We start from the raw sequence: 57671 nt of genomic DNA, 5'->3' as shown, positions 1-57671 counted from the left end.
TGACGCCCAATTGACCCATGCGCTGACTCAAGAATGCCCTCCTCCAGATCTGCACCAAATTAGAAAAAAATTTCTTCGCGAAGAGCAAACTGGGTCAGTGACGTCTCGGCAACGACATCGCCGCCAACAGGTTGATAGCGGATGGTCGTCAACGTCCATTGTCTCGAAGCTATTGATCCAAGATCAAACAACTTGCGAGAATACACTCTCAGCAGCTTTCGAAAACCCAAACTAAGGCCCACTCGTGATATACAACCCGTTACCTGGTGAATATGTAGCATCAGCTATCAAAAGAGGCAATGAATCTATCTGTACCAATACTTTCAGCAAAGAGGACTATGTAATAAAAAATATACCTAAAAAAGAACGCAGCCAACATAGTGATGACATCATATTTCCTAAGCTATTCATCGATCATGGTGTCACACGGGAAGTCCTTTACCACAATACTCTGTTCCCTCTTACGATAGCTCTAGGTAGAAATTTGACTAAAACTATGTTCACTCCCATTTATTCTTGGAAAATATGCCTCGATTGTGTAGCTGAAAATGTGAAAATCTTCGGCACAGCTTACATTCATTGCAGCCACTTGTTAGCCTCAGTGCGTGTGTGCAGCGTGCACGGATCTAAACTTTTTGACAGATGTCCTACTTGCTTAAAAAAAGTAACATCACATAAAATTGGTAAATTTATAAAATGCTGTAACTCTTATCAATTATCACCTAGAGAGATAGGATCAATGAAGCATAGCTATTCCGTATTCACTAGCGAGCTTCTTAAATACGACGGTAGACACTTCGAAACCTATGACGTAAACAAAGCAATAAATATTAAATTGGAACTAATGGGGCTTCTAAAAGATGATGGCAATTATGATTTACTGGTAGAGCGTATGAACAACCAGCTAGAATTAAGTTTCACTTCGGAGTCATTCTATCAGCCAAGTACCGACGTCTGTGCTGCTAGCGGGTTTCTGGCCTACCAAACGACCGATGCATATTTAAACTCCCTCAACGACAAGTCTGTTTGGATATCGATGTTGGAAGAACTACGGAAACAATAGTGCCCGTAACTTACACTTATACACCATTCATAGAACCATTATTTTTCTGATTTCGTCATCGGAAACACGCCGCACCCGGATTCCGGCGACACGCAAAACCATACTGATCCCATAACACCTAGTTCGGCTACATTGGCCGATAGCCCATCTAATTTTTCGCACTTGATAATCATGCTCCGTCTCAATCAGACCTTTAATAACTTTCATACTTACTGGAAAATTAACGGGCCGACGCATGAAATCAAAGTGGTGATGTATGCTCCTGACCAAAGCCGACTTCGTGAGCTTGACTGGTTTTCCCTGTAAAGACATAATTTTACGATGTGCGTTCACAAGATCTTCTGAAAGAATAATATCCCGTGCTTTCCAGCCCACTCGCGGTTTACGAATCCAACGTCGCTGATGAGTATTCAAATAGTTTTTAAGCCATTCCCGATCATTGTGATATAGCCAATAATATCCGGGCTTATCGTGACATCTCTCATGGCGGTCGCTGACAAACAGCCGACGCCGCACGGCAATTTCCTGATCGGAGACTGCTGTCTTTCTAGCTAAAGTAGGAGAAGTGCTTGGTGCACTTTTGTGAGGAGGTTCCGGCTCATACGCCCTCAAATCATCGAGCGTCACACCCAATAACCAGCATAAAAAGTAAAAATGGAATGGCTGAACCGTTTGCCCACGAGGACGCAGAAGCCGTAGAACCCAGTCACTATCGCCAATCAACGTTAGATAATCATTTTCCTGCGGAGCATCACGAAACCTACGTCTTACATGAGCCTTGATTGCCTTTTCAATTAACCGATCCTTTTTGAGCATCCCTAGTGCTAAGAGCCTCGATTTTAGGAACCCCTCATGCACCAAATCGGCTACATGTGACGAGTGGCTAAGTCCCCAAAACTGCATTTCCGCAATGTTTGTAGCAACTCGAAGTCCATATGTACTCAATACTGGCGTGCTGAGGCACTCACCAGGTAAAAGCATACAACGCCAGTCCGTTTTATTAGGAAAAAGTACAGAGCGGAGCGCGCTTCCATGATGTGGGCAAGCACAGACTCCGGCGGCCATGTGTATGCGATGCCAAAAGGGCACCCCAAAGTCTAGGATGTCATCTTGTATACATGCCTCGCAGTACCGGAAAGACGCATGCTTTAGCAGACCAGAGGCAGTAATCCCTAGGCTCATTTTAAGTCCGGTACCTACCCCCCCCTCCATGCACCGAACCGCTGACTCGTATGAAGCATCCTGAAGAAAGGGTTTATAGAGCGGCAGCAACGTTTGAGCTTCGACGAGCTCTTGGACGGAGTATAGACCTCCTAATCGCGCCGATAGATGGCCAAGGCAGCACGGTAGAGTGGAACCACACGTCCGTGAATATACCCCGAACAGATCCAAGCTGGTTTGACGATAGCTGTCATTGACCATGGTTCGGTGGTAGCGCACTGCGACGCTGTAGAGCGACTCATCCGGCAATGGTTGGGGGAAAACTAACAAACGCTCCATCTCTTTGCCCCCGGATTAAGAGGTTTCACCAGGATGGGGTTTCATCGATCCAGCCTCGCTTCAGCAGCTCTCCTTGGACATCCACATTTACGTCAAGATGGACATTATCAAGTGTATCGGCGGACACAGCAGCGACCGCCCTGCCTGGATATTTGGGACCCTGTTCCTTGACCATCGAAGGAAAAGCTTGCACAACTAGAGCAAAATCCGCCCGCTTAGCACGGCGTGCAATATCATGGTTCATCATCTGAGCGACCTGATCTTTCGTGGGCATCATGTCTTCGAAATCAGCGATTTGGAAAGGGTCTCCACTGCGCAAGGCTTCGATCGGCTTGTGAAGCATTCTCATTTGAGTATCGTAAACGCGCTGAAGCACGTCAGAACTGATGAATTCGAGCTCCTCGGATAACACATACCGCTGTGCCAGCATCAACAGCTTTACGAGGAAATCTGTGTTGCCCTGAGAGAGGTCGTAGATTTTGCTTAGGAGATTATCGTTCAGCGGAGTTGCGGATCCTGTCCAATCATATTCCCACAGGCGAGTGACAAGATGCCCCCAGAAAGGATCGTCCTCGCTGAACCTATCAAAGGTAATCTCACCCATCCCTACGGCACGCCTAGCGTTTCGCAGCACACCTGAGAAAAGTGGCAGCATTGCATTTGTCCCAACATAAACCAGCGGGACACCTGCATCGTTTGAAAGAGTGACAAAGAAATTAAGTAGCTTCTCCCTGTCTGTACCTCCACGCGAAGAGCTCAAATGCTGCATTTCATCAATGATCAGAGCCCCAACAAAATAGGCTTTGCACAGCTGACTTATGTGCTGCAGCAGCACGCTTACGCTGGACCGACTAACACTAAGCGATGAATATTTTTCAATTCCGAGGGCATTGTCTAGGGACGCAAAGAACGCAGCGCAAAATCCGCGTAACGATCCATCATGGGGACATTCGATTTTTAACCAAACCACTTGAGTTTGGATAAACACCTGACGTCCATACTTACTGTGACTCACAACCTGCGGATAAAGCTTGGTAATCGCATCTAGGGCAGTAGTCTTGCCCATTCCGCTCAGCCCAATCAGAGTCATGATGTTTGCAGAGGACTTGAAACCACCACGCCCCACGCTGCCTGACGAGGGCAGACGGTATCTGACTGTTTCTAGACAGAACGGATTTCGGGCGGTATAGCCATATCGAATCAACTGGCTAAAACAATCCTCTAGCTCCAGATGAATATCCAGCGGGATCACTACGTCCTTCAGTCTATTTACACCGTGCCCCCGCAGTTTTGGGCTAAATTCGAGCTCCGCAGGAGTAGGCTTTGGTGGAAGATTTCCTATGCTTCGGACCACATCGATATCAGTAAGAATCGCCGGCAGGCATTCAATCAATGGATTGCCATCGTACTGCGACATCCCAGTCTTCACGTAGGTTGCAGTAGCAAAAGATGGAGTGTTCATTGGTCCACCTCCTGAGTTTCACTGACGACCAGCTTGAGAAAAGCTGCACTCCTTACCGAACCGGTCTTGTTGCGGATAGACGCTTGGCGTTCCACGGGCGGCTGCGTATTTTCCACAAAGCGAAGCTGATTCAGATCAGCCGTGTGGTTATCCCGCTCAACCTGTACTTCAGTACTGCGCTTTTCCTGCTTGCTACTTTTGAAGTCTGCCTTGGATTTCGGACTTCCCGCTCGATCTTTCTTTGCTTTGGCCTTATTGACGATGCTCTCTTGGAGATCCTTCAGCTTAGCGGCGTCGTTCAACGCCTCATATTTTGAATCCGGAGAAACTTGCTGAGTAATGCTGAGAATGTCGATGACTTCCTCCATTCGGTAACCGGCATATCTTTTCGCCTGCTGAGGAACAATGGTCATTGGCTGGAACTCAGCCCCATTTTTTATCCAACAGTTTTCAATTGAATTCGGGTCGTACCAGACCCTGACATACCGGCTCCGGAAATTATGCGAATGAGCAACCCAGTTTTCCCGCTGGGCTATTTCGCAGGTGTAGAGAACTCCCTGGAACTGGATTCCAGCGCGAGTAATGCGGCATTCCTGTGAGGGCAACAGCGCGATCTTTAACTCCGCCGGTGTGACAACCTTCGTGTTGACCATGTTGTGTTCCATCGCCCAACTCCAGATGTTGATCGGCGTAGGTTCAAGATCGTCCGCCATCATCGCGGGCGTCAGTAGATGAGGGAGGCGCAAGCTCTTGTTGTGAGCCAGCACACCCGCGATGATCATTTGAGTGAACTCATCAAGATCGAGGATTGCGTCGAGCTCGTAGTCCCTATCACCCCGTTCCAGACGCCGAGCATCCACTCCACCCGGAATAAATTTCAGATCCAGCTTTTCGTTGATCAACCGAAAGCGGCTTTCGACGATACCTTTCCAGTCTGGCCTGTAGGGTGGTGGGATATTAAGGATGGTGCCCAGGGTGTTAGACATGACTTCACCAGCCTGACTGAGCAGCTCTGCCCGGTCCGCGGTCAACTCGACAGGTAAATGGGAACACGGCCAATCGGACTCTTCGATATCAATCCCATATCGCTCACAGAATTCTTTTTTTGGCGTATAAGCGTTGAACAACGCATGCCTCGCGCCATTCCAGCTGGGCCCCTCAAGGCCCACATGAATGCCGACAATCATCCGCGTATAGCTATCAACGACCACATACAGCACCGGTCGTCCAATCAGCCAGTTTCTATTCACTCGGTGAACGAGGTAGACATCTGCAATGGTTGAGTCGATCTCGTATCGATGGCAGGGACCAGAAAGATCCTGAGACGCTTCTCCAGAGAGAGGCCTGTAATCTTTGTTCCAGCGAATCCCACCTCGACGCCCCTTAAGAACATACAACGCATCAAAGAATTTTTTTCCATTGTAGCTGAGCTGCCCAAGAGTGGGATGGTTACCCCTTACGACATCGCCCTTGGAGCCGTCTGGGGCGACTGCTCTATAGAATTTGTTCAACATCCAAGAGAAGCAGTCTCTGATAGTGCCGCATTTCCCGCTCGCGTAACGGCTATACGCCAACTTGATCGCAGACAGGTGACGCTGATTCAGAAGAACCGCACCGTCATCAATGACAACGCCGCGATACTTTGGTCGACGCCCAGGGATGATGCCGGACTCTCGACTTTTAGGTTTACCCCTTCCACCGCATTTGAATGTATTCCACAGAAAAGCATTTTTGACTTGCCCCATACTCCAATACCTAAACAGCAGCCGATAGATTTGCTTCCTATCGACCCCCTTCAGCTCGGCGTGTTTCTTGACATCTGCCCCGAAACTAAAGGTTAAAATATCAAGAGGTGACTTACCCTCGACCATATCCTTGATCAAATTCCAGCTCTTCTCGCGACTGCTTATTTCTCGATCACTCAGCTCATTTTCATGACGAATCATAAAATTAAGAGGCAGTTCAACATTTAGGACCGAGGCTCCGCTCTCAATCTCGGCGGCAAGCAATTGTTTCTCGACCACCCAGGGTTTTCGCGGGTTAGATGAAAGATCAATAACGACGGCCAGGTCATCTCTAAACCCTAAAACCCTAACCGGGTGTTCGAGTAATTGGGAACCTTCGCCAGGAGAAATGATGGCATTCATTGTGAAATTAAGCATGACGGGAAACCTCACCCGATGAGAATTCAATCAAGTTCATCTCCTCTACATGCAGAGGCTTCGATAGTTCGATAATCTTTGAATTCAGGTCAATTTTCAGCATTCCGACCCAAAGCAGGTGGAAAAATAGACACTTCACCCCCATGTATTCCATGTATAGGGATTTTGCCATTTTGAGCAGAAGGGTCTTCAGCGGTATCTCTTCGGTTCTCGCAGCGGAGATAACCTCTAACATCCGGCTTATATTTTTTTCAGTCACAAGCGCTGGAGAGATAAGCGCGTAGCTTCTAAGTATCAGCAGGTTCCTAATTCTGACTTGCGATAGCCTTTCGTAGAGAACCAACTTCCACTCAATATCTCTTCTGGCCCAGAACAGTCGCTCAATCTCGAGTTTTTCTAGCAATCTGTCCTGCTCGGCTTTCGAGGCGTCTTCGATCTCTTTTGCATACTTCATTGATCTCGCGACCAGTCGTTCCTTACCCGCACTGTCCACCTGCGTGATCAGAAAATCGGTCGTTAGCACTAGAGGTATGGACGTTCCAGGGTAAACCGGTGGTCGGATGTTCAAGCTTGAAGCAATTGCATGGGTTTCAACTGCAGGCAGAAGAGGGAACTGTTCCCGAATATCAATGATTGATCGGTCATGCTCAAGTATCACATGGTAGTGGTACTCAGCATTCGAAAGCAGGTGGTGAGCTCGATGGACTTTCACTCCTGGCACGATGTGCGAAGTACCATGCGATGCAAATGCCCGCACCTTGATCCAGGGAACATACTCTTCTCTGACCCCTTGGCCATCGCCGGCGGCTATCCGTTTATCTATCTTTTCCTGTGTAACGACCTTCGAGCGCGCGCGCTTTCGAGGTGACGATTTAACCTGGTTCATCTGGCTAACCGGACTGCGTAAATGACGTGGCAACGCCCCGAAAGGAGCATTGCTGATAGAGAGGGGAACCTAGTTTGTCGAGTCGCGGCGCAGGGTGCATAGGGTCACAACCTCACGAAAATTGTGAACGTGATTAATGATTGCGGTTGCTACCCCGACGCAGGGAAGCAACCGTGACAACCTTTATTTCTTTGTGACAAGATTTATTTGCTTGTGACAACATTTATTTATTGTAGACACACACATTTCAGCCCTGTGGATAACTCACTCCACCGTCACCGACTTCGCCAGATTGCGTGGCTGATCAACGTCTGTCCCCTTCAGCACTGCCACGTAATACGAAAGCAACTGCAACGGGATGGTGTAGAGAATCGGCGCGAGTGCATCAATGATGTGCGGCATGGCGATGACGTGGGTGCCTTCGCCGTTCTTCAAACCGGCCTGTTCATCGGCGAATACGATCAGCTCGCCGCCGCGTGCGCGGACTTCCTGCAGGTTGGATTTGAGTTTTTCCAGCAGTTCGTTGTTCGGCGCGACGGTGACGACCGGCATGTCGGCATCGACCAGGGCCAGCGGGCCGTGCTTGAGTTCGCCGGCCGGGTAGGCTTCGGCGTGGATGTAGGAGATTTCCTTGAGCTTGAGTGCGCCCTCCATCGCCACCGGGAATTGCGCGCCACGCCCCAGGAACAGAGTGTGGTGTTTTTCGGCGAACAGCTCGGCAACTTTCTCGATGGTGCCGTCCATTGCCAGGGCTTCGCCCAAACGGGTCGGCAGGCGGCGCAGTTCTTCGACCAGTTGTGCTTCGACGCCCTCCTCCAGCGAACCTTTGACCTGGCCCAGTGACAAGGTCAGCAGCAGCAAGGCAACCAGTTGGGTGGTGAACGCCTTGGTCGATGCCACACCGATTTCCGGTCCGGCCTGGGTGAGCAGGGTCAGGTCGGATTCACGAACCAGTGAGCTGATGCCGACGTTGCAGATCGCCAGGCTGGCCAGGAAGCCCAGTTCTTTGGCATTGCGCAACGCCGCCAGGGTGTCTGCTGTTTCGCCCGACTGCGAGATCGAAACGAACAGGGTATCCGGCTGGACCACGACCTTGCGGTAACGGAATTCGCTGGCCACTTCTACCTGGCACGGGATGCCTGCCAGGCCTTCAAGCCAGTAACGCGCGACCATGCCGGCGTGGTAGCTGGTGCCGCACGCGACAATCTGAACATTACGTACCTTGGCAAACAGCTCGGCTGCCTGTGGACCAAAGGCGTGAACCAGAACCTGTTGCTGACCCAGACGACCTTCGAGGGTGCGTTGCACAACCTTGGGCTGTTCGTGGATTTCCTTGAGCATGAAGTGGCGATATTCGCCCTTGTCGGCAGCTTCGGCGCCTTCATGGTATTGCACCACTTCACGTTCGACCGGCAGACCGTCGACGTTCCAGATCTGCACGCTGTCACGACGGATCTCGGCGATATCGCCCTCTTCCAGGTACATGAAGCGGTCGGTTACCTGACGCAGCGCCAGTTGGTCGGAAGCAAGGAAGTTTTCACCCAGGCCCATACCGATCACCAAGGGGCTGCCACTGCGGGCGGCCAGCAGACGATCTGGTTGAGCAGCACTGATAACGGCCAGACCGTAGGCACCGTGAAGCTCTTTAACGGCAGCCTTCAGTGCGATTGCCAGGTCAGGCGTGTCCTTGAGCTTGTGGTGCAGCAGGTGAACAATGACTTCAGTGTCGGTATCGGAGACGAATGCATAACCCAAGGCCTTGAGCTGTTCGCGCAGGGCTTCGTGGTTCTCGATAATGCCGTTGTGGACAACTGCCAGCTTGTCAGCCGAGAAATGAGGATGAGCATTGCGCTCGCACGGCGCACCGTGAGTGGCCCAGCGGGTGTGAGCAATGCCCAGACGCCCCGTCAACGGCTCGCCTGCCAGCGCCTGATCCAGTTCACTGACCTTACCGGAACGACGACGGCGCTCCAGGGTGCCTTCGTTGGTGAAAACAGCCACGCCTGCGCTGTCATAACCTCGGTACTCGAGACGTTTGAGGCCTTCGAGCAAGATGGCGGTGATGTTACGTTCAGCGACGGCGCCGACTATTCCACACATGGTTTTCTCCTAGCTGACAGCGGCACAAATCAATGTAATGCCGCGGGCTTGTATCTGTTCGCGCGCCTCGAGGGGCAGGCGATCATCTGTGATAAGGGTATGGACGCTGCTCCAGGGCAGCTCCAGGTTGGGGATCTTGCGACCGACCTTGTCGGCTTCGACCATGACCACAACTTCCCGGGCGACTTCGGCCATGACCCGACTCAAGCCCAACAGCTCGTTGAAGGTCGTGGTGCCGCGCGCCAGATCGATGCCGTCGGCACCGATGAACAGTTGATCAAAGTCGTAGGACCGCAGCACCTGTTCGGCGACCTGTCCTTGAAAGGATTCGGAATGCGGGTCCCATGTTCCGCCAGTCATCAGCAGCACAGGCTCGTGTTCCAGATCAGTGAGGGCACGCGCGACATGCAGGGAATTAGTCATGACGACCAGACCAGGCTGTCGACCCAATTCAGGAATCAATGCGGCAGTGGTGCTGCCGCTGTCGACGATAATTCTGGCGTGTTCACGAATTCTTGCGACCGCAGCACGAGCGATAGCCTGTTTATACCGGGATACCGGCTGGCTGCTTTCACCGATCAATTCTTGAGGAAGAGGCACTGCACCGCCGTAGCGGCGAAGCAAAAGACCGTTGGATTCGAGTGCAGCGAGATCCTTTCGAATCGTAACTTCGGAAGTTTCAAAACGTCTGGCCAGATCATCGACACTCACCTCGCCCTGCTCATTGAGCAAGGAAAGTATGTTGTGACGGCGTTGTGGTGTATTGCGCTTCGACATGACAGCCTTAAGTTTCGATTCGAAAGATAACGAAGGCAATCAAAACCTATTTTGTTGGTTTGGTCAAGGTTTGGGAATGGAGTGGCGCAATTTCTATCGGATACTCGTGATACCGGCTTTTGAACATGGTGATGCGCAGCTATGTGACGGGGAGCGTGAGGAACGGGAGGTGTCTGTGCGCACGCTGATCGTACCCATGCCCTGCGTAGGGATGCAGTTCTGGACGTTCTGCGTCCTGTCTCGAGTGTCGGGTGCGGAGCATTATGGACGCGTGCCAATGCGGAGCGTTGGCACGTGAGTTATCAGCAGCTGTGGATAACTCAGTCCTTCTTGATCTTCACCGGACGTTTCCAGCCTTCGATATTGCGCTGGCGGGCGCGAGCCACGCCAAGCTGTTCGGCTGGCACGTTCTGAGTAATGGTCGAACCCGCTGCAGTGGTGGCCCCGTCAAAGATATCCACAGGGGCAACCAGCGAGTTGTTCGAGCCGATGAATACGTCAGCACCCAATGTCGTCTTGTGCTTGTTCGCGCCATCGTAATTGCAGGTAATGGTGCCTGCGCCTACGTTGGTGCGCGCACCGACCTCAGCGTCACCCAGATAAGTCAGGTGCCCGACCTTCGCGCCCTCGCCCAGGTTCGCATTCTTGAGCTCGACAAAGTTACCCACATGGGCCTTGGCACCCAACACACTGCCAGGCCGCAAGCGTGCAAACGGGCCTGCATCACTGCCCTCGCCCAGTACTGCGCCATCAATATGACTATTGGCTTTGACGACAACGCCCTTGCGCAGCGTACTGTCCTTGATGACGCAGTTAGGCCCGATCACCACGTTATCTTCAATGATCACCTTGCCTTCAAGGATCACGTTGATGTCGATCAACACGTCCCGACCGACGCTGACTTCGCCGCGCACATCGAACCGTGAAGGGTCACGCAGCGTGACACCCGCCGCCATCAGACGCCGTGCCTCACGCAACTGATAATGACGCTCCAGCTCCGAGAGCTGTTTGCGGTCGTTGGCGCCCTGCACTTCCATTGCGTCGTACGGCTGTTCGGTGGCAACCACCAGGCCGTCGTTCACTGCCATGGCAATCACGTCGGTCAGGTAATACTCGCCCTGCGCGTTGTTGTTGGAAAGACGGCCAAGCCAGTCTTCAAGGTGTATGGCAGGGACCGCAAGAATGCCGGTATTACCTTCGTTGATAGCCTTCTGCGCGTCAGTAGCGTCCTTGTGCTCGACGATGGCACATACCTGCTGCTGATCGTCGCGAACAATACGGCCATAGCCAGCAGGATCGTCCAGCGTCACGGTCAGCAGGCCGAGTTGCCGCGGCGTGACAAGCTTGAGCAGACGCTGCAGGGTTTCTACCTCGATCAACGGCACGTCACCATAAAGAATCAGTACGGTTTCAGCCGTCAGCGCGGGCAATGCCTGGGCCACAGCGTGTCCAGTGCCCAATTGCTTGTCCTGCATCACGAAATTCAGGTCATCGGCGGCCAGACGATCACGTACGACATCAGCGCCGTGACCGATCACTACATGTATTCCAACTGGGGATAACTGACGAGCACTGTGGATAACATGACCGAGCATGGAATTGCCCGCGACAGGATGCAGGACCTTCGGCAGGGCGGAACGCATCCGGGTCCCCTGACCAGCAGCAAGAATAACGATATCGAGAGACATGATAGGACTACCAACTGAGCGGCAACCGGGCCAAGGGCAGGCTGTCTTGAAAGAGGAAATCTGAAAAAAGAAAAAGGGTAGCCGAAGCTACCCTTTTTCTCAATCGCGCACAGGAGCCAGCGGGGTTAGCCGCCGAACTTCTTGCGAATTTGCTGAACAGTGCGCAGCTGAGCTGCAGCCTCGGCCAGACGAGCAGTTGCAGATCCGTAATCGAAATCTGCGCCTTTTTCGTTCAGGGCCTTCTCGGCAGCCAATACAGCAGCCTGAGCAGAAGCTTCGTCCAGGTCGGCAGCACGTTGCACAGTGTCGGCAAGCACCTTGACCATGTTCGGCTGAACCTCAAGGAAACCACCGGAGATGTAAAACACCTCGGCTTCCCCACCCTGCTTGATCAAGCGGATCGGGCCCGGCTTCAGATCGGTGATCAGCGGCGCGTGGCCTGGAGCGATACCGATATCACCCAGGTTGCCGTGCGCAATCACCATCTCGACCAGACCGGAGAAGATTTCCCCTTCCGCGCTGACGATGTCGCAATGGACTGTCATAGCCATTTGCTTGCCTCAACCTAATTAGCGCCCGTTGCCGGGCGCCGGGATTACAGTTTCTTGGCTTTCTCGATCGCTTCTTCGATGCCGCCGACCATGTAGAACGCTTGTTCTGGCAGGTGGTCGTAGTCACCGTTGAGGATGCCTTTGAAGCCAGCAATGGTGTCTTTCAGGGAAACGTATTTACCCGAAGCACCGGTGAAGACTTCTGCCACGAAGAAAGGCTGGGACAGGAAGCGCTGGATCTTACGAGCACGGTTGACCAACTGCTTGTCGGTCTCCGACAGTTCGTCCATACCCAGGATCGCGATGATGTCTTTCAGCTCTTTGTAACGCTGCAACACGTACTGAACGCCGCGAGCGGTGTCGTAGTGTTCCTGGCCGATGACGTTCGGGTCCAGCTGGCGCGAAGTCGAATCCAGTGGGTCTACTGCCGGGTAGATACCCAGGGAAGCGATGTCACGGGACAGAACGACAGTGGCGTCCAAGTGGGCAAACGTGGTCGCTGGCGACGGGTCAGTCAAGTCGTCCGCTGGTACGTATACGGCCTGGATCGAAGTGATCGAACCGTTCTTGGTCGAAGTGATGCGCTCTTGCAGCGTGCCCATCTCTTCAGCCAGAGTCGGCTGGTAACCTACTGCGGAAGGCATACGGCCCAGTAGTGCGGATACTTCAGTACCGGCCAGGGTGTAACGATAGATGTTGTCGACGAACAGCAGAACGTCGTTACCTTCGTCACGGAACTTCTCGGCCATGGTCAGGCCGGTCAGTGCTACGCGCAGACGGTTACCCGGCGGCTCGTTCATCTGACCGTAGACCAGTGCCACTTTGTCCAGAACGTTGGAGTCCTTCATCTCGTGGTAGAAGTCGTTACCCTCACGAGTACGCTCACCCACACCGGCGAACACGGAATAACCGCTGTGCTCGATGGCGATGTTACGGATCAGTTCCATCATGTTTACGGTCTTGCCGACACCGGCACCACCGAACAGACCGACTTTACCGCCTTTGGCGAACGGGCAGACCAGGTCAATAACCTTGATGCCGGTTTCCAGAAGGTCGTTGCCGCCAGCTTGTTCAGCGAAGGACGGTGCAGGACGGTGAATGCCCCAGCGCTCTTCGGTGGCAATCGGGCCAGCTTCGTCGATCGGGTTGCCCAGCACGTCCATGATCCGGCCCAGAGTCGCTTTACCGACCGGTACGGAGATGGCTGCGCCAGAGTCTGTTACTTCCAGACCACGCTTCAAGCCCTCGGTGGAGCCCATCGCAATGGTACGAACCACGCCGTCGCCCAGCTGCTGCTGAACTTCCAGGGTGGTTCCTGCCGCGCTTTGAACTTCCAGCGCGTTGTAGATGCTCGGTACGCTATCGCGTGGGAATTCCACGTCGATCACGGCGCCGATGATTTGAACGATACGTCCGCTACTCATTAGCTGGTTCCTCTAATATTTGAACCGTTAAACCGCGGCAGCGCCGCCGACGATTTCCGAGATCTCTTGGGTGATCGCTGCCTGACGCGCCTTGTTGTAGATCAGCTGCAAATCGCTGATCAAATCACCGGCGTTGTCTGTGGCGTTCTTCATCGCGATCATCCGCGCTGCTTGTTCAGCTGCGTTGTTCTCGACCACCGCCTGGTACACCTGCGATTCCACGTAGCGAACCATCAGGCCGTCTAGCAGCTCTTTGGCGTCGGGTTCGTAGAGATAGTCCCAGTGGTGCTTGAGCCCTTGATCCGGGGTTGCCACCAGCGGAATCAATTGTTCCACTGTTGGTTTCTGGGTCATGGTGTTGATGAACTTGTTGGATACCACGGACAGGCGATCAATACGGCCATCCAGGTAGGCATCCAGCATCACCTTGACGCTGCCGATCAGGTCATTGATCGACGGCTCTTCGCCCAGGTGGCTGATCGCAGCGACGACGTTACCGCCGAAGTTGCGGAAAAATGCCGCACCTTTGCTGCCGACCACGCACAGATCGATCTCTACACCGTTTTCACGGTTCACCGCCATGTCCTTGACCAGAGTCTTGAACAGGTTGGTATTCAAGCCACCACACAGACCACGGTCACTGCTCACTACGACATAACCGACGCGCTTCAAAGGGCGCTCGATCATGAACGGGTGGCGGTACTCCGGGTTGGCGTTTGCCAGGTGACCAATCACCTGACGAATGCGCTCCGCGTAAGGACGGCTAGCAGCCATGCGCATTTGAGCCTTGCGCATTTTGCTGACCGCCACTTTTTCCATGGCGCTGGTGATCTTTTGCGTGCTTTTGATGCTCGCAATCTTGCTGCGAATCTCTTTTGCGCCTGCCATGTAACACCTATCAGGTTAGCAAGCGGGAGCCTTGCGGCCCCCGCTGCGGCTTACCAGGTTTGGGTGGCCTTGAACTTCTCGATACCGGCTTTCATGCCAGCGTCGATTTCGTCATTGAAGTCACCCTTCACGTTGATCTTCGCCATCAAATCGGCGTGATCGCGGTTGAAGTAAGCAATCAGCGCTTGTTCAAAGCTGCCGATCTTGGCGATTTCGACGTCAGTCAGGAACCCACGCTCAGCGGCATACAGCGACAGCGCCATGTCAGCGATCGACATTGGTGCGTATTGCTTCTGCTTCATCAGCTCGGTAACGCGCTGACCATGCTCAAGTTGCTTGCGGGTCGCCTCGTCCAGGTCAGAAGCGAACTGGGCGAATGCTGCCAGTTCACGGTACTGAGCCAGAGCGGTACGGATACCACCGGAAAGCTTCTTGATGATCTTGGTCTGAGCGGCACCACCCACACGGGATACCGAAACACCGGCGTTCACAGCCGGACGGATGCCGGAGTTGAACATGGCCGATTCCAGGAAGATCTGACCGTCGGTGATGGAAATCACGTTGGTCGGAACGAACGCGGAAACGTCGCCAGCCTGGGTTTCGATGATCGGCAGTGCGGTCAGGGAGCCGGTTTTGCCGGTCACTGCGCCATTGGTGAACTTCTCTACGTACTCTTCGGAAACACGCGAAGCGCGCTCCAGCAGACGGGAGTGGAGATAGAACACGTCGCCTGGGTAAGCTTCACGGCCTGGTGGACGGCGCAGCAGCAGGGAAATCTGGCGGTAAGCCACTGCTTGCTTGGACAGATCGTCATAAACGATCAGCGCGTCTTCACCGCGGTCGCGGAAGAATTCACCCATGGTGCAACCCGAGTACGGTGCAAGGAATTGCAGCGCAGCGGATTCGGAAGCACTTGCAGCCACGACGATGGTGTTAGCCAGTGCGCCGTTTTCTTCGAGCTTGCGAACAACGTTGGCGATGGTCGATTGCTTCTGACCGATTGCTACGTAGACGCAGAAGATGCCGCTGTTCTTCTGGTTGATGATTGCGTCGATGGCCAGAGCGGTTTTACCGATCTGACGGTCACCGATGATCAGCTCACGCTGGCCACGGCCGACAGGAATCATGGCATCGACAGCCTTGTAGCCAGTCTGTACAGGCTGGTCTACCGACTTACGCCAGATCACGCCTGGAGCAACTTTCTCGACCGCATCGGTCTCGGTGTTGTTCAGCGGACCTTTGCCGTCAACTGGGTTACCCAGTGCATCAACCACGCGACCCAGCAGTTCCTTACCAACAGGAACTTCAAGGATGCGGCCAGTGCACTTGGCGCTCATGCCTTCAGCCAGAGTCGTGTAGGCGCCCAGTACAACGGCACCTACGGAGTCTTGCTCAAGGTTCAGCGCCATACCGTAGACGCCGCCCGGAAACTCGATCATCTCGCCGTACATTACGTCGGCCAGACCGTGAATCCGCACGATACCGTCAGACACGCTGACGACTGTGCCTTCGTTACGGGCTTGGGAGGTTACATCGAGCTTGTCGATGCGACCCTTGATGATTTCACTTATTTCGGAAGGATTGAGTTGCTGCATTGCTCTGCTGCCCCTTCAAACTCAAGATTTCAATGCTTCGGCTAGTTTCGCGATCTTGCCACGAACTGAGCCATCGATAACCAGGTCGCCGGCGCGGATGACGACACCCCCAATAAGAGAGGCATCCTCCGCAGCATGCAGGCGCACTTCCCGGCCGAGCCGTTCACTGAGAACCTTGGCGAGTTTGTCTTGCTGTTCTTGGTTCAATGCAAAAGCACTGGTGACATCCACATCGACCGATTTTTCCTGCTCGGCCTTGTACAGGTCGAACAGTTCGGCGATCTCCGGCAAAAGCGGGAGGCGGTCGTTTTCAGCAACGACGTGAATGAAATTCTGTGCCTTGGCATCGAACTTTTCGCCACACACTTCGATAAAAGTGGTGGCCTTTTGTGCGCTCGTCAGTCGCGGGGCCTTGAGCATGCGCTGCATGGTGTCGTCTTGCGACACCGCAGCAGCCAGGCCGAGCATGGCTGACCAATTGGCCAGCTGCTGATGGGCCTGTGCGTGCTCGAAGGCCGCCTTCGCGTAAGGTCGGGCCAACGTGGTCAGTTCTGCCATGATCGCCCTCGCTTAAATTTCAGCAGCCAGTTTGTTAACCAGCTCCGCGTGCGCGTTTTGATCGATTGTGGCACCCAGAATCTTCTCTGCGCCATTGACTGCCAGGCTACCCAATTGGGCGCGCAAGGCGTCTTTGACACCGTTCAGTTCCTGCTCGATCTCGGCCAGAGCCTGAGCCTTCACACGGTCAGCTTCAACGCGTGCCGTTTCACGGGCCTCGTCGACAATCTGAGTACCGCGTTTCTTGGCTTGCTCAATGATCTCGGCTGCTTGAGCTTTAGCTTCGCGCAGTTGTTGACCCGCTTTTTCTTGGGCCAGCTCCAGGTCGCGAGCTGCTCGGGAAGCAGCGTCCAGTCCATCCGCGATCTTCTTCTGACGTTCGTGCAAAGCCGCGATGACCGGAGGCCACACGAACTTCATGCAGAAAATCACAAAAATGAAGAACGCAACGGACTGGCCAATCAGGGTTGCATTAATGTTCACGCCAACACCTCGCTCGTTCGTTGTCCATCACACCAATCAACTCGAAAATTCGAGTGATCAGCCAGCGAGTTGACCAACGAAGGGGTTCGCAAAGGTGAAGAACAGAGCGATACCGACACCGATCATGGTCACGGCGTCGAGCAGGCCCGCAACGATGAACATTTTAACTTGCAGCATTGGAACCATTTCCGGTTGACGCGCAGCGCCTTCCAGGAATTTGCCGCCCAACAGGCCGAAACCGATTGCAGTACCCAGTGCGCCCAGGCCGATCAACAGTGCAACAGCGATAGCGGTTAGACCAACTACAGTTTCCATCTTTCCTCCCGACTTTTACGTCGTATTGGTTAGGTTTTATTAATTGAAGCGGTAAAACAAAATCATTTTTACATCAGCCCTTGCGGGCACCGCCCCGCCAATGGCGGAACGGTCATCAGATACGTCCTGAGACGAATCTCAATGGTTATCTTCGTGAGCCATCGACAGGTAGACGATGGTCAGCATCATGAAGATGAACGCTTGCAGGGTGATGATCAGGATGTGGAACACAGCCCACGCCCACTGCAGCACGACACCCAGACCGCTGAGCCACAACAGACCGCTGCCGAACATCACGGCGATCAGAATGAAGACCAGCTCGCCAGCATACATGTTGCCGAAAAGACGCAGGGCAAGAGAAATAGGCTTGGCGATCAGCGTCACGAATTCCAGCAGGAAGTTGACCGGGATCAACAGCGCCTGCACGAGGATGTTCTTGCTCGCGAACGGGTGAAGGGTCAGCTCGCCGATGAAGCCGCCGATACCTTTGACCTTGATGCTGTAGAAAATGATCAACGCAAATACCGAAAGGGCCATGCCCAGGGTAGCGTTCGGGTCAGTGGTCGGTACGGCGCGGAACGGGATGTGCTCGTCGCCAGAGATCAGCATCGCCAGTTGTGGAATCCAGTCAACCGGCACCAGGTCGACCGCGTTCATCAGGAATACCCAGACGAAAATGGTCAGCGCCAGCGGCGCGATAACCGCGCTGCGACCGTGGAAACTGTCTTTCACGCTGCCGTCGACGAACTCGACCAGGACTTCTACGAAGTTCTGCAGAGCGCCTGGCTGACCGGAAGTTGCCTTCTTGGCCGCCATGCGGAAGATCAGAACGAAGATCAGACCCAACGCAACCGACCAGCCGAGAGTATCGACGTGGAAAGCCCAGAAACCCATTTCTTTGGCTTCTGCTGCGGTGTGGGCAAAGCCCCATTCGCCATTGGGCAGGTGCCCGAATGTCAGGTTCTGCAAGTGGTGCTGGATATAGCCCGAAGCTGTTTGCTCTGCCATGGTTGCCTCAAACGCCCTAAGGTCTCGAAAGTCTTGTTCTCGTAAGCAGGGGAGCGAACCAGTTGACCACCTGGATCAACATGAACGCGCCGAATACAGCCAGCGGCGCCAATGGCTTCACACCTGCGAACGTCAATGCAAAAAGCACTGCCGTGAAAATCAGTTTGCCTGCCTCGCCGGCGTAGAACGACCGGACAATGGCTTGCGCTGCTCTGGCCCCGGAAAACCGGAATGCCTTGTGAGCAAAGTATAAATTGGGTAGCCAGGCGATCAGGCCTCCGCAGAGTCCCGAATATCCCGCCACGACTCCCTGCCACTGCCACAGCACCAAAGCGGCGATGAGCAGGACGATCAATTGAGCCAGCAATAACGGAAAAACCGCCAGGCGATAGAACGGCAAGCGGTCTGGCATGCGGGATTCCATCGCAACTGCTCCTTTGATGTCGGTCGCCATAATCAATAACTTGGCATAATTTGTGCCGACAAAATGCGCGCAGAGTATAGGGGCGGTTCAGCCCCTATTCAACAGTCGGGTAGTGATTTCCGACTATACGCTACAGAGCAATTGTTTCAGCGGATGTGGGCAAGCACCCCTTGGAGCTCGTCCAGCGAGTTATAACGGATCACCAGTTGCCCTTTGCCCTTCTGTCCGTGACGAATTTGCACCGCAGAGCCCAAACGCTCGGCCAGACGCTGTTCGAGTCGGCTGATATCCGGATCGGTCTTGGCCGGTTCTGCTGCCTCCGGCTTGCCACTCAGCCACTGCCTGACCAACGCTTCGGTCTGGCGTACAGTCAGCCCTCGTGCGACAACGTGTCGCGCCCCTTCGACCTGCCTGTCTTCGCCCAGACCGAGCAACGCACGAGCATGGCCCATCTCGAGGTCGCCGTGGGACAGCATGGTCTTGATGACTTCAGGCAAGGCAATCAGGCGTAGCAGGTTGGCCACGCTGACACGCGACTTGCCCACGGCATCTGCCACCTGCTGCTGGGTCAGCTGAAACTCCTGCTGCAAGCGCTGCAGCGCCATGGCTTCTTCGATCGGATTCAGGTCTTCGCGCTGAATATTCTCGATCAACGCCATCGCAATCGCGGTTTCGTCCGGTACATCACGAACCATCGCCGGGATCGTTTCGACACCCGCCTGCTGACTCGCGCGCCAGCGACGTTCACCGGCAATGATCTCGAAGCGGTTATCGCCGATAGGACGAACCACAATCGGCTGCATCACGCCCTGCGATTTGATCGATTGCGCGAGTTCTTCAAGCGCTTGCGGGTCCATATCGCGGCGCGGCTGGTATTTGCCACGCTGGATCAGGTCGAGCGGCACATGCTGCAACTCACTTGGAGGGGCCTTGACGGCCTGTTCTTCCAGCGAACTGACGGTTGGACTGCTCAGAAGTGCGTCCAACCCACGTCCGAGACCTCGTTTCTTGACGGCCATGGGAATTCCTTAGGTTGGCTGAGCGGTTTTTGCGCCGCGACGTTGACGACGAACCAGTTCACTTGCCAGGGCCAGGTAGGCCAGCGCTCCTCGAGACGATTTGTCATACGCCAGCACCGGCATACCGAAACTCGGCGCCTCGGCCAGCCTGATGTTTCTCGGGATAACCGTGTCGTACAGCTGCTCGCCGAAGTGTTCCTTGAGCTGCGCCGATACATCGTTGATCAGGCTCAGGCGCGGATCATACATCGTGCGCAGCAGGCCTTCGATTTTCAACTGCGGGTTCAGCAACTCGCCGATGCGCTTGATGTTATCCACAAGGTCGCTGAGACCTTCGAGCGCGAAGTACTCGCATTGCATGGGGATAATTACACCATCTGCAGCAACCAGCGCGTTCAACGTCAGCATCGACAGCGACGGCGGACAGTCGATCAGGATGTAATCGTAATTCTCGCGAATAGGCGCCAGCGCATTGCGCAGGCGGCTTTCCTTCATCTGCATTTCGAGCAGGACCACTTCGCCCGCCGTCAGATCGCGGTTAGCCGGGAGCAGTTGATAACCACCGTGCTCTGAAAACTGCATGGCCTCGCCCAGATCGCATTCGCCGATCAACAGGTCATAAACCGAGTTCTCAAGGTTGTGTTTATCCACACCGCTGCCCATGGTCGCATTGCCCTGCGGATCGAGATCGATCAACAGCACACGGCGCTTGGTCGCGACCAGCGACGCGGCGAGGTTGATACATGTGGTGGTCTTGCCGACCCCACCTTTCTGGTTCGCTATCGCGAATACCTTAGCCATTCTTGCTTGTGTTCCCAGTCATGCCGTGCGGCGCAGTATCAGCAGATGGCGTTGGCCTTGGCAACCCGGAACGGTCAAGGCTTGTGCGCTATCGAGGTGAAAATCCGAGGGCAATGCTACCAGTTCGTCGACAGGATGCAGACCTTTCATCGCCAGCCAGCTTGTATTGACGTCGCCCATGTGACGCGTCCAGCCAGCGAAGTCTTCAAGGCTGCTGAATGCACGGGAGATGATCCCGTCGAACGGCGCATCAGGCTGATAATTTTCTGCACGGCTGTGGATAACTTCAAGATTATCCAGTTTCAGCTCCAGTTTGACCTGTGTCTGAAACCGGGTTTTCTTGCCATTGCTGTCCAGCAACGAAACTTTTCGCTCCGGAAACAGGATGGCCATGGGAATGCCAGGCATCCCACCGCCGCTGCCGACATCCATCCAGCGCGTCCCCTCGATGAAGGGCACCACGCTGAGGCTGTCGAGCAGATGTCTGGATACCATTTCGTCAGGATCGCGCACTGCGGTCAGGTTGTAGGCCTTGTTCCATTTGATCAACAGGGCCAGATACGCCAGCAATTGCTCGTGTTGAGACTGGGTCAGTTCGATCCCCAGCTTTTTGGCACCGGTGGATAACTCTTCGGCATGCTGCGGGGTGACCATAGAACTCAAGCGCTTTGCTCCAACTGACGGCCCGCGCCGCGTTTTTTCAAATGGATCATCAACAGGGAAATTGCGGCTGGTGTGACACCTGGGATGCGCGATGCCTGACCCAGTGTTTCCGGGCGAGTTATCCCCAGCTTGCTCTGAATTTCTTTCGACAGGCCGGATATGCCGGCGTAATCGATGTTTTCTGGCAATCGGGTGTCCTCACTGGCGCGAAGCCGGGCGATTTCATCCTGCTGGCGGTCAATGTAACCGGCGTATTTTGTCTTGATTTCGACCTGCTCGGCCACTTGCGGATCGATACAGCCCTGGCCTGTGATGTTGATCAGGCTGGCGTAGTCGATTTCCGGACGAGTGAGCAAATTGAGCAAGTTGTATTCGTGAGTCAGCGGCGTACCAAAGTGCGCGGCAATCGCATCGCCCTGTTCGGTACCGGGACGAACCCATGTACTTTTCAGGCGCTGCTCTTCCTGCTCGATACTCTCGCGCTTGGTGCAAAACGCCGCCCAGCGAGCGTCGTCGACGAGACCCAGCTCACGACCTTTTTCGGTCAGGCGAAGGTCTGCGTTGTCCTCACGCAGAATCAGCCGGTATTCGGCACGGGATGTGAACATCCGGTAAGGCTCTTGCGTTCCGAGGGTAATCAGATCGTCGACCAGCACGCCGATGTACGCTTCATCGCGACGCGGGCACCAGCTGTCCCGGCCCTGCGCACGCAATGCGGCGTTGGCCCCGGCGAGCAGGCCTTGTGCTCCGGCTTCTTCGTAACCGGTGGTGCCGTTGATCTGTCCTGCAAAGAACAAACCGCCAATAACCTTGGTTTCGAGGCTGTATTTCAGATCACGCGGGTCGAAATAGTCGTATTCGATGGCGTATCCGGGGCGAACAATGTGTGCGTTTTCCATCCCGCGAATCGATTGCACGATCTGCAGCTGAACGTCGAACGGCAACGAGGTGGATATACCGTTGGGGTACAGCTCGTGGGTGGTCAGGCCTTCCGGTTCGATGAAGACCTGATGACTTTCCTTGTCGGCAAAGCGATGGATCTTGTCTTCGATCGACGGGCAATAGCGCGGGCCAATGCCTTCGATTACACCGGAATACATCGGTGAACGATCCAGATTGGACGCGATAATTTCGTGAGTGCGTGCGTTGGTGTGGGTAATCCAGCAACTGACCTGCTTTGGGTGTTGCTCCTTGGAGCCCAGGAACGACATCACCGGGATCGGCGTATCACCCGGTTGCTCGGTCATGACCGAGAAATCCACAGAACGGCCGTCAATGCGCGGCGGGGTTCCGGTTTTCAATCGGCCTACACGCAGAGGTAATTCACGCAAGCGATGAGCAAGTGCGATCGAAGGCGGATCGCCTGCCCGACCGCCTGAATAATTCTGCATACCGATGTGGATAAGTCCACCAAGGAACGTACCGGTCGTCAAAACCACCGAGTCGGCGAAGATGCGCATGCCCATCTGGGTCACCACACCACGAACCTGATCCTGTTCGACGATCAAGTCATCACAGGCCTGCTGAAATATCCACAGGTTGGGCTGGTTCTCGAGGGTTTCGCGAATAGCGGCCTTGTACAACACACGGTCTGCCTGAGCACGAGTGGCTCGTACTGCCGGGCCTTTACGGCTGTTGAGCACGCGAAACTGGATGCCACCCTTGTCGGTAGCCATTGCCATGGCGCCGCCAAGCGCGTCGATTTCCTTGACCAAGTGGCTTTTACCGATGCCACCAATGGCAGGGTTGCAGCTCATCTGGCCGAGCGTTTCCACGTTGTGCGTCAACAGCAGGGTTTTGACACCCATGCGTGCCGACGCCAGTGCGGCCTCGGTACCGGCATGACCGCCACCGATGACGATCACTTCAAAACGGGAAGGGAAATCCACCACGCACCTCGTGCCTGTTGTCGATGAGAAATTGGGATAGCTGACAAGTATAGGGACTTACCTCACCTGAATGAAACCCGTTGGACAAAATTTAACCAGCTGTGGAAAACTCGCGAATAAAGAAAATAAAAAGGAAAGAAAGTTTATAAAGCTTTGTTTTTATGTTTATTCTTACTGAGCACCTTTTCTGTGGATAGAACGCTACAAGCCTTTATTTACTTTGTGTACAGAGATTCAAAAGTCTGTGTTCAGGTGCCACTGAGGGGTTGGGATAACCATCCGGAGCCTGTTGATAAGATAGCCACTTGTCCACAGGGCTATTTATCATCAGGTTTACACCCCGCTTACCCACCGAGCTGAAGGGCGGTTATTCACAGGGTTTAATCCACAGAAAACCTGGTGATTGCTAAAAAAAAGACGCAAAAAGTCTTTCCGATGCCGATTTCTGTCCGGCTGAATCGGTGGATAAGATTAAAAAGGTACTCGTGAACGACCCGGTTGAACCCCGGGAGCTCACAAAAAGGCCTTGGCATGACCTGAATCAGTCATGCCTTAACAGGTCTGGTGGGAGGAAACGGTGGTTATTTGCCGATGCAGAAGCTGGAGAAGATCCTGCCTAGCAGGTCATCGGAACTGAATGCACCGGTGATTTCGCCGAGTGCCTGCTGAGCCTGGCGCAGATCTTCTGCCAGCAGCTCACCGGCACCTGCCAGCGTCAGCTGAGCCCTGCCGTGCTCGAGTGAGTCACTTGCATGGCGCAGCGCTTCAAGGTGGCGTCGGCGAGCGCTGAAGCTGCTTTCGGAAGTCTGCTCATAGCCCATACAGGACTTGAGGTGCTCACGTAACAGTTCAAGCCCTTCACCACCAGACCTTGCACTCAAGCTGATCGTGACATGGCCATCTTCACTTGTTTGCAGACCTACGCTGTCACCGCTCAAGTCCGCCTTGTTGCGAATCAGCGTAACCTTCGATGGGTCCGGACGCTGCTCAAGGAATTCCGGCCACAGGGCAAACGGATCCATGGCCTCAGGCGCGGTGGCGTCTACTACCAGCAGAATTCTGTCGGCCTCGCCTATTGCTTTGAGGGCACGCTGTACGCCAATCATCTCGACCTGGTCCTGCGTATCACGCAGCCCGGCGGTATCGACGACGTGCAACGGCATGCCGTCGATGTGGATATGTTCGCGCAGTACATCGCGAGTCGTGCCGGCAATCTCAGTCACAATCGCCGCTTCCCTACCTGCTAGCGCATTGAGCAGGCTCGATTTGCCGGCATTTGGACGCCCTGCTATCACCACTGTCATGCCGTCGCGCAACAATGCTCCCTGCCCTGCTTCACGCAATACTGTGGATAACTCAAGGCGCACGTCATCCAGCATGCCAAGAACATGGCCATCGGCGAGAAAGTCTATTTCCTCCTCGGGAAAGTCGATCGCCGCCTCGACGTAGATACGCAAACTGATCAATTTTTCGGTCAAGTTATCCACACGTTGGGAGAAAGCCCCCTGCAACGAGCGCAATGCGTTGCGCGCTGCCTGTGCAGAACTTGCCTCGATCAGGTCCGCTATGGCTTCGGCCTGAGCCAGATCGAGCTTGTCATTCAAAAATGCCCGCTCGCTGAATTCACCCGGACGCGCCAGTCGACTGCCCAATTGCAGGCAACGTTGCAAAAGCATGTCCAGAACGATCGGGCCGCCGTGGCCCTGAAGCTCCAGTACGTCCTCGCCGGTAAACGAATTGGGCCCCGGGAAATACAGTGCGATCCCTTCGTCCAGCACTTGGCCGGTACCGTCGGAAAAAGGCCCGTAATGGGCATACCTCGGTTTGAGTGTACGACCGGCGATGGCGTATGCGGTCTTGCTGGCCAGAGGTCCTGACACACGCACGATACCCACACCTCCTCGTCCTTGGGCGGTGGCAATGGCAGCAATGGTTTCACGAGGAACGTTCATTCCGGCTCCGGGACAAATGACAGATAGCAAAACGCCCCACTAGGGGGCGTCTTGTACAACGTGTTCACAGGTTAGATCAGGCAGCAGCTTTCTTGGTAGCCGCTTCTATCTTGCGAGTGATGTATGCCTGCTGTGCGATCGAAAGGGTGTTGTTCACAACCCAGTAGAGGACCAGGCCAGCAGGGAACCACAGGAAGAAGAACGTGAAAATGATTGGCATCAGTTTCATGACCTTGGCCTGCATCGGGTCCGGCGGAGTCGGGTTAAGACGCTGCTGGATAAACATGGTTGCGCCCATGATGATCGGCAGGATAAAGAACGGGTCCTTGATGGACAGGTCGGTTATCCACAGGATCCACGGTGCCTGGCGCATCTCGACGCTTTCCAGAAGTACCCAGTAAAGCGAAAGGAAAACCGGCATCTGCACAAGAATCGGCAAGCAACCACCCAGCGGGTTGATCTTTTCCTTCTTGTACAACTCCATCATCGCCTGGGACATCTTCTGACGATCATCGCCATGTTGTTCCTTGAGCACTGCCAGCTTCGGAGCAACGGCACGCATACGCGCCATCGACTTGTAGCTTGCAGCAGACAGTGGGAAGAACAGGCCTTTGATCAGCATGGTCAGGACGATGATCGACCAGCCCCAGTTGCCGAGAATTGCGTGGATATGTTGCAGCAACCAAAAGATCGGCTGGGCAATGAACCACAGGAATCCGTAATCGACTGTCAGCTCCAAGCCTGGGGATAACTCTTTGAGTACCGCCTGGCTTTTTGGACCTGCGTACAGCGTGGCGCTGGTTTCACCTTGCGCGCCAGGCGCAACCGTCAGAGTCGGGCTGGTAAAGCCAATGATGTAATTGCCTTGGCTGTCTTTACGGGTCTGAACACTGTTGGTGGCATTGTGATCAGGAATCCACGCGGTCACAAAGTAGTGTTGCAGCCAGGCAACCCATCCGCCCTGCACGGTTTCTTTGATCTGACCCTTGTCGATATCTTTCATCGACACTTTTTTGTACGGTTCAGCTGCAGTCCAGAGTGCTGCACCCAGGTAGGTTGCGGTACCTGTAGCAGTGGTGGACGAAGGATCGGAGCTGGCATCACGCTTCAATTGTGCGAACAGGTTACCTGCCCACGGTTGCGCACTCTGGTTATCCACAACATAAGTCATGACCAGATCGTACAAACCACGCTTGAACGTAAAGCGCTTGATGTAATTGACGCCGTTTTCCGAGAATTTCAGCTCCACGACCATCGAATCCTGGCCATCAGCCAGTTGATAAGTCTTTTGCGCGGAGGAGTAAACCGGACGACCGGCTGCTCTGGCATCAGGGCCGTTCGTACCTGTCAGGCCGCTTTGTGCCAGAAAAGTACGTTCGCCGCCATTATCGAACAGCTGGAAAGGCACGTCAGGACGATCCTGACGACGTGGATACAGAGGCAGACGAAGCTGAACGACGTCACCACCTACCGGATCGATCGCCAGATCCAGCACGTCGGTCTTGACGTGGATAAGGTCTTTGCTGGCTACGGCCGGAGTTTCAAGAGGCGCTGCAGCCGTGGTATTGGCAGTTGCGCTTGGAACATCGGCACTTGCAGAACCATTGGTTCCAGCAGCCGTATCCGGTATGCCCGGTGCGGGGGTGCTGGCTGCAACATTCTGGGTAGGCATGGCAGCCTGACCGTAGTCCTGGTTCCATTTCAGGACCCCGACATAGGTCACGATTGCCAGGGCGACGATCAGGATCGTACGTTTAATATCCATGATTACTCGGCCATCGAAGAAGAACGGGAGGTGGGGACAGCTGGAACCGGGTCATAACCACCGGGATTCCAAGGATGACAGCGACCCAGGCGACGAATTGACAGCCAGCCGCCGCGTAAAAGGCCATGATTTTCAATGGCTTCATACGCGTAGCAGGAGCAACTGGGGTAGAAACGACAGTGGCTGGCCATCAGCGGGCTAATGGCATAGCGATAGAACTGGATCGGAACGAGTGCCAGTTTACGCATCTGGACTGTCTACCCCTGCAGGTTCGGGTTTGGTTTCTGGAGCAGGTCGGCTACGCGCCAGACGTTTCCAGAGCTTGCCGAAATGCTGAATCAGTTCCGGGTTTTCTACGTCACCCAAACCTTTGCGCGCGACGATAACGATATCCCAACCGACCAAACTGTCTTGGTGTTGGCGAAACGATTCGCGCATCAGGCGTTTCAAACGATTGCGCTCGACGGAGAGCTTCACGCTCTTTTTACCTATCACCAGCCCCAGACGGGGATGATCAAGGTCGTTGTTGCGCGCAAGGAGCAGGAGATTTTTCCCCGGAACCTTGCCGGTAGGGGAGTCAAAGACTGCCTTGAAATGGCGGGGGGTCAGCAAACGCTTTTCCCGACTGAAGTCTCGACTCACCTCCTGTGCCGATTTATCAAACTGCCAGACGCTTACGGCCTTTGGCACGACGACGCGAAAGGACTGCGCGGCCGTTTTTGGTGGCCATGCGTGCACGGAAACCGTGGGTGCGGGCGCGCTTGATAGTGCTGGGTTGGAAAGTACGTTTCATGGCGTGTTACCTGGTTCGTCCACTACGGGCCGGAATGGCCCCCGTTTTAAGAGACCGGGGATTCTAGAGAAAGCAGGCCCGCAGGTCAATTTCCAACCAGCTTTTCTTCATATATGCCTTTTTACCGACAAAACCCTCTGCAGCCGTCTCCTGAGCAGGCCAAGGCAAGTCAGTTATAGAAATAAAAAGAAAGAGAGTATTTAAAGCTTCTTTATAAAGCTTATAACTCTTACGTCGAGTATATCTGTGGATAACATTCTGCAGGCCACGATATACGGTCTGTACAGCGTTTCAAAAGGTTGTCGAGAAACAGTGCTCTACCTGTGCCGCGACCTCGGAAAAGCTGTGCATGAAACGCTATCTTATCCACAGGTGAGTTATGCACAGACTTTAGCCCTCACTTATGCAATGGGCTGAATGCGGGTTATCCACAGAGCTCAGGTCCTGACCGTCTGTCGCCTGCCCTCTGCATAAATCATTGATTTATAGCCCTCTGTCAGCAACCTACATGTGGATAAGTCGCCTTCGGGTCGTTACAATGGCGGCTGTTTTTGCCTCACCGGCTTTCAACTCAGGGGATATCCGTGTCAGTGGAACTTTGGCAGCAGTGCGTGGAGCTTTTGCGCGATGAGCTGCCTGCCCAGCAATTCAACACCTGGATCCGTCCACTACAGGTCGAAGCCGAAGGCGACGAGTTGCGTGTCTATGCACCGAATCGTTTTGTTCTAGATTGGGTCAATGAAAAATACCTCGGTCGCTTGCTCGAACTTCTGGGCGAGCATGGTCAAGGCATGGCTCCTTCTCTTTCCTTATTAATAGGAAGCAAGCGCAGTTCGGCGCCGCGTGCTGCGCCCAATGCGCCACTGGCTGCTGCTGCATCCCAGGCGCTGTCGGCCAATTCGGTCAGCAGTGTTTCGGCTTCAGCTCCGGTTACGTCTGCGCCGGCTCCCGCTATGTCGACGCCTGCGCCTGTCAATAACGTTGCCAGTCACGACGAGCCTTCACGTGACAGTTTCGACCCAATGGCCGGTGCCAGCTCTCAACAGGCTCCCGCACGGGCCGAGCAGCGCACTGTGCAGGTCGAGGGCGCGCTCAAGCACACCAGTTACCTGAACCGCACGTTTACCTTCGAGAATTTTGTCGAAGGCAAGTCCAACCAGCTGGCACGCGCTGCGGCCTGGCAGGTCGCCGATAACCCCAAGCATGGCTATAACCCGCTGTTTCTGTATGGCGGTGTAGGTCTGGGTAAAACGCACTTGATGCACGCGGTGGGTAACCACCTGCTAAAGAAGAACCCGAACGCCAAGGTTGTCTACCTGCACTCGGAGCGCTTTGTAGCGGACATGGTCAAGGCCCTGCAGCTCAACGCAATCAACGAGTTCAAACGCTTTTATCGTTCGGTCGATGCGCTGCTGATCGATGACATTCAGTTCTTTGCTCGCAAGGAGCGTTCGCAGGAAGAGTTCTTCCACACGTTCAATGCATTGCTGGAAGGCGGTCAGCAGGTCATTCTGACCAGCGATCGTTATCCCAAAGAAATCGAAGGCCTGGAAGAGCGACTAAAATCGCGTTTCGGCTGGGGACTTACAGTTGCTGTCGAACCGCCGGAGCTGGAAACGCGTGTAGCCATTCTCATGAAGAAGGCAGATCAGGCTAAAGTCGATCTGCCCCATGATGCGGCGTTTTTCATCGCGCAGCGCATTCGCTCCAACGTTCGTGAGCTCGAGGGCGCGCTCAAGCGAGTCATTGCGCACTCTCACTTCATGGGCCGCGACATCACCATCGAGCTGATTCGCGAGTCGCTGAAAGACTTGCTGGCGTTGCAGGACAAGCTGGTCAGTGTGGATAACATTCAGCGCACTGTGGCCGAGTACTACAAGATCAAGATTTCCGATCTGCTGTCCAAGCGCCGCTCCCGTTCGGTAGCGCGGCCACGCCAGGTGGCCATGGCGCTTTCCAAGGAGCTCACCAACCACAGCTTGCCGGAAATCGGTGACGTGTTCGGTGGCCGGGACCATACAACTGTTTTGCACGCGTGCCGAAAGATCAACGAACTCAAGGAATCCGATGCGGATATCCGTGAGGACTACAAGAACCTGCTGCGCACTCTGACCACGTGATGACGCCAGTGCAGCTTATTAAGGCAAGGGACTAGACCATGCATTTCACCATTCAACGCGAAGCCCTGTTGAAACCCCTGCAATTGGTCGCCGGCGTGGTAGAACGCCGCCAGACCTTGCCGGTTCTTTCCAATGTGCTTCTGGTCGTACAAGGTCAGCAACTCTCCCTGACCGGTACTGACCTGGAAGTAGAGCTGGTTGGCCGTGTACAACTGGAAGAGCCAGCGGAGCCTGGGGAAATCACAGTTCCGGCCCGCAAGCTGATGGACATTTGTAAAAGCCTGTCCAACGATGCGCTGATCGATATCAAACTTGATGATTCCAAGCTCATCGTCAAGGCAGGCCGTAGCCGTTTCACGTTGTCCACCTTGCCTGCCAACGACTTTCCTACCGTCGAAGAAGGCCCTGGTTCCCTGACCTTCAATCTGGTGCAAAGCAAACTGCGTCGTTTGATCGAGCGCACCAGCTTCGCGATGGCTCAGCAGGACGTTCGCTATTACCTGAACGGCATGCTGCTGGAAGTCAGCGCAGGCATTCTGCGAGCTGTCGCTACCGATGGTCACCGCCTGGCAATGTGCTCGATGTCTGCTGATATCGAACACGCCGACCGTCATCAGGTCATCGTGCCGCGCAAGGGTATCCTCGAGATGGCGCGCTTGCTGACCGAGCAGGATGGTACAGTCAGTATTGTTCTGGGTCAGCACCACATCCGTGCGACCACTGGCGAATTCACCTTTACCTCTAAACTGGTAGACGGCAAATTCCCGGACTACGAGCGTGTTCTGCCAAAAGGCGGAGACAAGCTGGTACTGGGTGACCGGCAGGCTTTGCGTGAAGCGTTCAGCCGTACCGCGATTCTTTCCAACGAGAAGTACCGCGGCATCCGTCTGCAGCTGGCCAGCGGCCAATTGAAGATTCAGGCCAATAACCCTGAGCAGGAAGAAGCAGAAGAAGAAATCAGCGTCGAGTACAGCGGCGACTCGCTGGAAATCGGCTTCAACGTGAGCTACCTGCTCGACGTACTGGGTGTCATGACCACCGAGCAGGTACGCCTGATTCTGTCCGATTCGAACAGCAGTGCTCTCGTGCAGGAATCGGATAACGACGATTCCGCTTACGTCGTCATGCCGATGCGTCTGTAACATCATGTCCAGCGCAACCTAGATGTCTCTTAGTCGCGTATCGGTCACCGGTGTGCGCAATCTGCACCCGGTGACCCTCTCCCCCTCCCCGCGTATCAATATCCTCTACGGTGCCAACGGCAGCGGCAAAACCAGCGTGCTGGAAGCTATCCACTTGCTGGGGATTGCCCGATCGTTTCGCAGCAGTCGGCTGTTACCTGTTATCCAGTACGAGCAGCCCTCTTGCACGGTGTTTGGACAAGTCGACCTTGCACAGGGCGGCCACAGCAATCTTGGCGTGGCTCGTGACAGGCAAGGCGATTTTCAGATCCGTATCGATGGTCAAAATGCACGAAGCGCGGCGCAGCTTGCCGAGATCTTGCCGTTACAGCTGATCAATCCAGACAGCTTTCGTTTACTCGAAGGTGCTCCCAAGATCCGCAGGCAGTTTCTGGACTGGGGAGTGTTCCACGTGGAACCTCGTTTCATGGCGACCTGGCAGCGCCTTCAGAAGGCCCTCAAGCAGCGAAACTCGTGGCTGCGGCATGGTACACTTGACGCCGCTTCGCAGGCGGCGTGGGACCGAGAGCTGTGTCAGGCAAGCGATGAGATCGATGAGTTTCGTCGAGCGTATATCAAGGCCTTGAAGCCGGTATTCGAGCAGACGTTAAGTGAGCTTGTCGAGCTTGAAGGTCTGACCCTGAGTTACTACCGAGGCTGGGACAAGGAAAAAGAGCTGAGCACTGTGCTCGCCTCCTCCCTGCATCGGGATCAACAAATGGGCCATACCCAGGCTGGACCACAGCGTGCGGATTTACGCCTTAGATTAGGCGCGCACAATGCGACAGATATCCTGTCTCGTGGTCAGCAAAAACTGGTGGTCTGTGCATTGCGTATTGCACAGGGCCATTTAGTCAGCCAGGTCCGTCGCGGTCAGTGCATCTATCTGGTGGATGATTTGCCTTCCGAGCTGGATGAGCATCATCGTCAGGCACTTTGCCGCTTGCTGGAAGAATTACGCTGCCAGGTATTTATAACCTGTGTAGATCAAGAATTTTTGAGGGAAGGCTGGCAGACGGATACGCCAGTTGCTTTGTTCCACGTGGAACATGGCCGTATCACCCAGACCCAAGACCATCGGGAGTGATTGCATGAGCGAAAACCAAACGTACGACTCGTCCAGCATTAAAGTGCTGAAAGGACTTGATGCCGTACGCAAGCGTCCCGGAATGTACATCGGTGATACAGACGATGGCAGCGGTCTGCACCACATGGTGTTCGAGGTGGTTGATAACTCGATTGACGAAGCTTTGGCAGGCCATTGCGACGACATCAGTATCATCATCCATCCAGACGAATCTATTACCGTGCGCGACAACGGCCGCGGTATTCCGGTAGACGTGCATAAAGAAGAAGGCGTGTCGGCAGCCGAGGTCATCATGACCGTGCTCCACGCAGGTGGTAAGTTCGATGACAACTCCTACAAAGTATCCGGCGGTTTGCACGGTGTAGGTGTGTCGGTTGTTAACGCATTGTCGGAGCTTTTGCTGCTGACAGTTCGTCGCAGCGGCAAGATATGGGAACAGACATATATTCACGGTGTTCCTCAGGAACCGATGAAAATCGTCGGCGAGAGCGACAGCACCGGTACTCAGATCCACTTCAAACCGTCTGCTGACACGTTCAAGAACATCCACTTTAGCTGGGACATCCTGGCCAAGCGTATTCGTGAACTCTCGTTTCTGAACTCCGGTGTCGGGATCGTTCTCAAGGATGAGCGCAGCGGCAAGGAAGAGCTGTTCAAATATGAAGGTGGGCTGCGTGCTTTCGTGGAATACCTGAACACCAACAAGACGCCGGTCAACGAAGTGTTCCACTTCAATATCCAGCGCGATGACGGTATCGGTGTTGAGATTGCCTTGCAGTGGAACGACAGCTTCAACGAGAACCTGTTGTGCTTCACCAACAACATTCCGCAGCGCGATGGTGGTACTCACCTGGTGGGTTTCCGTTCTGCACTGACACGTAACCTGAACAACTACATCGAACAGGAAGGTCTGGCCAAGAAGCACAAGGTCGCGACCACCGGTGACGATGCGCGTGAAGGTCTAACGGCAATTATCTCGGTTAAAGTGCCTGATCCCAAGTTCAGCTCGCAGACTAAAGACAAGCTGGTTTCGTCTGAAGTAAAAACCGCTGTTGAACAGGAAATGGGCAAATACTTCTCCGATTTCCTCCTGGAAAACCCGAACGAAGCCAAAGCGGTTGTCGGCAAAATGATCGACGCGGCTCGCGCTCGTGAAGCTGCACGCAAGGCTCGTGAAATGACCCGTCGCAAGGGGGCACTGGACATTGCCGGTCTGCCGGGCAAACTGGCCGACTGCCAAGAGAAAGACCCTGCCCTCTCCGAACTGTATTTAGTGGAAGGGGACTCTGCTGGCGGATCAGCCAAGCAGGGGCGTAACCGTAGAACCCAAGCCATCCTGCCGCTCAAGGGCAAGATCCTGAACGTTGAAAAAGCGCGTTTCGACAAGATGATCTCTTCTCAGGAAGTAGGCACTTTGATCACCGCGCTGGGCTGTGGCATTGGCCGTGAAGAGTACAACATCGACAAGTTGCGTTATCACAACATCATCATCATGACCGATGCTGACGTCGACGGCTCTCACATCCGTACCCTGCTGCTGACCTTCTTCTTCCGTCAGTTGCCTGAGCTGATCGAGCGTGGCTACATCTACATCGCTCAGCCACCGCTTTATAAGGTCAAGAAAGGCAAGCAAGAGCAGTACATCAAGGACGACGAGGCCATGGAAGAGTACATGACCCAGTCGGCTCTCGAAGACGCCAGCCTGCACCTCAGCGAATCGGCACCGGGCATTTCCGGACCGGCGCTGGAGAAGCTGGTCAATGACTTCCGCATGGTCATGAAGACCCTCAAGCGTTTGTCACGTCTGTACCCTCAGGAACTGACCGAGCACTTTGTCTATCTGCCGCCGATCACTCTCGAGCAGCTGTCCGACCATGAAGGCATGCAAGCCTGGCTGGCACTGTTTGACGCGCGTCTGCGTACGGGTGAGAAGTCGGGTCTGGTCTACAAGGCCAGCCTGCGCGAAGACCGTGAACGTAATGTATGGCTGCCCGAGGTCGAACTGATCTCCCACGGCCTGTCGAACTACGTCACCTTCAACCGCGACTTCTTCGGCAGCAACGACTACAAAACCGTTACAGCTCTGGGGCTACAGATCAGCACGCTTCTGGAAGAAGGCGCCTACGTGCAACGTGGCGAGCGCAAGAAGCCTGTCAACGAGTTCAAGGAAGCCCTCGCCTGGCTGATGGCTGAAAGTACCAAGCGCCATACCATCCAGCGCTATAAAGGGCTGGGTGAAATGAACCCGGATCAACTGTGGGAAACTACCATGGACCCAAGCGTGCGGCGCATGCTTAAAGTCACTATCGAAGACGCCATCGGCGCTGACCAGATCTTCAACACCCTGATGGGTGATGCGGTCGAACCACGCCGTGACTTCATTGAGAGTAATGCGTTGGCGGTGTCTAACCTGGACTTCTGATAGCGATTGTTGACTCTCAGAAATGAGATTTTTCGATCGTTGCCGAGCCACACCGCACACACAAAAAGCCAATACCTTCGGGCATTGGCTTTTTTGCATTTGTTCGGTAGCTTCCCTGCCAATACACTTCTTCTCAACCTGCGCGCTGAGGCGAAAAACTAGCAGTGATGAAGGGCTCTATTTCGATGTTTTTTATTCGTCGGTTGAAAGCGCCTTAGTTGGATTCGTACACCGGAACAACCGAGAGATGCTTAAGTCCAAGGCCCAGTTTATGAAATGCAAACGCGTCGCCAGTGTGCTTGTTCTTAGATAGTGGGGTACTCAGGGCTGTAACGTGTTTGAGATAGCGCACTGCGAATTTTTTCATCTATGGCACGTGTTCCACGTGGAACACATCAAGATCTCAAAATTCCAGGCCTTTCCTCAGTGTTGAGTGAAGTATCCAGTTAGCGGGTGCACTGAATAGTACATACCTAGCGGTTTCGTGAGATCGCTTCCTTCCGGCCCTAAGATCCGGTGCTGTACACCAAATCGATCAGCCTGCCGTTTTCCCTAAGGGTTCCTGAGTATCGAATGGATCAGTCCTGCATTGGCATCTGGATCACTCCGACATCGTCACAACTAACCACATATTGATGATTAGGCAGAATTTCTTCTCTATTGATTTCAAACAAACCAGACAGTGAACGCCACATGCCGTAAGGGAGCGACGCGCGGCAGAAATAAGAAATTTTTCCTTTCCCGATTAGAGAACCTTCATGTGTGGACTGCTCTGCGAGCAATACCGCGCGAGCCCGAACACAATCCACAAGCTCATCGGTTTTGGAGTTCCAGCCCAGCTCCAGCAATGGTGTCAGCATTTTCTCGCAACCTGGTTTTACCGGCAGGGTCATGCTGGCGATATGCAAAGGCGACTGGTCCCACTGATCTGACCTTCTCATGGTGATGACTTGAAGACCCAGTTTTTTAGCGCTGCTGACCGCCACATCATGTGATAGCCCCAGCAGCGCAGCTAAGGCCCAGCCATCGTGGTCATAAGCAAGTAGACGTGACAGGCATTGAAGTGCCCACCCCTCCTCATCCACTCGCAGCATCTGCCAGTAAGGTTTCAGGACATTCCTCAAGGCTTGGACTTCGTGTAAAGCACCGATGAGATTGATCTGATAATCAAGTGAAGTGGGGTCATCGAGTAAGCGAGCCGCAGTGGCCTCTACTACAAAATGACCTTTTGCCTTTGCGCTGATAATCAGTGTTTTGACTTTTTGCGTAATGTCTTTAGCCATGGTGCGGATCTTCCTGGGCCGAAACGAAATACGTGCATGGTTAGCAGTTTGAGCTGCACAGCCTGATTCCGGATAGATCCTGACGTGGCGATCATGGCATGCGTCGCTCTCGAATCCGAGAAGTCTCGAGCCTTTTAAAAAACGCGCTCAAAGAGATTTGCAGTTTTCAGCAGCGTTTCTGACGTCGGCTGCTTCGATTTCCATAGAGGTCGATACTCTTTTTTGCCTCACCCCTCCCCGCGTTTGTCCGAGCCTGCTCGTTGGACGGAACATGAAATTTCCGTGTAAGGATACCTATGTGTTTTTAGCTATGTAAATATAGGCAAATAAAGGAGCGTTGTGCTTTTTCAAATAGCGATCGATGGGAGAAGACTCATGCCTGCCTGCACCCCTAGATTCAAACGGATTCTTCTTACAAATGACGATGGTATCAACGCGCCGGGCCTCGAAATTCTGGAACGCATTGCCTGTCAGCTCGCTGAAGAGGTGTGGGTAGTAGCTCCGTTGCTTGATCAGAGCGGTACTTCGCATTCGTTGAGCCTGCACACGCCTCTGCGGCTCAGCTTCCACGGCAAGCGGCGTTTCGCGGTGACGGGCACTCCCGGCGACTGCGTGGCTATGGCATTAGGTCATTTGCTTAGCCACGACAGGCCTGACGTGATTTTATCAGGGGTCAACAAGGGCGCTAATCTTGGCGTCGAAACAGTTTTTTCGGGGACCGTCGGAGCGGCCATGACAGGTCTTTTGTTCGATATTCCCTCTATCGCGCTAAGTCAGGCAACCACCAAGAATATGCCCATCGCCTGGGAAGTCGCAGCCCGATATGGTCCAGGCGTCATTACCCAGCTGATGGACATGAGTTGGCCACGCGATGTCTGCCTGAACGTCAATTTCCCGGATCATCCATTGAACGCCGTGCGCCCTTTGAAGCTGACATGCCAGGGTGCGGGTCGCATGGACGGCGTGGCCGTCAGTTCAGCGTGTGACCCCAGGGGCATTGAATACTATTGGCTGAGTCTGGAACGACACCGAACGTGTGACCAGCCAGGTACTGAAACAGCCGGGCTGGCGGCTGGGCATATCACTGCAACCCCCTTGAAGTTTGAACGCACACATGACGACGCGCTTGCAGAAATGAAAAGACGTATTGCCTGATCACCAGCTTTATCGCTATCTGGAGTTTGCCAATGAGCATTTCGTTATTACGTGAACAGTTGACCCGGCTGAGCAAACGTCTTCGTCAAGAGGCACAGAATCATCCGGAAAGCTGGTCACAAATGTTGGTCCTGAGCGCCATTGACCGCATGAACGGCACTGCAACGCCCTCAAAAATCGCCCAAGCCGAGAACATGCAATCGTCGAATCTGGCCTCCCTACTGAGAGAACTGGACGCTCGCGAGCTGATCACACGCAGCCCGGACACGCAGGACAAACGCCGTACATGGATTGGTCTTTCAGAAAAAGGCAAAGCGATTTTGCAGACCAGCCGAGACCAGCGCGATCAGTGGCTTGGCGAAGCCATTGAAGCTTGCCTGACCGACGAGGAGCGCCAGCAACTGGAAGCTGCCGGAGCGATCATGGAAAAACTCAGTGCCTATCGGCAGTCGCCTGATAACTGAACGTCACCGGGATGGTTTGCACCGATTACATCAACTGAAATCGATTGTGGACGGGTATGTCATTGAAACTATCATGCAGTATCAAGCTGAAAAAACAGTCACGTTCGAGCGGTCTGTTACTGGGCGTTCTGCTGTCTGTCGCTGCGCACTGCAGTGCAGCGCAAATGGATACCCAGCCGTTCATACACCCGGGTTTGCTGCACTCGAAGTCCGACCTGGAGCGCGTGCGAACCAAGGTCGCTCAAAATGACCAACCCTGGCGTGCCGGCTGGCAAAAGCTTATCGACAACCGTCATGCGTCACTCGGCTGGAAGCCGAACCCTCAGGCTGTGGTTTATCGGGGAATGGACCACCAGCACAAGGAAAACTACAGCGCGTTATTCAATGATGTCGCAGCCGCCTACGCGCTGGCCTTGCGCTGGAAGATCTCGCATGACGATGCCTACGGAGCCAATGCAGTCGACATCCTGAATCAATGGTCTTCGACTCTGACATCGATCGAAGGCTCGGGCGACCGTTATCTTGCCTCTGGTCTGTATGGTTATCAGTTGGCAAATGCGGCAGAAATTCTGCGTGATTATCCTCATTGGGCACCGGCGGATTTTCGGCGTTTCCAGAGCATGATGCTGACGAAGTTCTATCCGATGAACCACGATTTTCTGGTCCATCACGATAACGCTCTGGTCGACCATCACTGGGCCAACTGGGACCTCGCGAACATGAACGCCATGCTGGCGATCGGCGTTTTGACGGATCGGCGCGACATTTACGATGAGGCTGTCAATTATTTCAAGACGGGTGCTGGCAATGGCTCCATGGGTCATGCCGTCTGGCACCTCTATAACCCTTTACTCGGTCAGGTGCAGGAAAGTGGCAGGGACCAGGCCCACACTATGCTGGACATCGCGTTGCTCGGATCATTTTGCCAGATGGCCTGGAATCAAGGAGACGACCTGTTTGGCTATGACAATAATCGTGTGCTGGCAGGCGCTGAATACGTGGCCCGTTATAACCTTGACCATGACGTACCCTTCACGCCGTATACCAACAGCATAGGCACGCAAAACGTTATCTCCGAGAAATTTCGAGGCGATGAGCGTCCGATCTGGGAGTTGCTTTACAACCATTATGTTGTGTTGAAACGCATCAAGGCGCCCAACGTTGAGTCGTTTGCCAGTCGTGTCAGGGTCGAGGGTGGCGGCGGTGACTACAGCCCCAACAGCGGAGGTTACGATCAGCTCGGATACGGCACGCTGATGTTCTCATTGGTGCGGTAACGTCGTATGAGGCGTGTTTGCAGGCATGCAGTCATGAGCGGATTGTGCTTGGGACGTAGCCTCAACCCACAAAAAAACCGACCTGTTCTGGTCGGTTTCTGGTACATCACTAAAACTTATGCACGTTTTTCCGGTTTTTATAGCTTGAAAAAATATGCATATAAATTAGCGAGTTAGACGGTTATTTCACGTGTTTTCAAAAAAACGGTACACAGGTTATCCACAAAATCACGCAGGCACCTTTTCTGTGTTCGTCGCGGGTGTGACGGGCGAGCCCATTGCTCGTTGTGTGTCTTCGTTCCAGGCCTGCACACGGTCATTCAAGGCTGCTATCGCGCGTGGGCCGGTACCTTCTGCGTACATCGGTTCGCCGATAACCACCTGGATGGTGCCGGGCTTCTTTGCCCAGCCGTCCCGAGGCCAGTATTTGCCTGCATTGTGGGCAACTGGCAGAACCGGCAAATCGGCATTGACCGCCAATGCCGTGCCGCCGCGCGAGAATTTGCCGACCTGGCCATAAGGGACACGTGTGCCTTCGGGGAAGATCAGTACCCATACACCGTCCTTGAGCAGTTCGTCACCCTTCTTGGCTATTTCCCTGAGTGCAGCCTTCGGGTTGTCGCGGTCAATCGCAATGGGGCGCAGCATCGCCATTGCCCAGCCGAAGAAAGGTACATAGAGAAGTTCTCGCTTGAGGACCTGGCTCAGCGGCTCGAAATACGCCGACAGAAAGAAGGTTTCCCATGTGCTCTGATGATTGGAAATGATCACGCAGGGTGTCTTCGGTACGTTTTCTGCTCCGGTCACTTCAACCTTGATGTTCAGAAATACGCGGGTCAGCCAGAGCGCGCAGCGGCACCAGTAGACGTTGATGAACCGATAGCGGGCTTTGAACGGCAGAAAAGGCGCAATGACAAAGCTCAATGTGCACCACAGTAGCGAGCTGGTGCCCAGCAACAGGTAAAAGAAGAAAGTCCTGATTGCCTGCATGATCGACATAGTTACGTTTACCGTACGGGCAGGTGCCCGCTCATTGAGCGTCCTGAACCTGACAGGTCAGCTGTTCAGTGAAGCGCTGGTGTGGATAAGTTCTGCGGCAACCGCCGCCAGATCGTCAAAAATCAGCGTGCCTTCAGGCACGTCGCCGTCCATCGTTCTATGGCCTTTGCCGGTCTTGACCAACACAGGTTGAGAATCGACGGCCAGTGCGGCCTGCAGGTCACCTTTGCTGTCGCCCACAAACCACAGGCCCTTGAGGTCTGCTGCGTAATGGCGAGCAATGGTCTTCAGCATGCCGGGCTTGGGTTTGCGGCATTCACAGCCCTCGTCCGGCCCGTGTGGGCAGTAGACGATCAGACCTACCTCGCCCCCCTGCTCGGCCACCAGTTCGCGCAAGCGCGCATGCATGGCGTCGAGGGTGGCCAGGTCGTAATAACCTCGGGCAATGCCGGACTGGTTGGTGGCGACTGCCACTGTCCAGCCGGCTTTGCTCAGATCTGCGATAGCCTTGATCGAACCCGGAATCGGCAACCACTCCTCCACCGATTTTATGTAAGCGTCGGAATCGTGATTGATCACACCGTCCCGGTCGAGTATCAGCAGCTTCAACGTCGACCCCTTGTCAGCCCAGCAGCGAGATATCGGCAACGCCGAGGAACAACCCGCGCAGACGCGACAGCAAGGCATAACGGTTAGCGCGCACTTTGGCGTCTTCCGCGTTGACCATCACTGCTTCAAAGAACGCATCGACAGGCTCACGCAGCATGGCCAGACGCGCCAGCGATTCGCTGTACTGACGCTCTGCTGCCATTGGTTGAACCGCATGGTCTGCCTGCTGAATTGCCGAGTACAGCGAGAACTCGTTGGCGTTGTCGAAGTACTTGGGCTCGACGGTCTGGGCAATGTTGCCCTCGGCCTTGCTCAGCAGGTTCGAGACGCGCTTGTTCACAGCGGCCAGCGCAGCAGCTTGCGGCAGTTTGCGGAACGCCTGAACCGCCTGGACACGCTGATCGAAATCCAGCGCCGAGGCAGGTTGCAGGGCACGCACCGAGAGGTACACCGCCACATCGACGCCTTCGTCTTCGTAACGCGCACGCAGGCGGTCGAAGATGAAGTCGAGTACCTGTTCCGCTAATCCTGCTGGCTTGATCTTCGTACCGAATTGCGTGACCGCGAATTTCACGGTGTCGACCAGGTTCAGGTCGAGCTTCTTCTCGATCAGGATACGCAGGATGCCCAGTGCCGCGCGACGCAGTGCATACGGGTCCTTGCTGCCGGTGGGTAGCATGCCGATACCGAAAATACCGACCAGCGTATCCAGTTTGTCGGCGATGGCGACGGCAGCGCCGGTCAGCGTAGTCGGCAGTTCGGCACCTGCACCGCGAGGCATGTACTGCTCGTTGAGCGCCAGCGCGACATCTTCTGCCTCGCCATCGGCTTTGGCGTAGTAGAAACCGGCAATGCCCTGCATTTCCGGGAACTCGCCGACCATCTCACTCGACAGGTCGCACTTGGACAACAGGCCAGCCCGCGCTGCGCGCTGCGCATCGCCGCCAATGCGTGGTGCGATGTAAGCCGCCAGCTTCGAAACGCGCTCGGCCTTGTCGTAGACGCTGCCCAGTTGGGCCTGAAACACGACGTTTTTCAGGCGATCGTTGAAGGTTTCCAGCTTCTGCTTCTTGTCCTGCTTGAAGAAGAACTCGGCATCGGTCAGGCGTGGACGAACCACCTTCTCGTTACCGGCGATGATCTGCGCAGGGTCCTTGCTCTCGATGTTGGCAACCGTAATGAAGCGCGGCAGCAGCTTGCCATCGACATCCAGCAGGCAGAAGTACTTCTGGTTGTCCTGCATGGTGGTAATCAGGGCTTCCTGCGGCACTTCGAGGAAGCGCTCTTCGAACGAACACACCAGCGGCACTGGCCACTCGACCAGACCGGCCACTTCATCCAGCAGGCTTGGCGGCACGATGGCGGTGCCTTCCTGTTGGGTTGCCAGTTCTTCGATGCGCTTGCTGATAATCTGGCGACGTTCGTTGAAGTCGGCCAGTACATGAGCGGCGCGCAGGTCACTGAGGTAGCCGGCAGGCGAGGAAATCCGTACGTCTTCCGGGTGGTGGAAGCGATGGCCGCGAGAATGACGCCCGGCGCTCTGGGCGAGGATCGTGCAATCAACGACCTGATCGCCGAACAGCATCACCAGCCATTGGGTCGGCCGCACGAACTCTTCCTTGCGAGCGCCCCAGCGCATGCGCTTGGCAATCGGCAGGTCGTTCAGCGAATCTTCGACAATGGTCGGCAGCAGAGACATCGTCGGCTTGCCGAGGATGGTCTGGCTATAACGCAGTTTCGGGCCGCTTTGATCGATTTCGCTCAGGTCGACGCCACACTTCTTGGCAAAGCCCAGGGCTGCCTGAGTCGGGTTGCCGTCGGCGTCGAACGCTGCCTGACGTGGTGGACCGTCGAGGTTGACGCTGCGGTCCGGTTGTTGCGTGGACAGTGCGGTGATCAGCACCGCCAGGCGACGCGGTGCGGCGTAGACCTGTTTGGCGCTGTACGTCAGGCCTGCGCCCTGCAAGCCTTTTTCAATGCCGGCCAGAAACGCCTCAGCCAGGGAAACCAGGGTCTTGGGTGGCAGTTCTTCAGTGCCCAGTTCGACCAGAAAATCTTGAGCACTCATTGCGCTGCCTCCAGCTTGGCCAACACTTCATCGCGTAGATCGGGCGGCGCCATCGGGAAGCCGAGACGGGCCCGGGCTTGCAGGTAGGCCTGAGCCACCGAGCGAGCCAGCGTGCGTACGCGCAGAATGTATTGCTGACGCGCGGTCACGGAAATAGCGCGACGGGCATCCAGCAGGTTGAAGGTGTGCGAAGCCTTGAGCACCATTTCGTAGCCCGGCAACGGCAGCTCCAGCTCGATCAGGCGCGCGGCTTCGCTTTCGTAGAAATCGAACAGCTCGAACAGTTTGTCGACGTTGGCGTGTTCGAAGTTGTAGGTCGACTGTTCCACTTCGTTTTGGTGGAACACGTCGCCGTAGGTCACTTTGCCGAACGGGCCGTCAGCCCAGACCAGGTCGTAAACCGAATCCACGCCTTGCTGGTACATCGCCAGACGTTCGAGGCCGTAGGTGATTTCGCCGGTAACCGGGTAGCACTCGATGCCGCCGACCTGCTGGAAGTAGGTGAACTGCGAGACTTCCATGCCGTTGAGCCAGATTTCCCAGCCCAGACCCCAGGCGCCCAGCGTCGGCGATTCCCAGTTGTCTTCGACGAAACGCACGTCATGCACCAGCGGGTCGAGGCCGATGTGCTTGAGCGAGCCCAGGTACAGCTCCTGGAAGTTGTCCGGGTTCGGCTTGAGAATCACCTGAAACTGATAGTAATGCTGCAGGCGGTTCGGGTTTTCGCCATAGCGGCCGTCAGTCGGGCGACGGCTTGGCTGTACGTAAGCGGCATTCCAGGTTTCCGGGCCTACGGCGCGCAGAAACGTGGCAGTGTGGAACGTGCCGGCGCCTACTTCCATATCGTAGGGCTGAAGTACCACGCAACCTTGTTCTGCCCAGTATTGCTGGAGGGCGAGGATCAAGTCTTGGAAGGTACGCACGGCTGGCGTAGGCTGGCTCACAAATTTCACCTGTGCTGGGCTGCGATTCAAAGAGCGGGAGTATACCCGATTCGGCCGCACGTCCACTCCTGGGAGCCCTATGACACGCTGCTTTTGGTGCAACGAAGACCCCCTGTACATCGCTTATCACGATCAGGAGTGGGGAGTGCCGCTGCGCGATGCGCAGAAGCTCTTCGAGTTGCTTTTGCTCGAAGGGTTCCAGGCGGGTCTGTCGTGGATCACGATTCTCAAGCGTCGGGCTCGTTATCGCGAGGTCTTGCATGGCTTCGATGTAGAACGGCTAGCGCAGTTGAGCGACGCTGAAATCGAAGCGTTGATGCTTGATCCGAGCATCATTCGCAACCGCCTCAAGCTCAAGGCCGTGCGCACCAATGCGCGCGCCTGGCTGGCGCTCGAAGACCCGGTCGGCCTGCTTTGGTCGTTTGTCGGTGGCGCGCCGAAGATCAATCATTTCAAGGACCGCAGCGAAGTACCGGCGATTACCGTCGAAGCCGAAGCAATGAGCAAGGCCCTGAAAAAATCCGGCTTCACGTTTGTCGGCCCGACCATCTGTTATGCCTACATGCAGGCCAGCGGCATGGTCATGGACCACACGGTCGATTGTGATCGATACGCGATATTGAGCCGCTGACGTTACACTACCCGCCTCGAGAATCTGGGAGTCATCTGTGGATAAGTTCAAAGGCGCCGTAATGGTCGGGGCGTTGCGATTGTTTGCGCTGTTGCCGTGGCGAGCCGTGCAATGGGTCGGCACTGCCATCGGCTGGCTGATGTGGAAACTGCCCAACCGCTCGCGGGAAGTGGCACGGATCAATCTGTCCAAGTGTTTCCCCGAGCTGAGCGAGCCCGAGCTGGAAAAGCTCGTCGGCCGCAGCCTGATGGACATCGGCAAGACGCTCACTGAAAGCGCCTGCGCGTGGATCTGGCCTGCGCAGAAATCGATCAACCTGGTGCGTGAAGTCGAAGGGCTCGACGTGCTCAAGGAAGCGCTGGCGTCTGGTAAAGGCGTGGTCGGCATCACCAGCCACCTGGGCAACTGGGAAGTGCTCAACCACTTCTATTGCAGCCAGTGCAAGCCGATCATTTTCTATCGCCCACCGAAGTTGAAGGCTGTGGATGATCTGTTGCGCAAGCAACGCGTACAGCTAGGCAACCGCGTGGCTGCGTCGACCAAGGAAGGCATTCTCAGCGTCATCAAGGAAGTACGCAAAGGTGGTTCGGTAGGCATCCCGGCCGATCCTGAGCCGGCAGAATCGGCCGGTATCTTCGTACCCTTCTGCGGCACTATGGCCCTGACCAGCAAGTTTGTGCCGAACATGCTGGCCGGTGGCAAGGCTGTTGGCGTATTCCTCCACGCCATGCGCCTGCCGGACGGTTCCGGTTACAAGGTAGTGCTCGAAGCGGCTCCCGAGGCCATGTATAGCACCGACACCGAAACCTCCGCAGCGGCGATGAGCAAAGTAGTCGAGAAATATGTGCGGGCGTACCCGAGCCAGTACATGTGGACCATGAAACGCTTCAAGAAACGCCCGGCAGGCGAAGCGCGCTGGTATTAGGAAGACAGGGACGCAGGGCATGGGCGCGATAGTGCCTTCCTTGCGGCCTTAACTGGCCGCCGCAATCAAGCCGCGTCGTTCCAGCGCAATCTGAGTGCTTTCCGGGTTCATCCGCACCAGGTTCACCGGGATGGATTTGGCTGCGGGTGTATTGCCGTGTCTGTCCCGATTCGCCAGCGGCAGCAGGCCATTGGTTTCGGGGTAGTACGCCGCGCAGCAACCCTGCGGCACATCGTACGGGATGACCTTGAAGCCAGCTGCACTGCGTGGCGTGATCGGGTCGAGGGCGGTCTGGAATTCGACATAATCCCCTGCCTTGAGGCCAAGGCGCTTGATGTCCTGTGGATTGAGCATCACCACCATGCGGTCGCCGTATATATCCCGGTAACGATCATCGTTGGAATACACCGTGGTGTTGAACTGGTCATGGCTGCGGATCGTCATCAACTGCAGATGATCAGCGCCCGGTGGTGTGTCGTCCTCATCGTAAACTCCTTCAGGAAAGAGGAAGTTGGCCTTGCCTGACTCGGTGTTCCACTTGTGCTCGCTGGCGTCATTGGGCAAGCGGAAGCCGCCGGGTTCGAGGATGCGCTGGTTGAAGTCATAAAACTGCTCGGGCAGCACTTCTTCGATCTTGTCGCGAATACGGGCGTAATCGTTCACATAGCTGTCCCAATCCACCTTGGGGTTGGGTGCAAGCGTCGCCTTGGCAATACCGGCGATGATCGCCACTTCAGAAATCAGGTCTTTCGAGGCAGGTTCCAGCATGCCGGTCGAGCCGTGCACCATCGACATCGAGTCTTCGACCGTAATGGTTTGCGCCACACCGTTCTGCATGTCCAGTTCCGAGCGGGCTACGCACGGCAGCAGAAACGCTTTGCGGCCATGTACCGTTGCACTGCGGTTGAGTTTAGTGTTGACTAGCACGGTCATTTTCAAGCGGCTGACGGTCGGGCAGATGACATCGGTGTCCGGAATGGCACGGAAGAAGTTGCCGCCCATGGAAATGAACGCTTCCACTTCGCCACGCAACAAGGCCTCGCAGGTATCGGCCACAGCGTGCCCTTTTTTTCGGGATGCTTCGAAACCGAATACCTTGCTCATGCTGGCCAGAAACGGTTCGCCGGCTTTTTCGAAGATGCCCATGGTCCGGTCGCCCTGCACATTGGAGTGGCCGCGAATGGGACAAGCGCCTGCGCCCAGCTTGCCGATGTTGCCGCGTAACAGCAGCAAATTGATGATCTGCTGCATCGCGTCGCCACCGCGCTTGTGCTGAGTTATGCCCATGCCCCAGCAACAGATTACCCGCTCCGAACGCATGTAGACCGCCGCCACATCCTCCAGGGCCTGACGCGTCAGGCCCGAATGACGCTCGATGATTTCCCACGGCAGCTGTCGGCAGTAATCGGCGAAATGCTCAAGGCCGTGGGTGTGTTCTTCAATGAAAGCTACATCAAGCACACGTGGCAGCCCTTCACGCTGAGCCGCATCGTCCGCTTCGATAACCAATTTGCAGACGCCCTGCAGGGCAATCATGTCGCCGCCGATTCTGACCTGATGGTATTGAGAGCTGATCTTCACTCCGCCGCGACTGAGCATGTCGCGCGGGTCCTGTGGTGCTGCAAAACGCACCAGGGCTTTTTCGCGCAAGGGGTTGAACGAGATGATGCTCGCGCCACGGCGTGCGGCGGCGCGCAGCTCGGACATCATGCGCGGGCTGTTGGTCCCGGGGTTCTGACCAATGATGAAAATGGCGTCGGCGCTCTCGAAGTCTTCCAGCGTTGTGGTGCCTTTGCCAACTCCGATCGATTCGGGCAGCGCCGACGTGGTGGTCTCATGGCACATGTTCGAGCAGTCAGGGAAATTGGCCATGCCATACAGGCGGCCAAACAGCTGATAGAGAAATGCGGCTTCATTCGACGTGCGTCCCGAGGTGTACAGCTCCAATTTCCAAGGGTCGCTCAGATGGCGCAGCTCTTCGCCGATCTCGGCGAACGCTTCGTCCCAACTGACAGGCAGGTATTTGTCACTGGCGGCGTCGTAGCGCATCGGCTGAGCAATACGGCCTTGTTTCTCCAGGTCGTGGTCGCTCCATGTGGCCAGTTCGCTAACCGTATGCAGAGCGAAAAAGTCTGGTGTGACACGTTTTTTGGTCGTTTCCCAGGCCAGTGCCTTGGCACCGTTCTCACAGTATTCAAACGTGTGCGGTTTCTTCGGATCCGGCCAGGAACAGCTGGGGCAATCGAAGCCACCGGGTTTGTTCATGGACAGCAGCGTTCGGTTGCCCTTGAGCAAAACATGTTGGTGCAACAGGTGTTTGTTGACTGCACTGAGCGCAGGCCAGCCGCCAGCGGCAGAGCCGTCGGTCTGTGAGCCTTGAAGCGGGGCCTGGGAATCTTCGGATTGAGACATTGAGCGTGTTTTCTCCCTGATAAAGGCCAGTGAAGGCATTTGTGCGCGTGTGTCTGTGATGCACGCGCCCAGAGAGAATTCGCCTTGATCGACGAGCGTCACCGACCAGACGCATCGGCAGGAGGTTCAGTCAGGATGGCAAGCTGTTCAGAAAAAACTCAGGCCCACCTGGAACAGCCGCTCTACATCACGAATGCACTTTTTATCCACAAGAAACATGATGACGTGGTCACCTGACTCGATCACGGTGACATCGTGAGCGATCAACACCTGATCATCGCGGATGACTGCACCGATTGCAGTACCGGTCGGCAGGTTGATGTCCCTGATGGCGCGACCGACCACCTTGCTGGAACTGGTATCACCATGCGCGACAATCTCGATGGCCTCTGCCGCGCCGCGGCGCAGCGAGTGGACGCTGACGATATCGCCGCGTCGCACGTGGGCCAGCAGCGTGCCGATGGTTGCCAGTTGCGGGCTGATCGCAACGTCGATCTCGCCGCCTTGTACCAGGTCGACATAAGCGGCGTTGTTGATCAGCGTCATCACTTTGCGCGCGCCCATTCGCTTGGCCAGCAGCGACGACATGATGTTGGCTTCATCGTCGTTGGTCAGGGCCAGGAACAGATCGGTGTTGGCGATGTTTTCTTCCAGCAGCAAGTCGCGATCCGAGGAACTGCCCTGTAGCACCACAGTACTGTCGAGGTTCTCCGACAGGTAGCGACAACGCGCCGGGTTCACTTCGATGATCTTGACCTGGTAGCGGCTTTCAATGGCTTCGGCCAGACGCTCGCCGATATTGCCGCCGCCTGCGATGACAATGCGTTTGTAGTTTTCGTCGAGGCGCCGCAATTCGCCCATTACGGCACGAATATGAGCTTTGGCGGCGATGAAAAACACTTCGTCGTCGGCTTCGATGACCGTATCGCCTCTAGGCAGAATGGCACGATCACGTCGGTAAATAGCGGCGATCCGTGTATCGACGTCAGGCATATGCGCCCGCAATTGGCGCAGTTGCTGCCCGACCAGTGGCCCGCCGTAATAGGCTTTGACCGCTACCAGCTGCGCCTTGCCGCCGGCAAAGTCGATGACCTGCAGCGCACTGGGGTATTCGATCAGGCGTTTGATGTAGTTGGTAACCACTTGTTCCGGACTGATCAGCACGTCGACCGGAATCGCCTTTTTATCGAACAGGTCGGCACGCGTCAGGTAAGCCGCTTCGCGGATTCGGGCGATCTTGGTCGGCGTTTGAAACAGTGTGTGGGCCACCTGACAGGCGATCATGTTGGCTTCGTCGCTGCTGGTCACCGCGACCAGCATGTCGGCGTCATCCGCACCGGCCTGGCGCAGCACTGCTGGATACGAGCCTTTGCCCTGCACCGTGCGGATGTCCAGGCGGTCGCCCAGCGCGCGCAACCGGTCGCCGTCGATGTCGACCACAGTGATGTCGTTGGCTTCGCCCGCCAGGTGCTCGGCCAGCGTACCGCCTACCTGACCTGCACCCAGAATGATGATTTTCAACTGTTCACTCCCGCGACGCTGCGATCTTGATCAGTTTGGCGTAGTAGAAACCGTCATGACCACCCTGTTGGGCCAGCAACTGGCGACCGTGCGGTTGCTTGATGCCGGCAGGCGGCTGCCCAGCCTGCCCCGCGATGTCCAGTTCTCTGGCCCCGGATGTACGGGCCAGAAACGCCTCGATGACCTCGGTGTTTTCAGTCGGCAGCGTCGAGCAGGTCGCGTATACCAACATGCCGCCTACCTGCAGCGTAGGCCACAACGCGTCGAGCAGTTCGCCCTGCAAGGAGGCGAGCGCGGCGATATCGTCGAGTTGCCGAGTGAGTTTGATGTCCGGGTGGCGGCGGATAACGCCGGTGGCCGAACAAGGGGCGTCGAGCAGAATGCGCTGGAACGGTTTGCCATCCCACCAGGTTGCAGTGTCACGGGCGTCGGCAGCGATCAGTTCGGCGTTCAGGCCCAGGCGGTCGAGGTTTTCACGCACGCGCACCAGACGCTTGGCCTCAAGGTCCACTGCCACCACGCCGCCCAGTTGCGGCTGGGCTTCAAGCAAGTGACAGGTCTTGCCGCCGGGCGCGCAGCAAGCGTCGAGCACCCGTTGGCCGGGTGCCAGCTCCAGCAAGTCGGCAGCCAGTTGCGCGGCTTCATCCTGAACACTGATCCAGCCTTCGGCAAAACCTGGCAGTGAGCGCACGTCACATGGCTCTGCCAGCACAATGCCGTCCTGGCTGAACGTACACGCGCTCGCTTCCAGGCCGGCTGTCCTCAGCCGCTCGAGGTAGTGGTCCCGACTGTCATGGCGGCGGTTGACCCTCAGGATCATCGGCGGATGGGCGTTGTTGGCCGCGCAAATGGCTTCCCACTGTTCCGGCCATGCCGCTTTCAAGGCTTTTTGCAGCCAGCGCGGGTGAGCGGTGCGCACCACCGGGTCGTGTTCCAGCTCTATCAGCAGTGCTTCGCCATCACGTTGAGCATTGCGCAGTACGGCATTGAGCAGGCCTTTGGCCCAAGGCTTTTTCAATTTGTCTGCGCAGCCCACGGTTTCGCCAATGGCGGCATGGGGCGGGATGCGGCTGTAGAACAGCTGATAAAGGCCGACCAGCAATAACGCCTCAACGTCGGCGTCGGCTGCCTTGAACGGCTTTTGCAACAATTTGGCTGCCAGTGCCGACAGGCGCGGTTGCCAGCGCGCTGTACCGAACGCCAGATCTTGGGTCAGGCCGCGATCACGCAGTTCGACCTTGTCCAGTTGGGTCGGCAGCGAGCTGTTCAGCGACGCCTTGCCGCTGAGTACGGCAGCCAGGGCCTTGGCGGCGGCCAGACGCGGGTTCATTGGCCGAGTACCGTACCGATGGCGAACTTCTCGCGGCGGCTATTGAACAGATCAGTGAAGTTCAGAGGCTTGCCACCCGGCAGTTGCAGACGAGTGAGGCGCAGCGCGTTCTGGCCGCAGGCGACGATCAGGCCTTCCTTGCTGGCGCTGAGGATCGTCCCCGGCGCGCCCTGCCCTTCAGCCAGATCGGCCGCCAGTACTTTCAGGGTTTCTTCGTTCAGGGTGCTGTGGCAGATCGGCCAAGGGTTGAAGGCTCGCACCAGACGCTCCAGTTCATCGGCTGGACGGCTCCAGTCGATCCGGGCTTCGTCCTTGTTCAACTTATGAGCATAGTTGGCCAGGCTGTCGTCCTGAACCTCTCCGATCAGCGAACCTTCCGCCAAGCCGGAAATAGCCTGTAATACAGCTGGCGGGCCCAGTTCGGCCAGGCGGTCATGCAACGTGCCGCCGGTGTCCTGTGCAGTGATTGGCGTCACTGCCTTGAGCAGCATTGGCCCGGTGTCCAGGCCAGCTTCCATGCGCATCACGGTCACGCCACTCTCGGCATCACCAGCCTGCACGGCGCGCTGGATCGGCGCCGCGCCGCGCCAGCGTGGCAGCAGCGACGCATGGCTGTTGATGCAACCCAGACGCGGAATATCCAGCACCACCTGCGGCAGGATCAAACCGTAGGCGACCACCACCATCAGGTCAGGGCTGAGCGCTGCCAGCTCGGCCTGTGCTGCAGGATCGCGCAGGGTAGGCGGTTGCATCACGGGGATGTCATGTTGCAGCGCCAGTTGCTTGACCGGGCTTGGCATCAGCTTTTGTCCGCGACCGGCCGGGCGATCAGGCTGGGTGTACACGGCCACGATCTGGTGAGCGCTGTCGAGCAGGGCCTTGAGGTGTTCGGCGGCAAATTCCGGAGTGCCGGCGAAGACGATGCGCAGTGGCTCAGTCATGGAGTTCTCGTTCTTGAAAACAAAAAGGCCTCTACAGGCCTTTTAGGGGTAACAACGGATCAAGCGTTGAGCTTGTGCTGTTTTTCGAGCTTTTTCTTGATCCGGTCACGCTTGAGGTTGGAGAGGTAATCGACGAACAGCTTGCCGTTCAGGTGATCACACTCGTGCTGGATACAGATGGCAAGCAGGCCTTCAGCAACCATTTCATAAGGCTTGCCGTCGCGGTCAAGGGCCTTGACGCGGACTTTCTGCGGACGGTCGACGTTTTCGTAGAAACCTGGCACTGACAGGCAGCCTTCCTGATACTGATCCATTTCGTCGGTCAGTTTTTCGATTTCAGGGTTGATGAAGACCATCGGTTCGCTGCGGTCTTCACTCAGGTCCATCACAACCACACGTTTGTGAACGTTGACCTGCGTGGCCGCGAGGCCGATGCCAGGCGCTTCGTACATGGTTTCAAACATGTCGTCGACCAACTGGCGAATGCCTTCGTCTACCATCGCTACAGGTTTGGCGAGGGTGCGCAGGCGCGAATCGGGAAATTCGAGGATGTTTAGGATGGCCATATACGTAAGAGCTGCACTGTTAAGGTAAAGTCGATGTCGGGTGCCAGGCTCGGGAATTCAAGGCGGGCAGCCCAGGACAGGACTCTAGGGTTCGCGTGAGGCAACATGATAAAGGGATTCACCGCATGAGGAAATCACTACTCGCCCTGCTGCTGCTGACCGCCAGCGGTCTTGCGCAGGCGCAAGTGCAACTCAGGGAAGGCTATCCGCAGAGCTACACTGTCGTGGCCGGGGACACGCTTTGGGATATTTCCGGCAAGTTCTTGCGCCAACCGTGGCAATGGCGCGAGATCTGGCGGGCCAACCCACAGGTTCGCGACCCTGACCTTATCTATCCAGGCGATACCCTGGCACTGACCTGGGTGGACGGTCAGCCACGGGTAACGCTCAATCGCGGCGAGTCGCGCGGCACTATAAAATTGTCACCGCATGTACGCAGCACGCCGATGGTCCAGGCCATTCCGAGCATACCCCTGGGCGCGATCAACGCTTTTTTGATCAGCAACCGCATCGTCGACAGTGCCGAGCAGTTCGATAAGGCACCCTACATCGTCGCAGGCAATGCCGAGCGCGTGCTCAGCGGCGCCGGTGATCGAGCGTATGCGCGCGGCTGGCTGGACCCGTCGCATAGCGTTTATGGCATCTTTCGGCAGGGCAAGATCTACACCGACCCGCAGACCAAAGAAGTGCTGGGGATCAACGCCGACGACGTTGGCAGCGCCGAAGTAGTTGCCACTGAAGGCGACATCTCGACCCTGACCTTGCAGCGTTCCACTCAGGAAGTGCGTCTGGGTGACCGCCTGTTTGCCAGCGAAGAACGTTCGATCAACTCGACGTTTCTGCCCAGCGCCCCGCAGACCCCCATAGATGGTTTGATTCTGGATGTGCCGCGCGGCGTGACCCAAGTCGGCGTGCTGGATGTCGTCACCCTCAACAAAGGCAAACGTGACGGCCTGACTGAAGGCAACGTACTCGCGATCTACAAGACCAGCGAAACGGTACGCGACCGAATCACAGGCGATCTTGTGAAAATCCCCGACGAACGGGCGGGCTTGCTGATGGTTTTCCGCACGTACGACAAGCTTAGTTACGCCTTGGTCCTGCAAGCCAATCGATCTTTGGCCATCATGGACAAGGTTCGCAACCCGTAAAGCCGTGTTCAGTATCGACACGTATTTGCCTGACGAACCAGGTACTTATCAAATTGTTGTCAACAGAGTTATCCACAGGTTTGTGCATCATCTGAGATGCACAATGGATCAGGGACGATCTCATGCCATTGTTCGAAAACGCCCTCTCTTCGCCCGCAGAGCTGGAAGCCCGTTTGCGTATACACCGCCTGCCTGAGGTAGGGCCGAAGCGCTTTTCCAGGCTCATCGATGCATTCGGCTCGGCCTCCTCGGCCTTGAGCGCGCCCGCCAGCGCGTGGCGGGCGTTGGGTATACCGAGCGCGTGTGCCGAAGCCCGTCGTGATGCCTCGGTGCGTGACGGCGCCAGTGCAGCTTTGGCCTGGCTAGAGCGTCCGGGCCAGCATTTACTGATGTGGGACGACCCTTGCTACCCCGCCTTACTGGCCGAGATCGCCGACCCGCCGCCGCTAATCTTCGTCGCCGGCGACCCTTCGATCCTGGAGCGCCCGCAGCTGGGCATGGTTGGCAGTCGCCGCGCATCGCGGCCCGGACTGGACACCGCCACGGCATTTGCACGCAGCCTCGCGGGCGCCGGTTTTGTGATCACCAGCGGTCTGGCTCGCGGCATTGACGGCGCCGCGCATCAGGGCGCGCTGGATGTCGACGGGCTTACAATCGGAGTGCTCGGCACAGGGCTCGAGAAACTTTATCCACAGCAGCATCGTGCGCTTGCAGACCGGATGGCAGCGCAGGGCGGCGCAGTGATTTCCGAGTTCCCGCTGGACGCCGGGCCGCAGGCCAGCAACTTCCCGCGGCGCAACCGGATCATCAGCGGCCTGTCGCTCGGCGTGCTGGTAGTCGAGGCCAGCCTAGCCAGCGGTTCGTTGATTACCGCACGACTGGCAGCCGAGCATGGCCGAGAGGTTTATGCGATTCCGGGCTCGATCCACCATCCGGGCGCGAAGGGTTGCCATCAATTGATACGCGATGGCGCAACGCTGGTCGAGACTGTCGACCACATACTTGAAGGCTTGCAACACTGGAGGAGCATGGCGCCCAGTGTTGCCCCCGAGCCTGTTAGAGCAGCGCCCTGCAACCATCCATTGCTGGCCCTGCTGCATGCCGCGCCACACACCAGCGAAGGGCTGTCGGTGTCCAGCGGCTGGCCGTTGCCCAAGGTCTTGGCGGGCCTGACTGAACTGGAACTGGACGGAAGGATAAGCAGTGAAGCGGGACGATGGTTCGCCAGAGCGCCCTGAGGTTAAACTGCTGCCAGGATTTAGCGGAGAGACAAACAATGGTCAGCAGTTGGCGCGTGCAACAAGCCGCTCAGGATATTCGAGCCGGTGCCGTGATTGCCTACCCGACCGAAGCAGTCTGGGGGCTGGGGTGTGATCCCTGGGATGAGGAAGCGGTTTATCGTCTGTTGGCGATCAAGTCGCGGCCTGTGGAAAAGGGCCTAATCCTGATTGCGGATAACATTCGTCAGTTCGACTTTTTGTTCGAAGACTTTCCCGAACTGTGGCTCGACCGCATGGCCAGCACCTGGCCGGGGCCCAATACATGGCTGGTGCCGCATCAGAACCTGCTACCCGAGTGGATTACCGGCATTCACGAAACCGTGGCGCTGCGTGTCACCGATCACCCTACCGTGCGCGAGTTGTGTGCGTTGGTCGGCCCGCTGATTTCCACATCGGCCAACCCGGCAGGTCGCCCGGCTGCGCGTTCGCGGTTGCGCGTCGAGCAGTACTTTCGCGGGCAGATCGACGGCGTACTCGGCGGCAGCCTGGGCGGCCGCCGAAACCCCAGCGTGATCCGTGATATCGCAACCGGCCAGGTGATGCGCGCTGGCTGACGCTCGTTCAAGGAATCAGGATGGTCGAGCCGGTGGTGCGCCGCGCCGAGAGCTCGGTCTGTGCCTTGGCGGCATCCTTCAACGCGTACTGCTGAATGTCATCGACCTTGAGCTTGCCGCTGGCGAGCATGTCGAACAGCTCGTCAGCCATGGTCTGCAGGTTCTGCGCATTGTTGGCGTAGGTGGCCAATGTAGGGCGGGTCACGTACACCGAGCCCTTCTGCGCCAGAATGCCCAGATTCACGCCGGATACCGGCCCTGATGCATTGCCGAAACTCACCACCAGCCCTCGCGGTGCCACGCTGTCGAGCGACGTCAGCCAGGTGTCCTGCCCCACGCCGTCGTAGACCACCGGGCATTTCTTGCCGTCGGTCAGCTCCAGCACGCGCTTGGCGACATCTTCATGGCTGTAATCGATAGTCGCCCAGGCACCGAGCGCCTTGGCGTGTGCAGCCTTCTCCGGCGAACTGACCGTGCCGATCAGCTTGGCGCCCAACGCCTTGGCCCATTGGCAGGCCAGCGAGCCGACACCGCCTGCGGCGGCATGAAACAGAATGATCTCGCCCGGCTTCACCTGATACGTCTGGCGCAACAGGTATTGCACGGTCAGGCCCTTGAGCATCAGCGCAGCGGCCTGCTCGAAACTCACCGAGTCGGCCAGCTTGACCAGATTCGCCTCGGGCAGCACATGCACTTCGCTGTACGCGCCCAGAGGGCCGGTGCCATAGGCAACCCGGTCACCTGCCTTGAAGCGCGTTACCTCATTGCCCACTGCCTCGACCACCCCGGCCCCTTCGGCACCAAGACCGGATGGCAGAAACGGCGCCGGATAAAGCCCGCTGCGGTAATAGGTATCGATAAAATTCAGGCCAATCGCCTTGTTGCGCACAACAACCGCCTGCGGCCCCGGAGCCTCCGGCTCGAAATCGACATATTCAAGAACCTCGGGTCCTCCGACCATGCTGAACTGGATACGCTTTGCCATGTGCTCTCTCCTTGATGGTTAAAAGGCTGCCAAGGCACCCATCGGACTCTTTCCCCCGGCCTTCGTCAACTGCCAGCCCGCGCTGCCGATGGTATGCTACGCGCCAATTTGCCTGCGCCCCTTCTGTTCCGGGGCCAGCCGTTTGACGTCAGCCGTAAGGGATCCTCATGAGTACCCGTACCGAGGCCGTAAAAGCCTACCTGCTCGACCTGCAAGACCGTATCTGCACCGCGCTTGAACAGGAAGATGGCAACGCACACTTTGTGGAAGATGCCTGGACACGTCCGGCAGGCGGCGGTGGTCGCACGCGAGTGATCGAGAATGGCGCGGTCATCGAGAAAGGCGGCGTCAACTTTTCCCATGTATTTGGCAGCAACCTGCCGCCGTCGGCAAGTGCGCATCGGCCGGAGCTGGCCGGGCGTGGTTTCGAGGCACTGGGCGTGTCGCTGGTGATCCATCCGCATAACCCGCATGTGCCCACCTCTCACGCCAACGTACGGTTTTTCATTGCCGAGAAAGAAGGTGAAGAGGCCGTTTGGTGGTTCGGTGGCGGTTTCGACCTGACGCCTTACTACGGCGTCGAGGAAGATTGCGTGCATTGGCACCGGGTTGCCGAGCGTGCCTGTGCGCCCTTCGGCGATGATGTCTACCCGCGCTACAAAGCATGGTGCGACAGCTACTTCCACCTCAAGCATCGCGACGAGCCAAGGGGTATTGGCGGTCTGTTTTTCGATGACGTGAACCAGTGGGATTTCGACACCAGCTTCGCGTTCATTCGCGCCATCGGTGATGCATTTATCAATGCCTACCTGCCGATTGTGCGGCGTCGCAAGGCTGCGGCTTATACCGTGCAGCAACGCGAGTTTCAGGAGTTCCGTCGCGGGCGCTACGTCGAGTTCAACCTGGTGTATGACCGTGGCACGTTGTTCGGTCTGCAATCGGGTGGCCGTACCGAATCGATCCTGATGTCTCTGCCGCCGCAGGTTCGCTGGGGCTATGACTGGAAAGCCGCGCCGGGCAGCGAAGAGGCGCGCCTGACCGAGTATTTCCTGACTGATCGCGACTGGTTGGCAGAAAACTGATGGACCAGTACGTCGTCTTCGGTCATCCAATCGGTCACAGCAAGTCGCCTTTGATCCACCGTTTGTTTGCCGAGCAAACCGGACAATCGCTGGATTACCGCGCTTCGCTGGCGCCGCTGGATGATTTCACCGTGTTCGCCAAGGCGTTTTTCCAGATCGGGCGCGGCGCCAATGTGACGGTGCCGTTCAAGGAAGAGGCGTATCGTCTGGCCGACAGCCTGACCGAGCGAGGCCAGCGTGCGGGAGCGGTCAATACACTGAGCAAACTCGATGACGGCACGCTGCTGGGTGACAACACCGACGGCGCCGGGTTGGTGCGTGATCTGACAGTAAATTGTGGAGTTGAGCTGCGCGGTCGGCGCGTTCTGTTGCTTGGCGCTGGCGGCGCCGTTCGTGGGGCGCTGGAGCCGTTGCTGGCGGAACAGCCCGCTGTGCTGGTGATCGCCAATCGTACCGTCGAGAAAGCCGAGCGACTGGCTGAGGAGTTTGCTGATCTCGGTCCGGTGTTTGCCAGCAGCTTTGACTGGCTGGAAGAGCCGGTGGACCTGATCATCAACGCTACATCCGCCAGCTTGGCCGGGGAGCTGCCGCCTGTTTCCCCGAACCTTGTCCAGCCCGGCGCGACCTTTTGCTACGACATGATGTATGGCAAAGAGCCTACCGCTTTCTGCCGCTGGGCTAGCGAACATGGCGCAGCGCAGTCGGTTGATGGGCTGGGGATGCTGGTTGAGCAGGCGGCAGAAGCCTTCCTGTTGTGGCGTGGCGTGCGGCCGGATTCGGCACCGGTGCTGGCGGAGTTGCGCAGGTTGCTGGCGCAATGACTGTCGTGCCAATGCTCTGCGTTATACGCAAGCCCTGATAAGCCCGTAGATTTGGCTTCTGCCCGGAGGCCGTGGAAGCGGACCGGGCGACGCTTCG

The 57671-nt window shown here is 56.1% G+C and carries 51 protein-coding genes and 1 pseudogene; 15 read left to right on the top strand and 37 right to left on the bottom strand.

Features of this window, described 5'->3' with window-relative positions; translation table 11 throughout:
* Positions 1 to 244: 244 nt before the first annotated feature.
* Positions 245 to 1063 (top strand): TniQ family protein, encoded by an 819-nt coding sequence (locus ALO43_RS30555; protein WP_147461991.1) that lies wholly within the window; start codon positions 245 to 247, stop codon positions 1061 to 1063.
* Between the two features lie 27 nt (positions 1064 to 1090).
* Here the strand turns inward: ALO43_RS30555 and ALO43_RS31725 are convergent, their stop codons facing one another.
* From ALO43_RS31725 to rpmH, 26 genes and pseudogenes are all read right to left on the bottom strand, one after another.
* Positions 1091 to 2044 (bottom strand): TnsD family Tn7-like transposition protein, encoded by a 954-nt coding sequence (locus ALO43_RS31725; protein ID WP_234778969.1) that lies wholly within the window; start codon positions 2042 to 2044, stop codon positions 1091 to 1093.
* Between the two features lie 51 nt (positions 2045 to 2095).
* Positions 2096 to 2563, bottom strand: a pseudogene (locus ALO43_RS32295) (TniQ family protein); the annotation flags it as partial.
* 25 nt (positions 2564 to 2588) lie between these two features.
* Positions 2589 to 4025: an ATP-binding protein gene (locus ALO43_RS27330; RefSeq protein ID WP_054998435.1), complete on the bottom strand. Its 1437-nt coding sequence runs from the start codon at positions 4023 to 4025 to the stop codon at positions 2589 to 2591.
* A complete protein-coding gene (locus ALO43_RS27325) occupies positions 4022 to 6187 on the bottom strand; it encodes a Mu transposase C-terminal domain-containing protein (protein WP_054998434.1) in 2166 nt (721 codons plus the stop codon). Before ALO43_RS27325 ends, ALO43_RS27330 begins: the two co-directional genes overlap by 4 nt.
* Positions 6180 to 7073 carry a TnsA endonuclease N-terminal domain-containing protein gene (locus tag ALO43_RS27320; RefSeq protein WP_054998433.1) on the bottom strand — a complete coding sequence of 298 codons (894 nt, stop codon included), beginning with the start codon at positions 7071 to 7073 and terminating at the stop codon, positions 6180 to 6182. The genes ALO43_RS27325 and ALO43_RS27320 overlap by 8 nt, the downstream gene beginning before the upstream one ends.
* 264 nt (positions 7074 to 7337) lie before the next feature.
* Positions 7338 to 9173: a glutamine--fructose-6-phosphate transaminase (isomerizing) gene (gene glmS, locus ALO43_RS27315; protein ID WP_005894856.1), complete on the bottom strand. Its 1836-nt coding sequence runs from the start codon at positions 9171 to 9173 to the stop codon at positions 7338 to 7340.
* 9 nt (positions 9174 to 9182) lie between these two features.
* Entirely contained in the window at positions 9183 to 9950 is a 768-nt protein-coding gene (locus tag ALO43_RS27310) for a DeoR/GlpR family DNA-binding transcription regulator (RefSeq protein WP_053479952.1), read from the bottom strand.
* 320 nt (positions 9951 to 10270) lie between these two features.
* Positions 10271 to 11638, bottom strand: a complete 1368-nt coding sequence (gene glmU / locus ALO43_RS27300; protein ID WP_005894845.1) for a bifunctional UDP-N-acetylglucosamine diphosphorylase/glucosamine-1-phosphate N-acetyltransferase GlmU — start codon at positions 11636 to 11638, stop codon at positions 10271 to 10273.
* Positions 11639 to 11763: 125 nt separating this feature from the next.
* Positions 11764 to 12189 (bottom strand): F0F1 ATP synthase subunit epsilon, encoded by a 426-nt coding sequence (locus ALO43_RS27295; protein ID WP_003413751.1) that lies wholly within the window; start codon positions 12187 to 12189, stop codon positions 11764 to 11766.
* Between the two features lie 44 nt (positions 12190 to 12233).
* A complete protein-coding gene (atpD, locus tag ALO43_RS27290) occupies positions 12234 to 13613 on the bottom strand; it encodes a F0F1 ATP synthase subunit beta (protein WP_002555982.1) in 1380 nt (459 codons plus the stop codon).
* A gap of 27 nt (positions 13614 to 13640) precedes the next feature.
* Positions 13641 to 14501, bottom strand: a complete 861-nt coding sequence (gene atpG, locus ALO43_RS27285; protein ID WP_005894840.1) for a F0F1 ATP synthase subunit gamma — start codon at positions 14499 to 14501, stop codon at positions 13641 to 13643.
* Between the two features lie 50 nt (positions 14502 to 14551).
* Positions 14552 to 16096: a F0F1 ATP synthase subunit alpha gene (gene atpA, locus ALO43_RS27280; protein WP_003377895.1), complete on the bottom strand. Its 1545-nt coding sequence runs from the start codon at positions 16094 to 16096 to the stop codon at positions 14552 to 14554.
* Between the two features lie 21 nt (positions 16097 to 16117).
* Positions 16118 to 16654, bottom strand: a complete 537-nt coding sequence (locus ALO43_RS27275; protein ID WP_054998431.1) for a F0F1 ATP synthase subunit delta — start codon at positions 16652 to 16654, stop codon at positions 16118 to 16120.
* A gap of 12 nt (positions 16655 to 16666) precedes the next feature.
* Positions 16667 to 17137, bottom strand: coding sequence for a F0F1 ATP synthase subunit B (locus tag ALO43_RS27270; protein ID WP_005894836.1), 471 nt, complete (start codon positions 17135 to 17137; stop codon positions 16667 to 16669).
* 57 nt (positions 17138 to 17194) lie between these two features.
* Complete coding sequence (gene atpE, locus ALO43_RS27265; protein ID WP_002555987.1) at positions 17195 to 17452, bottom strand: F0F1 ATP synthase subunit C; 258 nt, start codon at positions 17450 to 17452, stop codon at positions 17195 to 17197.
* A 138-nt stretch (positions 17453 to 17590) separates the two neighbouring features.
* A complete protein-coding gene (atpB, locus tag ALO43_RS27260) occupies positions 17591 to 18460 on the bottom strand; it encodes a F0F1 ATP synthase subunit A (protein ID WP_005894832.1) in 870 nt (289 codons plus the stop codon).
* Between the two features lie 16 nt (positions 18461 to 18476).
* The gene (locus tag ALO43_RS27255; RefSeq protein WP_053931727.1) at positions 18477 to 18884 is read right to left on the bottom strand and encodes a F0F1 ATP synthase subunit I; all 408 of its coding nucleotides are present in this window, start codon (positions 18882 to 18884) and stop codon (positions 18477 to 18479) included.
* Positions 18885 to 19030: 146 nt separating this feature from the next.
* The gene (locus ALO43_RS27250) at positions 19031 to 19903 is read right to left on the bottom strand and encodes a ParB/RepB/Spo0J family partition protein (protein ID WP_024669692.1); all 873 of its coding nucleotides are present in this window, start codon (positions 19901 to 19903) and stop codon (positions 19031 to 19033) included.
* Positions 19904 to 19912: 9 nt separating this feature from the next.
* Positions 19913 to 20704: a ParA family protein gene (locus tag ALO43_RS27245; protein WP_005894826.1), complete on the bottom strand. Its 792-nt coding sequence runs from the start codon at positions 20702 to 20704 to the stop codon at positions 19913 to 19915.
* Between the two features lie 18 nt (positions 20705 to 20722).
* A complete protein-coding gene (gene rsmG / locus ALO43_RS27240) occupies positions 20723 to 21367 on the bottom strand; it encodes a 16S rRNA (guanine(527)-N(7))-methyltransferase RsmG (RefSeq protein ID WP_054998430.1) in 645 nt (214 codons plus the stop codon).
* Positions 21364 to 23256 (bottom strand): tRNA uridine-5-carboxymethylaminomethyl(34) synthesis enzyme MnmG, encoded by a 1893-nt coding sequence (mnmG, locus tag ALO43_RS27235; RefSeq protein ID WP_024690560.1) that lies wholly within the window; start codon positions 23254 to 23256, stop codon positions 21364 to 21366. Before mnmG ends, rsmG begins: the two co-directional genes overlap by 4 nt.
* Before the next feature lie 581 nt (positions 23257 to 23837).
* Positions 23838 to 25208 carry a tRNA uridine-5-carboxymethylaminomethyl(34) synthesis GTPase MnmE gene (gene mnmE, locus ALO43_RS27230; RefSeq protein WP_005894817.1) on the bottom strand — a complete coding sequence of 457 codons (1371 nt, stop codon included), beginning with the start codon at positions 25206 to 25208 and terminating at the stop codon, positions 23838 to 23840.
* Between the two features lie 76 nt (positions 25209 to 25284).
* Complete coding sequence (yidC, locus tag ALO43_RS27225; protein WP_005894814.1) at positions 25285 to 26973, bottom strand: membrane protein insertase YidC; 1689 nt, start codon at positions 26971 to 26973, stop codon at positions 25285 to 25287.
* Positions 26974 to 26975: 2 nt separating this feature from the next.
* Positions 26976 to 27221: a membrane protein insertion efficiency factor YidD gene (gene yidD, locus ALO43_RS27220; protein WP_002551313.1), complete on the bottom strand. Its 246-nt coding sequence runs from the start codon at positions 27219 to 27221 to the stop codon at positions 26976 to 26978.
* Positions 27214 to 27615, bottom strand: coding sequence for a ribonuclease P protein component (rnpA, locus tag ALO43_RS27215; RefSeq protein ID WP_005894811.1), 402 nt, complete (start codon positions 27613 to 27615; stop codon positions 27214 to 27216). The genes yidD and rnpA overlap by 8 nt, the downstream gene beginning before the upstream one ends.
* A gap of 16 nt (positions 27616 to 27631) precedes the next feature.
* Positions 27632 to 27766 (bottom strand): 50S ribosomal protein L34, encoded by a 135-nt coding sequence (rpmH, locus tag ALO43_RS27210; RefSeq protein WP_002551315.1) that lies wholly within the window; start codon positions 27764 to 27766, stop codon positions 27632 to 27634.
* Between the two features lie 584 nt (positions 27767 to 28350).
* Between rpmH and dnaA the strand changes: the two genes are divergently transcribed.
* The 4 genes from dnaA to gyrB are packed head-to-tail and all read left to right on the top strand — an operon-like array spanning position 28351 to position 34576.
* A complete protein-coding gene (gene dnaA, locus ALO43_RS27205; RefSeq protein WP_005894806.1) occupies positions 28351 to 29886 on the top strand; it encodes a chromosomal replication initiator protein DnaA in 1536 nt (511 codons plus the stop codon).
* A gap of 38 nt (positions 29887 to 29924) precedes the next feature.
* Positions 29925 to 31028, top strand: a complete 1104-nt coding sequence (gene dnaN, locus ALO43_RS27200) for a DNA polymerase III subunit beta (protein ID WP_024690562.1) — start codon at positions 29925 to 29927, stop codon at positions 31026 to 31028.
* A 22-nt stretch (positions 31029 to 31050) separates the two neighbouring features.
* Entirely contained in the window at positions 31051 to 32154 is a 1104-nt protein-coding gene (recF, locus tag ALO43_RS27195; RefSeq protein WP_053479947.1) for a DNA replication/repair protein RecF, read from the top strand.
* Positions 32155 to 32158: 4 nt separating this feature from the next.
* Complete coding sequence (gyrB, locus tag ALO43_RS27190) at positions 32159 to 34576, top strand: DNA topoisomerase (ATP-hydrolyzing) subunit B (RefSeq protein WP_005894799.1); 2418 nt, start codon at positions 32159 to 32161, stop codon at positions 34574 to 34576.
* A gap of 578 nt (positions 34577 to 35154) precedes the next feature.
* Here gyrB and ALO43_RS27185 read toward each other — a convergent pair.
* Positions 35155 to 35859, bottom strand: a complete 705-nt coding sequence (locus ALO43_RS27185; protein WP_054998429.1) for a hypothetical protein — start codon at positions 35857 to 35859, stop codon at positions 35155 to 35157.
* Positions 35860 to 36234: 375 nt separating this feature from the next.
* Between ALO43_RS27185 and surE the strand changes: the two genes are divergently transcribed.
* From surE to ALO43_RS27170, 3 genes are read left to right on the top strand one after another with little or no spacing between them, the layout of a single operon-like run.
* Complete coding sequence (gene surE / locus ALO43_RS27180) at positions 36235 to 37014, top strand: 5'/3'-nucleotidase SurE (protein WP_054998439.1); 780 nt, start codon at positions 36235 to 36237, stop codon at positions 37012 to 37014.
* Between the two features lie 32 nt (positions 37015 to 37046).
* Positions 37047 to 37478 (top strand): MarR family winged helix-turn-helix transcriptional regulator, encoded by a 432-nt coding sequence (locus ALO43_RS27175; protein WP_054998428.1) that lies wholly within the window; start codon positions 37047 to 37049, stop codon positions 37476 to 37478.
* Positions 37479 to 37534: 56 nt separating this feature from the next.
* Positions 37535 to 38755, top strand: a complete 1221-nt coding sequence (locus tag ALO43_RS27170) for an alginate lyase family protein (RefSeq protein WP_054998427.1) — start codon at positions 37535 to 37537, stop codon at positions 38753 to 38755.
* Positions 38756 to 38983: 228 nt separating this feature from the next.
* On the opposite strand, the gene ALO43_RS27165 is transcribed toward ALO43_RS27170, so the two are convergent.
* From ALO43_RS27165 to glyQ, 4 genes are read right to left on the bottom strand one after another with little or no spacing between them, the layout of a single operon-like run.
* Positions 38984 to 39754, bottom strand: coding sequence for a lysophospholipid acyltransferase family protein (locus ALO43_RS27165; RefSeq protein WP_005894785.1), 771 nt, complete (start codon positions 39752 to 39754; stop codon positions 38984 to 38986).
* A 57-nt stretch (positions 39755 to 39811) separates the two neighbouring features.
* Positions 39812 to 40363, bottom strand: coding sequence for a D-glycero-beta-D-manno-heptose 1,7-bisphosphate 7-phosphatase (gene gmhB, locus ALO43_RS27160; protein ID WP_005894783.1), 552 nt, complete (start codon positions 40361 to 40363; stop codon positions 39812 to 39814).
* A gap of 13 nt (positions 40364 to 40376) precedes the next feature.
* Positions 40377 to 42431, bottom strand: coding sequence for a glycine--tRNA ligase subunit beta (gene glyS / locus ALO43_RS27155; protein WP_024669986.1), 2055 nt, complete (start codon positions 42429 to 42431; stop codon positions 40377 to 40379).
* Positions 42428 to 43375, bottom strand: a complete 948-nt coding sequence (gene glyQ / locus ALO43_RS27150; protein WP_003379468.1) for a glycine--tRNA ligase subunit alpha — start codon at positions 43373 to 43375, stop codon at positions 42428 to 42430. The genes glyS and glyQ overlap by 4 nt, the downstream gene beginning before the upstream one ends.
* Before the next feature lie 79 nt (positions 43376 to 43454).
* On the opposite strand from glyQ, the gene ALO43_RS27145 reads away from it, so the two are divergent.
* Both ALO43_RS27145 and ALO43_RS27140 read left to right on the top strand, forming a co-directional pair.
* Positions 43455 to 44006, top strand: coding sequence for a DNA-3-methyladenine glycosylase I (locus tag ALO43_RS27145; protein WP_005894779.1), 552 nt, complete (start codon positions 43455 to 43457; stop codon positions 44004 to 44006).
* A 37-nt stretch (positions 44007 to 44043) separates the two neighbouring features.
* Complete coding sequence (locus tag ALO43_RS27140) at positions 44044 to 44931, top strand: lysophospholipid acyltransferase (protein WP_054998426.1); 888 nt, start codon at positions 44044 to 44046, stop codon at positions 44929 to 44931.
* Positions 44932 to 44979: 48 nt separating this feature from the next.
* On the opposite strand, the gene ALO43_RS27135 is transcribed toward ALO43_RS27140, so the two are convergent.
* From ALO43_RS27135 to def, 5 genes are all read right to left on the bottom strand, one after another.
* Positions 44980 to 47343, bottom strand: coding sequence for an FdhF/YdeP family oxidoreductase (locus ALO43_RS27135; protein ID WP_054998425.1), 2364 nt, complete (start codon positions 47341 to 47343; stop codon positions 44980 to 44982).
* A 147-nt stretch (positions 47344 to 47490) separates the two neighbouring features.
* Positions 47491 to 48864, bottom strand: coding sequence for a Trk system potassium transporter TrkA (gene trkA, locus ALO43_RS27130; RefSeq protein WP_005894773.1), 1374 nt, complete (start codon positions 48862 to 48864; stop codon positions 47491 to 47493).
* Between the two features lie 4 nt (positions 48865 to 48868).
* A complete protein-coding gene (rsmB, locus tag ALO43_RS27125) occupies positions 48869 to 50194 on the bottom strand; it encodes a 16S rRNA (cytosine(967)-C(5))-methyltransferase RsmB (RefSeq protein ID WP_005894771.1) in 1326 nt (441 codons plus the stop codon).
* A complete protein-coding gene (gene fmt / locus ALO43_RS27120; protein ID WP_024669989.1) occupies positions 50191 to 51135 on the bottom strand; it encodes a methionyl-tRNA formyltransferase in 945 nt (314 codons plus the stop codon). The genes rsmB and fmt overlap by 4 nt, the downstream gene beginning before the upstream one ends.
* Before the next feature lie 59 nt (positions 51136 to 51194).
* Positions 51195 to 51701, bottom strand: a complete 507-nt coding sequence (gene def / locus ALO43_RS27115) for a peptide deformylase (RefSeq protein ID WP_005894766.1) — start codon at positions 51699 to 51701, stop codon at positions 51195 to 51197.
* A 125-nt stretch (positions 51702 to 51826) separates the two neighbouring features.
* Here def and ALO43_RS27110 point away from each other — a divergent pair, with 125 nt between their 5' ends.
* From ALO43_RS27110 to ALO43_RS27100, 3 genes are all read left to right on the top strand, one after another.
* Positions 51827 to 52852 carry a LysM peptidoglycan-binding domain-containing protein gene (locus ALO43_RS27110; RefSeq protein ID WP_024669990.1) on the top strand — a complete coding sequence of 342 codons (1026 nt, stop codon included), beginning with the start codon at positions 51827 to 51829 and terminating at the stop codon, positions 52850 to 52852.
* Positions 52853 to 52974: 122 nt separating this feature from the next.
* Entirely contained in the window at positions 52975 to 54090 is a 1116-nt protein-coding gene (dprA, locus tag ALO43_RS27105; RefSeq protein WP_024669991.1) for a DNA-processing protein DprA, read from the top strand.
* Positions 54091 to 54128: 38 nt separating this feature from the next.
* Positions 54129 to 54686, top strand: coding sequence for an L-threonylcarbamoyladenylate synthase type 1 TsaC (locus ALO43_RS27100; RefSeq protein ID WP_005894760.1), 558 nt, complete (start codon positions 54129 to 54131; stop codon positions 54684 to 54686).
* 7 nt (positions 54687 to 54693) lie between these two features.
* Here the strand turns inward: ALO43_RS27100 and ALO43_RS27095 are convergent, their stop codons facing one another.
* Positions 54694 to 55671 carry an NADPH:quinone reductase gene (locus ALO43_RS27095; protein WP_054998424.1) on the bottom strand — a complete coding sequence of 326 codons (978 nt, stop codon included), beginning with the start codon at positions 55669 to 55671 and terminating at the stop codon, positions 54694 to 54696.
* A gap of 167 nt (positions 55672 to 55838) precedes the next feature.
* Between ALO43_RS27095 and hemF the strand changes: the two genes are divergently transcribed.
* Both hemF and aroE read left to right on the top strand, forming a co-directional pair.
* Positions 55839 to 56753, top strand: a complete 915-nt coding sequence (gene hemF, locus ALO43_RS27090; protein ID WP_005894756.1) for an oxygen-dependent coproporphyrinogen oxidase — start codon at positions 55839 to 55841, stop codon at positions 56751 to 56753.
* A complete protein-coding gene (aroE, locus tag ALO43_RS27085; RefSeq protein ID WP_005894754.1) occupies positions 56753 to 57574 on the top strand; it encodes a shikimate dehydrogenase in 822 nt (273 codons plus the stop codon). Before hemF ends, aroE begins: the two co-directional genes overlap by 1 nt.
* The last annotated feature ends 97 nt before the right edge of the window (positions 57575 to 57671 follow it).

Source organism: Pseudomonas tremae, assembly GCF_001401155.1.
In the GTDB taxonomy this organism is placed as follows: domain Bacteria; phylum Pseudomonadota; class Gammaproteobacteria; order Pseudomonadales; family Pseudomonadaceae; genus Aquipseudomonas; species Aquipseudomonas tremae.
This window is presented reverse-complemented; position numbering and strand designations above follow the sequence as displayed.

Coding starts and splice junctions, on each gene's coding strand:
- ALO43_RS31725 (WP_234778969.1), bottom strand. CDS start 2,044: ATGCTTTTACCTGGTGAGTGCCTCAGCACGCCAGTATTGAGTACATAT.
- ALO43_RS27330 (WP_054998435.1), bottom strand. CDS start 4,025: ATGAACACTCCATCTTTTGCTACTGCAACCTACGTGAAGACTGGGATG.
- ALO43_RS27325 (WP_054998434.1), bottom strand. CDS start 6,187: ATGCTTAATTTCACAATGAATGCCATCATTTCTCCTGGCGAAGGTTCC.
- ALO43_RS27320 (WP_054998433.1), bottom strand. CDS start 7,073: ATGAACCAGGTTAAATCGTCACCTCGAAAGCGCGCGCGCTCGAAGGTC.
- glmS (WP_005894856.1), bottom strand. CDS start 9,173: ATGTGTGGAATAGTCGGCGCCGTCGCTGAACGTAACATCACCGCCATC.
- ALO43_RS27310 (WP_053479952.1), bottom strand. CDS start 9,950: ATGTCGAAGCGCAATACACCACAACGCCGTCACAACATACTTTCCTTG.
- glmU (WP_005894845.1), bottom strand. CDS start 11,638: ATGTCTCTCGATATCGTTATTCTTGCTGCTGGTCAGGGGACCCGGATG.
- ALO43_RS27295 (WP_003413751.1), bottom strand. CDS start 12,189: ATGGCTATGACAGTCCATTGCGACATCGTCAGCGCGGAAGGGGAAATC.
- atpD (WP_002555982.1), bottom strand. CDS start 13,613: ATGAGTAGCGGACGTATCGTTCAAATCATCGGCGCCGTGATCGACGTG.
- atpG (WP_005894840.1), bottom strand. CDS start 14,501: ATGGCAGGCGCAAAAGAGATTCGCAGCAAGATTGCGAGCATCAAAAGC.
- atpA (WP_003377895.1), bottom strand. CDS start 16,096: ATGCAGCAACTCAATCCTTCCGAAATAAGTGAAATCATCAAGGGTCGC.
- ALO43_RS27275 (WP_054998431.1), bottom strand. CDS start 16,654: ATGGCAGAACTGACCACGTTGGCCCGACCTTACGCGAAGGCGGCCTTC.
- atpE (WP_002555987.1), bottom strand. CDS start 17,452: ATGGAAACTGTAGTTGGTCTAACCGCTATCGCTGTTGCACTGTTGATC.
- atpB (WP_005894832.1), bottom strand. CDS start 18,460: ATGGCAGAGCAAACAGCTTCGGGCTATATCCAGCACCACTTGCAGAAC.
- ALO43_RS27255 (WP_053931727.1), bottom strand. CDS start 18,884: ATGGAATCCCGCATGCCAGACCGCTTGCCGTTCTATCGCCTGGCGGTT.
- ALO43_RS27250 (WP_024669692.1), bottom strand. CDS start 19,903: ATGGCCGTCAAGAAACGAGGTCTCGGACGTGGGTTGGACGCACTTCTG.
- ALO43_RS27245 (WP_005894826.1), bottom strand. CDS start 20,704: ATGGCTAAGGTATTCGCGATAGCGAACCAGAAAGGTGGGGTCGGCAAG.
- mnmE (WP_005894817.1), bottom strand. CDS start 25,208: ATGAACGTTCCTCGTGAAACCATTGCTGCCATTGCCACCGCCCAAGGA.
- yidC (WP_005894814.1), bottom strand. CDS start 26,973: ATGGATATTAAACGTACGATCCTGATCGTCGCCCTGGCAATCGTGACC.
- yidD (WP_002551313.1), bottom strand. CDS start 27,221: ATGCGTAAACTGGCACTCGTTCCGATCCAGTTCTATCGCTATGCCATT.
- rpmH (WP_002551315.1), bottom strand. CDS start 27,766: ATGAAACGTACTTTCCAACCCAGCACTATCAAGCGCGCCCGCACCCAC.
- dnaN (WP_024690562.1), top strand. CDS start 29,925: ATGCATTTCACCATTCAACGCGAAGCCCTGTTGAAACCCCTGCAATTG.
- recF (WP_053479947.1), top strand. CDS start 31,051: ATGTCTCTTAGTCGCGTATCGGTCACCGGTGTGCGCAATCTGCACCCG.
- gyrB (WP_005894799.1), top strand. CDS start 32,159: ATGAGCGAAAACCAAACGTACGACTCGTCCAGCATTAAAGTGCTGAAA.
- ALO43_RS27185 (WP_054998429.1), bottom strand. CDS start 35,859: ATGGCTAAAGACATTACGCAAAAAGTCAAAACACTGATTATCAGCGCA.
- surE (WP_054998439.1), top strand. CDS start 36,235: ATGCCTGCCTGCACCCCTAGATTCAAACGGATTCTTCTTACAAATGAC.
- ALO43_RS27175 (WP_054998428.1), top strand. CDS start 37,047: ATGAGCATTTCGTTATTACGTGAACAGTTGACCCGGCTGAGCAAACGT.
- ALO43_RS27170 (WP_054998427.1), top strand. CDS start 37,535: ATGTCATTGAAACTATCATGCAGTATCAAGCTGAAAAAACAGTCACGT.
- ALO43_RS27165 (WP_005894785.1), bottom strand. CDS start 39,754: ATGTCGATCATGCAGGCAATCAGGACTTTCTTCTTTTACCTGTTGCTG.
- glyS (WP_024669986.1), bottom strand. CDS start 42,431: ATGAGTGCTCAAGATTTTCTGGTCGAACTGGGCACTGAAGAACTGCCA.
- ALO43_RS27145 (WP_005894779.1), top strand. CDS start 43,455: ATGACACGCTGCTTTTGGTGCAACGAAGACCCCCTGTACATCGCTTAT.
- ALO43_RS27135 (WP_054998425.1), bottom strand. CDS start 47,343: ATGTCTCAATCCGAAGATTCCCAGGCCCCGCTTCAAGGCTCACAGACC.
- rsmB (WP_005894771.1), bottom strand. CDS start 50,194: ATGAACCCGCGTCTGGCCGCCGCCAAGGCCCTGGCTGCCGTACTCAGC.
- fmt (WP_024669989.1), bottom strand. CDS start 51,135: ATGACTGAGCCACTGCGCATCGTCTTCGCCGGCACTCCGGAATTTGCC.
- def (WP_005894766.1), bottom strand. CDS start 51,701: ATGGCCATCCTAAACATCCTCGAATTTCCCGATTCGCGCCTGCGCACC.
- ALO43_RS27110 (WP_024669990.1), top strand. CDS start 51,827: ATGAGGAAATCACTACTCGCCCTGCTGCTGCTGACCGCCAGCGGTCTT.
- dprA (WP_024669991.1), top strand. CDS start 52,975: ATGCCATTGTTCGAAAACGCCCTCTCTTCGCCCGCAGAGCTGGAAGCC.
- ALO43_RS27100 (WP_005894760.1), top strand. CDS start 54,129: ATGGTCAGCAGTTGGCGCGTGCAACAAGCCGCTCAGGATATTCGAGCC.
- ALO43_RS27095 (WP_054998424.1), bottom strand. CDS start 55,671: ATGGCAAAGCGTATCCAGTTCAGCATGGTCGGAGGACCCGAGGTTCTT.
- hemF (WP_005894756.1), top strand. CDS start 55,839: ATGAGTACCCGTACCGAGGCCGTAAAAGCCTACCTGCTCGACCTGCAA.
- aroE (WP_005894754.1), top strand. CDS start 56,753: ATGGACCAGTACGTCGTCTTCGGTCATCCAATCGGTCACAGCAAGTCG.